The sequence below is a fragment of the Sphaerochaeta sp. UBA5849 genome (genome assembly GCA_002432715.1).
Classification (GTDB): Bacteria; Spirochaetota; Spirochaetia; order Sphaerochaetales; family Sphaerochaetaceae; genus Sphaerochaeta.
Map to the genome: position 1 here is coordinate 59,884 of DJGJ01000066.1, position 46,133 is coordinate 106,016.

At 51.2% G+C, this 46,133-nt stretch carries 43 protein-coding genes and 3 tRNA genes (1 of these 46 running past the window's edge); 14 read left to right on the top strand and 32 right to left on the bottom strand.

Annotation, left to right across the window (positions count from 1 at the left end; all coding sequences use genetic code 11):
- From prfB to rsxC, 8 genes are all read right to left on the bottom strand, one after another.
- Positions 1 to 796, bottom strand: a protein-coding gene (gene prfB, locus B3K89_RS11560; RefSeq protein ID WP_293893658.1) for a peptide chain release factor 2 whose coding sequence is annotated in 2 segments (ribosomal slippage) — positions 1 to 726 and positions 728 to 796 — 1,104 coding nt in all (it extends 309 nt beyond the left edge of the window). Because the reading frame shifts where the segments join, the coding sequence is not laid out codon by codon here.
- Positions 797 to 816: 20 nt separating this feature from the next.
- Positions 817 to 2,670, bottom strand: a complete 1,854-nt coding sequence (locus tag B3K89_RS11565; RefSeq protein WP_345907431.1) for an alpha-amylase/4-alpha-glucanotransferase domain-containing protein — start codon at positions 2,668 to 2,670, stop codon at positions 817 to 819.
- A 51-nt stretch (positions 2,671 to 2,721) separates the two neighbouring features.
- Positions 2,722 to 3,522 carry an RnfABCDGE type electron transport complex subunit B gene (locus tag B3K89_RS11570; RefSeq protein WP_293893653.1) on the bottom strand — a complete coding sequence of 267 codons (801 nt, stop codon included), beginning with the start codon at positions 3,520 to 3,522 and terminating at the stop codon, positions 2,722 to 2,724.
- A gap of 10 nt (positions 3,523 to 3,532) precedes the next feature.
- Positions 3,533 to 4,126 carry an electron transport complex subunit RsxA gene (gene rsxA, locus B3K89_RS11575; protein WP_293893650.1) on the bottom strand — a complete coding sequence of 198 codons (594 nt, stop codon included), beginning with the start codon at positions 4,124 to 4,126 and terminating at the stop codon, positions 3,533 to 3,535.
- 1 nt (position 4,127) lies between these two features.
- Entirely contained in the window at positions 4,128 to 4,757 is a 630-nt protein-coding gene (gene rsxE, locus B3K89_RS11580; protein WP_293893647.1) for an electron transport complex subunit RsxE, read from the bottom strand.
- On the bottom strand, positions 4,754 to 5,311 hold the full coding sequence (locus B3K89_RS11585) for an FMN-binding protein (RefSeq protein WP_345907432.1): 558 nt from the start codon (positions 5,309 to 5,311) through the stop codon (positions 4,754 to 4,756). The genes rsxE and B3K89_RS11585 overlap by 4 nt, the downstream gene beginning before the upstream one ends.
- Positions 5,308 to 6,402 carry an RnfABCDGE type electron transport complex subunit D gene (locus B3K89_RS11590; RefSeq protein WP_293893641.1) on the bottom strand — a complete coding sequence of 365 codons (1,095 nt, stop codon included), beginning with the start codon at positions 6,400 to 6,402 and terminating at the stop codon, positions 5,308 to 5,310. Before B3K89_RS11590 ends, B3K89_RS11585 begins: the two co-directional genes overlap by 4 nt.
- On the bottom strand, positions 6,399 to 7,709 hold the full coding sequence (rsxC, locus tag B3K89_RS11595; RefSeq protein WP_293893638.1) for an electron transport complex subunit RsxC: 1,311 nt from the start codon (positions 7,707 to 7,709) through the stop codon (positions 6,399 to 6,401). Before rsxC ends, B3K89_RS11590 begins: the two co-directional genes overlap by 4 nt.
- An 85-nt stretch (positions 7,710 to 7,794) precedes the next feature.
- Here rsxC and B3K89_RS11600 point away from each other — a divergent pair, with 85 nt between their 5' ends.
- Entirely contained in the window at positions 7,795 to 8,670 is an 876-nt protein-coding gene (locus B3K89_RS11600) for an ATP-binding protein (protein ID WP_293893635.1), read from the top strand.
- Here the strand turns inward: B3K89_RS11600 and B3K89_RS11605 are convergent.
- On the bottom strand, positions 8,667 to 9,935 hold the full coding sequence (locus B3K89_RS11605) for a poly(A) polymerase (protein WP_293893632.1): 1,269 nt from the start codon (positions 9,933 to 9,935) through the stop codon (positions 8,667 to 8,669). The genes B3K89_RS11600 and B3K89_RS11605 overlap by 4 nt on opposite strands.
- A 118-nt stretch (positions 9,936 to 10,053) precedes the next feature.
- Here B3K89_RS11605 and hisS point away from each other — a divergent pair, with 118 nt between their 5' ends.
- On the top strand, positions 10,054 to 11,388 hold the full coding sequence (hisS, locus tag B3K89_RS11610; RefSeq protein WP_293893629.1) for a histidine--tRNA ligase: 1,335 nt from the start codon (positions 10,054 to 10,056) through the stop codon (positions 11,386 to 11,388).
- A gap of 10 nt (positions 11,389 to 11,398) precedes the next feature.
- Positions 11,399 to 13,891: a helicase-related protein gene (locus tag B3K89_RS11615; RefSeq protein WP_293893626.1), complete on the top strand. Its 2,493-nt coding sequence runs from the start codon at positions 11,399 to 11,401 to the stop codon at positions 13,889 to 13,891.
- 7 nt (positions 13,892 to 13,898) lie between these two features.
- Here B3K89_RS11615 and B3K89_RS11620 read toward each other — a convergent pair whose 3' ends face one another.
- Complete coding sequence (locus B3K89_RS11620) at positions 13,899 to 14,963, bottom strand: 3-dehydroquinate synthase (RefSeq protein WP_293893623.1); 1,065 nt, start codon at positions 14,961 to 14,963, stop codon at positions 13,899 to 13,901.
- Between the two features lie 93 nt (positions 14,964 to 15,056).
- Between B3K89_RS11620 and B3K89_RS11625 the strand changes: the two genes are divergently transcribed.
- From B3K89_RS11625 to B3K89_RS11650, 6 genes are all read left to right on the top strand, one after another.
- Complete coding sequence (locus tag B3K89_RS11625; RefSeq protein ID WP_293893620.1) at positions 15,057 to 16,196, top strand: cysteine desulfurase family protein; 1,140 nt, start codon at positions 15,057 to 15,059, stop codon at positions 16,194 to 16,196.
- Positions 16,193 to 17,386, top strand: a complete 1,194-nt coding sequence (gene thiI / locus B3K89_RS11630) for a tRNA uracil 4-sulfurtransferase ThiI (RefSeq protein ID WP_293893617.1) — start codon at positions 16,193 to 16,195, stop codon at positions 17,384 to 17,386. The genes B3K89_RS11625 and thiI overlap by 4 nt, the downstream gene beginning before the upstream one ends.
- Before the next feature lie 91 nt (positions 17,387 to 17,477).
- Entirely contained in the window at positions 17,478 to 20,405 is a 2,928-nt protein-coding gene (locus B3K89_RS11635; RefSeq protein WP_293893614.1) for an acyl-CoA dehydratase activase-related protein, read from the top strand.
- Positions 20,402 to 21,658: a 2-hydroxyacyl-CoA dehydratase gene (locus B3K89_RS11640; protein ID WP_293893612.1), complete on the top strand. Its 1,257-nt coding sequence runs from the start codon at positions 20,402 to 20,404 to the stop codon at positions 21,656 to 21,658. Before B3K89_RS11635 ends, B3K89_RS11640 begins: the two co-directional genes overlap by 4 nt.
- 48 nt (positions 21,659 to 21,706) lie before the next feature.
- Positions 21,707 to 22,339, top strand: coding sequence for a 6-phosphogluconolactonase (locus B3K89_RS11645; RefSeq protein ID WP_293893609.1), 633 nt, complete (start codon positions 21,707 to 21,709; stop codon positions 22,337 to 22,339).
- A 7-nt stretch (positions 22,340 to 22,346) separates the two neighbouring features.
- Complete coding sequence (locus B3K89_RS11650; RefSeq protein ID WP_293893606.1) at positions 22,347 to 23,720, top strand: glucose-6-phosphate dehydrogenase; 1,374 nt, start codon at positions 22,347 to 22,349, stop codon at positions 23,718 to 23,720.
- Positions 23,721 to 23,803: 83 nt separating this feature from the next.
- Here the strand turns inward: B3K89_RS11650 and trpS are convergent, their stop codons facing one another.
- The 4 genes from trpS to ileS are packed head-to-tail and all read right to left on the bottom strand — an operon-like array spanning position 23,804 to position 29,017.
- Positions 23,804 to 24,796: a tryptophan--tRNA ligase gene (gene trpS / locus B3K89_RS11655; RefSeq protein ID WP_320349586.1), complete on the bottom strand. Its 993-nt coding sequence runs from the start codon at positions 24,794 to 24,796 to the stop codon at positions 23,804 to 23,806.
- Positions 24,797 to 24,801: 5 nt separating this feature from the next.
- Positions 24,802 to 24,978, bottom strand: coding sequence for an FmdB family zinc ribbon protein (locus tag B3K89_RS11660; protein ID WP_293893600.1), 177 nt, complete (start codon positions 24,976 to 24,978; stop codon positions 24,802 to 24,804).
- A 21-nt stretch (positions 24,979 to 24,999) separates the two neighbouring features.
- Entirely contained in the window at positions 25,000 to 25,884 is an 885-nt protein-coding gene (locus B3K89_RS11665) for a hypothetical protein (RefSeq protein WP_293893597.1), read from the bottom strand.
- A gap of 4 nt (positions 25,885 to 25,888) precedes the next feature.
- Positions 25,889 to 29,017, bottom strand: coding sequence for an isoleucine--tRNA ligase (ileS, locus tag B3K89_RS11670; RefSeq protein ID WP_320349585.1), 3,129 nt, complete (start codon positions 29,015 to 29,017; stop codon positions 25,889 to 25,891).
- 121 nt (positions 29,018 to 29,138) lie between these two features.
- Between ileS and B3K89_RS11675 the strand changes: the two genes are divergently transcribed.
- Positions 29,139 to 30,497 carry a CCA tRNA nucleotidyltransferase gene (locus B3K89_RS11675; protein ID WP_293893591.1) on the top strand — a complete coding sequence of 453 codons (1,359 nt, stop codon included), beginning with the start codon at positions 29,139 to 29,141 and terminating at the stop codon, positions 30,495 to 30,497.
- On the opposite strand, the gene rnc is transcribed toward B3K89_RS11675, so the two are convergent.
- The 12 genes from rnc to B3K89_RS11735 all read right to left on the bottom strand — a co-directional run bounded on the left by rnc (position 30,470) and on the right by B3K89_RS11735 (position 39,219).
- On the bottom strand, positions 30,470 to 31,216 hold the full coding sequence (gene rnc, locus B3K89_RS11680) for a ribonuclease III (protein WP_293893588.1): 747 nt from the start codon (positions 31,214 to 31,216) through the stop codon (positions 30,470 to 30,472). The two genes, B3K89_RS11675 and rnc, sit on opposite strands and share 28 nt — an antisense overlap.
- 14 nt (positions 31,217 to 31,230) lie before the next feature.
- Complete coding sequence (gene acpP / locus B3K89_RS11685; RefSeq protein ID WP_293893585.1) at positions 31,231 to 31,470, bottom strand: acyl carrier protein; 240 nt, start codon at positions 31,468 to 31,470, stop codon at positions 31,231 to 31,233.
- Between the two features lie 21 nt (positions 31,471 to 31,491).
- Positions 31,492 to 31,677, bottom strand: a complete 186-nt coding sequence (gene rpmF / locus B3K89_RS11690; protein ID WP_013606986.1) for a 50S ribosomal protein L32 — start codon at positions 31,675 to 31,677, stop codon at positions 31,492 to 31,494.
- Between the two features lie 60 nt (positions 31,678 to 31,737).
- Positions 31,738 to 32,238: a pantetheine-phosphate adenylyltransferase gene (gene coaD / locus B3K89_RS11695; protein ID WP_293893576.1), complete on the bottom strand. Its 501-nt coding sequence runs from the start codon at positions 32,236 to 32,238 to the stop codon at positions 31,738 to 31,740.
- The gene (locus B3K89_RS11700) at positions 32,235 to 32,726 is read right to left on the bottom strand and encodes a hypothetical protein (RefSeq protein WP_293893573.1); all 492 of its coding nucleotides are present in this window, start codon (positions 32,724 to 32,726) and stop codon (positions 32,235 to 32,237) included. The genes coaD and B3K89_RS11700 overlap by 4 nt, the downstream gene beginning before the upstream one ends.
- A 103-nt stretch (positions 32,727 to 32,829) precedes the next feature.
- Positions 32,830 to 33,186: a 50S ribosomal protein L19 gene (gene rplS / locus B3K89_RS11705; protein ID WP_244774983.1), complete on the bottom strand. Its 357-nt coding sequence runs from the start codon at positions 33,184 to 33,186 to the stop codon at positions 32,830 to 32,832.
- Positions 33,173 to 33,925: a tRNA (guanosine(37)-N1)-methyltransferase TrmD gene (gene trmD / locus B3K89_RS11710; protein WP_293910664.1), complete on the bottom strand. Its 753-nt coding sequence runs from the start codon at positions 33,923 to 33,925 to the stop codon at positions 33,173 to 33,175. Before trmD ends, rplS begins: the two co-directional genes overlap by 14 nt.
- Complete coding sequence (rimM, locus tag B3K89_RS11715; RefSeq protein ID WP_293893559.1) at positions 33,922 to 34,428, bottom strand: ribosome maturation factor RimM; 507 nt, start codon at positions 34,426 to 34,428, stop codon at positions 33,922 to 33,924. The genes trmD and rimM overlap by 4 nt, the downstream gene beginning before the upstream one ends.
- 3 nt (positions 34,429 to 34,431) lie before the next feature.
- Positions 34,432 to 34,665 carry a KH domain-containing protein gene (locus B3K89_RS11720; RefSeq protein ID WP_345907433.1) on the bottom strand — a complete coding sequence of 78 codons (234 nt, stop codon included), beginning with the start codon at positions 34,663 to 34,665 and terminating at the stop codon, positions 34,432 to 34,434.
- A gap of 15 nt (positions 34,666 to 34,680) precedes the next feature.
- Entirely contained in the window at positions 34,681 to 34,947 is a 267-nt protein-coding gene (gene rpsP, locus B3K89_RS11725) for a 30S ribosomal protein S16 (RefSeq protein WP_293893553.1), read from the bottom strand.
- A gap of 25 nt (positions 34,948 to 34,972) precedes the next feature.
- A complete protein-coding gene (gene ffh, locus B3K89_RS11730; RefSeq protein WP_293893551.1) occupies positions 34,973 to 36,307 on the bottom strand; it encodes a signal recognition particle protein in 1,335 nt (444 codons plus the stop codon).
- 62 nt (positions 36,308 to 36,369) lie between these two features.
- Positions 36,370 to 39,219: a chromosome segregation SMC family protein gene (locus tag B3K89_RS11735; protein WP_293893549.1), complete on the bottom strand. Its 2,850-nt coding sequence runs from the start codon at positions 39,217 to 39,219 to the stop codon at positions 36,370 to 36,372.
- Between the two features lie 81 nt (positions 39,220 to 39,300).
- Between B3K89_RS11735 and B3K89_RS11740 the strand changes: the two genes are divergently transcribed.
- The gene (locus B3K89_RS11740; protein ID WP_293893547.1) at positions 39,301 to 39,930 is read left to right on the top strand and encodes a ribonuclease HII; all 630 of its coding nucleotides are present in this window, start codon (positions 39,301 to 39,303) and stop codon (positions 39,928 to 39,930) included.
- Here B3K89_RS11740 and B3K89_RS11745 read toward each other — a convergent pair.
- The gene (locus B3K89_RS11745; RefSeq protein ID WP_293893545.1) at positions 39,927 to 40,385 is read right to left on the bottom strand and encodes a GNAT family N-acetyltransferase; all 459 of its coding nucleotides are present in this window, start codon (positions 40,383 to 40,385) and stop codon (positions 39,927 to 39,929) included. The two genes, B3K89_RS11740 and B3K89_RS11745, sit on opposite strands and share 4 nt — an antisense overlap.
- Before the next feature lie 50 nt (positions 40,386 to 40,435).
- A complete protein-coding gene (locus tag B3K89_RS11750) occupies positions 40,436 to 40,684 on the bottom strand; it encodes a DUF3276 family protein (RefSeq protein WP_293893542.1) in 249 nt (82 codons plus the stop codon).
- A 114-nt stretch (positions 40,685 to 40,798) separates the two neighbouring features.
- Here B3K89_RS11750 and B3K89_RS11755 point away from each other — a divergent pair.
- The 3 genes from B3K89_RS11755 to B3K89_RS11765 all read left to right on the top strand — a co-directional run bounded on the left by B3K89_RS11755 (position 40,799) and on the right by B3K89_RS11765 (position 43,399).
- Positions 40,799 to 40,869: transfer RNA gene (locus B3K89_RS11755), tRNA-Gly, on the top strand.
- 108 nt (positions 40,870 to 40,977) lie between these two features.
- Positions 40,978 to 42,165 (top strand): aminopeptidase, encoded by a 1,188-nt coding sequence (locus B3K89_RS11760; protein ID WP_345907434.1) that lies wholly within the window; start codon positions 40,978 to 40,980, stop codon positions 42,163 to 42,165.
- A 10-nt stretch (positions 42,166 to 42,175) separates the two neighbouring features.
- Positions 42,176 to 43,399: an aminopeptidase gene (locus B3K89_RS11765; protein ID WP_293893536.1), complete on the top strand. Its 1,224-nt coding sequence runs from the start codon at positions 42,176 to 42,178 to the stop codon at positions 43,397 to 43,399.
- Here the strand turns inward: B3K89_RS11765 and B3K89_RS11770 are convergent.
- The 4 genes from B3K89_RS11770 to B3K89_RS11785 form a co-directional block, all read right to left on the bottom strand.
- Positions 43,396 to 44,157 carry a type III pantothenate kinase gene (locus B3K89_RS11770; protein WP_293893533.1) on the bottom strand — a complete coding sequence of 254 codons (762 nt, stop codon included), beginning with the start codon at positions 44,155 to 44,157 and terminating at the stop codon, positions 43,396 to 43,398. The genes B3K89_RS11765 and B3K89_RS11770 overlap by 4 nt on opposite strands.
- Positions 44,158 to 44,166: 9 nt before the next feature.
- The gene (locus B3K89_RS11775; RefSeq protein ID WP_293893530.1) at positions 44,167 to 45,804 is read right to left on the bottom strand and encodes an ABC-F family ATP-binding cassette domain-containing protein; all 1,638 of its coding nucleotides are present in this window, start codon (positions 45,802 to 45,804) and stop codon (positions 44,167 to 44,169) included.
- Positions 45,805 to 45,878: 74 nt separating this feature from the next.
- A tRNA-Glu gene (locus B3K89_RS11780) sits at positions 45,879 to 45,950 on the bottom strand.
- A gap of 5 nt (positions 45,951 to 45,955) precedes the next feature.
- Positions 45,956 to 46,026, bottom strand: a tRNA-Gln gene (locus B3K89_RS11785).
- Positions 46,027 to 46,133 lie beyond the last annotated feature (107 nt).

Sequence of the window (46,133 nt, forward strand, 5' to 3'; positions counted from 1 at the left end):
TGCATAGTGGGTGATGCGCACTGCACTGTCGGTCTTATTGACATGCTGTCCGCCCGCCCCTCCTGCACGATAGGTATCCAGGCGATAGTCCTCAGGCTTGAGGTCAATCTCGATGGTGTCGTCGATGACAGGCGATGCATAGACACTGGTAAAGGAGGTGTGCCTGCGTTTTTGCGAATCGAAGGGACTGATGCGGACCAGGCGATGCACGCCGGCCTCCCCCTTGAGGTAGCCGAAACTGTATGGTCCCGATACCTTGATGGTGGCACTTTTTATACCACCTTCATCTTCAAGAATATCGAGCACCTGACTCTTGAACCCGTTCCGCTCGCAATATCGGAGGTACATGCGCATCAGCATATTAGCCCAGTCACTGGCCTCATTGCCTCCGGCTCCTGCATGGATGGTGAGAAAACAGTCGTTCTTGTCAAATTTGCCATCAAGCAGCGTCTTCAGCTTGAGTTGGTTGTACTGGTCCTTCAGTGCTCCGATCTGCTCATCAATCTGTGCTTCTTCCTCAGGATTATTCGGCTCATCAGCGTAGATTTCCATCAATTCAGACATTTCTGCAATGGAATCGATCAACTCTTTCCAAGGGTAGTAGGAATCCTTCAGGCTGTTCAGCTTTGCAAACAACGCTTCGGCTCCCTTTCGGTCATCCCAGAAACCGGGTGCAAGTGTTTTTGCTTCAAGGTCTTGGATTTCAGAAAGCATGCGATCGGGGTCAAAGACGCCTCCATACGGTATAGGCTTCTTCTTTTATACTTTCAAACAGGGATTTATTCTGGAAAAACATGGGCTCACTCCTTGAGACGGTTATTTTCGTTCCACCCTGAGTCCAAGGGTAATTTTTCTCTCTGCTCCGCTTTCCAATTGGATGGGCCAAAAAGTCATGAACAACGTATGCTGGTACAGTTGTTCCACGCCGAGGATGGTGGATTTTTCAATAGTATAGTCTTCTTTCAACAAGGTAAAGCGGGCATCGGCAACCAAGGTAAGCGAGGTGCTGTTCGGCTCATCATACATCCTGATTGATTTGACATGCTCGAGGATGATTTCCTCTTCCTCGTGCAGTACATTCTTTTTGCTTTCGAGTTGAAAAAACGATACCCGATTCTTGAACGAAGCGATGGAAAGAGGAATCTCACAGCCATACAGAAAGCTGACCGGATGTTCGCTCAGATTGGTCAGTGTCACATCAAGCAACACGGTATTTTGTCTCAGCTTGAAGTGCTTGGATATCTCAAGCTCTCCATTGATGATTGTAGACCGGCCGGTTGAGGCGACAGCACGATACTCAGTATTTCGCCGGTCAAGGACGGAGAGGCTGTACACTGCATTGCTCATATCGAGACAGGAATGCTCATCGGTTTTCGAATATTCATCGAGCACCGAGTCATGTGGCAGAAACACATCGGTGAATAAGCGTTGCTTTCTTCCCGGCGGGGTTTGATGCAGGTTTTTCACGGTGCTTCCAAATCCCTTCATCACCGAAAGCGTGTCCCCGTAGTTGTATAAGGAAGGCAGGTATGTCAACTCGGCGAGGCTTCCACCCTTGGAGTCGACCACACAGCTCAGATATTTGCCAATGGCCAGGTATTCATCCAATGCATCGCGGTCAAAATCGGTGATTACCGGGTAGGAAAAATCGTTCAGGCCGGCCAGAACACTGTCTGCTTCACTGATGTATCTCCAGAACAGCTTTCTGACCGAACTGCGAAGCATGGTTGCATTGGCATCACACAGATACACTGCTCCCGTCGACATTTTTTGGATCAACTGCTCCAAACGCTTGCGAACATCCTTATCTTTCTTATACGAACGAGCAGTCTCAACCATAGAGGTGTACCGACCGTACATGTACGCAAAACTTTCGTCCTTTACAAAGAGTTCGTTGATGCAGCATAAATCCGATTTGATTGAGTCAAAGCCGTACCAACCTGCCTGCAGGTACCCTTTTGGAGGAAGTTCTTGTTCTCCGTGTATTTCTTCGATGCTCTGTGAACCGTAGTGCAGGAAGGTAGTAAACAGTTGGACCGTCTGCTCCTCACTGATGCCGCCCTGCAAAAGCTGATCGATATTCACCATGGCCATGATGAATTGTGGCCTTGCTTCAAACACCAAGCGGATTTGATCAAGCAGATTGCCAAAGCTTATCTCCTTTGCCCCAAACTTTTGCACCAGTGAGTTGATGGGAGAGCTTGTCGGGATCACTGAAATGGATTTGCCCATTTCCTGCATGGAAAACGGTTGGGAGAACTGTTGTTTCGGCTTGTCGCAATCATAGGAAGAGATGACCAGGGAATCAACACAACATAAATTCATGGTATTGATGTAGTTCGGATTGAATACCTGGGCATAGCTGAACATCGTTTTTGAACGTTGTCCGTATCGCTTGCGCAAATAGGTGGTGGTAAGCTCAACCTGATTCGATCGATCTTTCGGAGAGATCAGATTGAGAATGCTTTGATGATAGGAACCTGTCAAAAATTCGATTTTGCCCTGCCTTGCCAAATCGGCGAGCAAAAGATTGACAGGTTGTTGAGTCAACTCCAACCACTCCAGCACCGGCACCCCCAAAGAGAGCTGCAGCACAGATCCTTCACTGTGGTGCAAAAGCGTCAGCATTGGCTTGATTACAGCAGTAAGTGCCCGCTCGAATGCGGGCACTGGTACACCTTGGCTAAGTTGACTGTAGGCACCTATCAGTACTTTCATCCATTACCGCTTGATGATGATTTTTGTCGGACACGCCTGGGCAGCCTCTTCTATTTGACTGTGCGGGAGCGTCTGATCAAAGACAGCAAGGAATCGATCGACCTTGCATCCTGATTCAGGATACTTGGTTTCACAAATCTTACATCCTATGCATCCAACCGTACACTGTTTGCGAACCTTTCCACCGGGCTCGTGACTATTGCAGTCGATGACATACTCACTGTCTTCATAGATCATCTGCATGACCCCGGTGGGACAGATTGCGACGCACTTCTCACAGCTGATGCAAAGTTTTTCATCAACTATAATATACCCATCCTTATCCTTAGAGATAGCCCCAACCGGACAAACTTTTATGCAACTGCCCAAATGCATGCATCCGCTCTTGCAATTATTATCACCGCCGAACAGAAGCGAGGCGGCATTGCAGTCAAGCAACCCCTCATAATTGTAGTCTTTTACCGTGAACTCAGTGTTGCCCTTGCACATGACATGTGCGACTTTGCGGCGGTCATCACCGCTCGCTTCCACCTTTTTGCCCATGATCTCGGCCATTTTGGCAACAAGAGAGGGACCTCCAGGGCTGCAAAGCCCGATTTCAGCTTCACCCAAGGCGACGGCAGCGGCATATGCATTACAACCGGCATAGCCACAGACACCACAGTTGGCACCAGGCATGATCGGTTCGAGGGCAAGAACTCTCGGGTCTTTCTTGATCGCAAGTTTCTTCTCAGCATAGGAAAGACCGAATCCAAACAAGCCGCCGAGGACGGCTACCACAAGAATAGCAAAGAGAATATTCACATCTCCCCCCTTATACCAAATGCAGGTTGGTGATCAAGGACTTGTCGAAGGCCATGAATGCCAAGGCCATCAAACCCGCACTGATGAAAGCAATCGGCATGCCGCGATACGCCTTGCGCACCGGCTGAAGATCAAGACGCTCGCGGATATTGCTCATCAAAACAATGGCAAGGGTGAACCCCAGTCCGGCAGCAAGTCCTGCAGTGAAGGCTTCCATCACATTATAATTGTTGGAGATGTTGATGATTGCAATACCGAGTACTGCACAGTTGGTGGTGATGAGGGGAAGATAGATGCCTAGTGCCTTATACAGAGCAGGGCTGATCTTCTGAATCACCATCTCAAGAAGCTGTACCAAGCTGGCGATGACCAGAATGAAGGTCAGCGTCTGCAGGTACTGCAGGTTGAAAGGAACCAGCAAGAAATAGTAGATGGCCCAGGTGACAACCGAGGCTACGGTGGTAACAAAGGTAACAGAGGCACCCATGCCGATGGCATTCTCGCTGTTCTTGGAGACCCCGATGAACGGACAAAGTCCCAAAAACTGTACAAGAATGAAGTTGTTGATAAAAATGAACGTTAAAAGTATTGCGATATAGCTCATGTTACCTATCCTTCTTTCTCAAGGTGTTCCAGTCGAAAAACGCCTTCAGGAATCCCATCAGCAGCAATGCCCCCGGGGCCAAGGCCAGAACACGGATCGGGTTGTTGATGAACCATGGGATGTTGATGACACCGCTGAAAGTACCAACAGGAAACAAAGTAATGGTTCCTGAACCAAACAACTCACGGATGAGGGCGATCAGGGTTATACCCAAGGCAAATCCGATCGACATGCCCAGTGCATCAAGAATTGAGTCAAGCACGGTATTCTTGCTTGCAAACGCCTCGGCCCTTCCAAGAATGATGCAGTTGACAACTATCAAGGGTAGATACACTCCAAGAGCGCTGTAGACTGCAGGGACAAATGCATGCATCACCATCTCGGTGATGGAAACCAAACTCGCGATGATGACGATATAGGCAGGAATATGAATGCTTGCAGGAATGACTTTCCGCAAGGCCGAGATGAAAATATTGCTGAACAGCAATACGAACATGACGCCTGCCGACATGCCGATGGCATTTGAAACCTGACTGGATACACCCAGCGTCGGGCACAGGCCGAGGACGATGACAAACACCGGGTTCTCTTTGAATATACCTTTGGTGAGTTCTTTCAAATTGGCTTTCACTTTACACCTCCAAGGCTTTTCACATATTCACTGCCGCCGTTGATCGCTTTGGCAATTGCAGTGAACGTTACCGAGGAACCGCTGACTGCCTGCGCATCGCCGGAACTGAGCATGGTCTTGTTCGTCGGGACGGGCTTCGCTCCACCGGTGCCCTTGAATTTGTCCATATACCCATCGTCTTCGGCTTTCTTGCCAAGCCCGGGTGTCTCGTTGTGGGTCAACAGCTGGGCGAACAACATTTCTCCTTGAGTGGTATAGGATGCCACCAACGTCATTTCACCGCCATATCCAGCGGTTTTCAGCCCCAGGATGTATCCCGCAACCTCGGTATCCTTCTGCAAGTCGATGACATAGGTAACGTAAGCATGGCCGGTGACTTCTTTCTGCTCGCCGATATCGTATCCGGCGCTCACTGCTTCAAGCGCCTTTACCCGATTGTTTGAGTCCATTTGGGCAATGACAGGAGAGGTGATGGAATTGGTCAAGGCGAGTGCAAAAGCGCTTACTGCACAGATGGTAAGAAGGATCATGGCATACTTGATATTTTTTCTCATACTTTTGCCTCCTTCTGCTTCTTGCGCAGTTCTCTGGTATCACCGAACTTGCGCGGAATGATATACCGGTCGATGGTGGGGGCCAGAATATTCATCAGAAGGATGGAGACCGAGACCGCCTCGGGCATGCTGCCGAAATATCTGAAGAGGAAGGTAAAGAAGCCACACCCCAGACCGTAGATCATCTGCCCTTTGCGGGTAATCGGGCTGGTGACATAGTCGGTTGCCATGAACAAGGCACCGAGCATCAGGCCGCCGCTGAACATCGAAGGGAAGAAGGCTCCGCTGAAAGCTCCATTGGCCGAGGGAATACCACCGAAAATCCAAGAGAACACACCGACACTCAAAAGATATGTAACGGGAATATGCCAGGTGATGATCTTGGTGACAAGTAGGAAAATCCCGCCAATGAGAAGGGCCAGTGCACTCACCTCACCGATACAGCCGGCTACATTGCCCAAGAAAGAGTCAATGCTGTAGGCGCTGAATCCTGTGGCTGCTGAAATCGATTGGGCAAATGAGGTTGCAGGATACGAAGAAGACTGCAAAAGGGCGTTTGTATCCATGCCGAGAGTACCCGAGGCGATGGCTGTTTTTGCAAATCCCAGCGGAGTTGCCGAAGCCAGTGCATCCGGCATCGCAGAAGCGAGCGTCTTGGGGGTGACGAAGCTGGACATCGGGGTTGTAAACGAAAAGAACACGAACACACGGCCTGCAAGCGCCGGGTTGGCCCAGTTGGCTCCCAAGCCCCCGAACACCCACTTTGCAACAAAAATCGCAAAGGCACTTGCCAAAACGGGAATGAACAAAGGAATCGAAGGGCTCATGTTCAATCCAACCAACAAGCCCGTAAGGAATGCAGAACCATCCCAGAGCGTCGATTCCTTGCTGAGTTTGCCCAAGAGAAATTCACAGAGCAACGAACTTGCGATGGCCACCGCAAGAACAAGAGCTGAACGCAGGCCGAATACATAGACACCCCACAGGGTGGCTGGAGTCAGTGCAAGCGATACCATCCACATGATGGATGCAGTGTCCGTCTTCGCATGAAGGTGTGGTGAAGAGGAAACCGTCAAGGTAGGTTTATTCATTTCTTCTTTCTCCCCAGTTTCTTTCCAGTCTTCATGGTGTGCACAAGAGGAAGATGTGCAGGACAGACATAGGAGCAACAACCGCACTCCTTGCAGTCCATCAGACTGGTTTGCATCGCCTCTTCATAGTGACCATTGGTGATCAGGCGATACAGCTTGGCCGGCATCAATCCGATGGGACAGGCTGCTACGCAGCGTCCACAGTTGAGGCATGCCGTTGTGCGAACCTTTTTTTGTGGAGGCAGAGCGAGCAATCCGCTGCTTCCCTTGGTGATGGGTGTTTCCATATCAAAGAAGGAGAAGCCCATCATGGGACCACCGCTGACCAGTTTTTCCGGTTCGCTTGAGAAACCGTCGCAGAAGGCGAGCAAATCGCTTACCTTGGTTCCTATGGGAGCAAGAATGTTCTTGGGCTTTGCTATGCATTCACCGGTGACGCTGATCACCCGTTCATACAGGCTCTTCCCCAATACGATCGCTTCGTACACTGCATTGCAGGTTCCGATATTGGCAACCACGGCTCCAACATCGAGAGGTAGCTTGCCCGAAGGAATTTCACGGTTTATGGTTGCCTTGAGCAGCTGCTTCTCATCTCCCTGGGGATACTTTATTTTCAAACCCATGATTTCAATCGGATAGCCCTTCTGTTTGACAATGTCCTTCAGATGGGCGATACAGTCAGGTTTGTTCATTTCGATACCGACAATAATCCGCTGAGCTCCGATAATCTTGGCGCAGATCATGGCTCCTTCAAGAACCTCTTCGCCTTTTTCGAGCATGATGCGGTAGTCGGCGGTCAGGTAGGGTTCACACTCAACACCATTGACCACGAAGGCTTCAACCTTCTTGTCTCGGGGTACGGTGAATTTCACATGAGCCGGGAACGTAGCCCCACCCATGCCTACAATACCCAGATCCTTGATTTTCGCAAGCAGTTCGGCACTGCTTTGCCCTTTCCAATCAAGCATTTCGCTTTTCTGGTCGGGCTGTTCGGCATCGGGAATTATCACAAACGCATCGCATTGGACGCTGTTGGCGAGCGTGATCCGTCTTATTTCCTTGACAACGCCGCTGACAGGTGAGTGGACATCAGCGCTGATGAACCCTGCACTCTCCCCTATCTTCTCTCCCTTACGTACGGTATCGCCCTTGGCTTTCAGGGCTTTCGCCGGTGCACCAAGGTGCTGTGACAGTGCGACGATCAACTCCGACGGCATTGGTAGTCTTTCAATCGACTGGGAACGGCTGAATACCTTCTTGTCATCAGGATGCACACCACCCTTGCTGAACGTAGGTACTTTCTGCATGCATAACGCTCCTTGTGTAGATGATTATCAGAACAGACTGAGAATTTTAGCAAATACAGTGCTATTGTACAAGAATTTCGGTATAATGAAAACCATGAATCGAGTATTTAGGTATGCCTTCTGGAAATTGAAGGGAACGAAGGTGTATGCCTTGGTCGGTAAAAGCGGGACCGGCAAAAGCTTTCGTTCCAAGTTGGTTGCCCAGAAATATCGTATAGATTTAATCATAGATGATGGACTGCTCATCCGTGGCGACCGCATCCTTGCAGGCAAATCCGCCAAGCGGGAGGAGAACGTCCTTTCGGCTGTTCGTACCGCTGTATTTGACGATGTGGACCACCAAAGGCAGGTCAACGAAGCTTTGGCCAAGGAAAAGTACCATAAGGTGCTGATCATCGGAACCAGTGAAAAAATGGTGTATAAAATTGCTTCCCGGCTCAACCTTCCCCAGCCCGAGAAGCTGTTTCGCATCGAGGATATCGCCACCAAGGAACAGATTGAGACGGCAATGCGCATCCGCTATTCCGAAGGCAAGCATGTCATCCCGGTACCTTCCATTGAAATCACACGCAATTATCCACAGATAGTGTACGATTCAATGCGTGTCTTCTTGAACAAGAAAAGCCATCGTGTTCCGTTCAAGCGAAGAAATGTCAGCTTTGAGAAAACCATTGTAAGGCCGGAATTTTCCAAGTACAGCAAAACAACGGTCAGTGAAGCCGCCCTTACCCAGATGGTTGCCCATTGCCTGGATGAGTTCGATTCGCAAATCAAGGTCAAGCGGGTACAGGTCCAGGTCAAACCGGAAGGCTATGCTCTGACTGTCAAGCTCAGGGTGCCGATGCAACATCAAATCTCCACCACCTTGGGCGAACTGCAGGAGTACATCGCCGACAGTTTGGAGAAATACGGAAGCATTTTCGTCGCCAGTGTCAACATCGAAATCGAGGAGTGGGGCTAGAGATCATGCACCTCGGCGCTGGTCAGTGCTGTGGTCTGCTCTGAAGGTACTTGCACGCCTGTTGCGACCAATGGATTCTTCTTCGGTCCACGCTTTCGGGCTCTTCGCTTTTTCGCCCCTTCAGCCGATACCTCGGGCCGCACCTTGCGCTGTGCTGCAGAAGCAGGGGTCCTTCTACCGGGAATTCGATTTGCAGGACGCTGGACCCGAACGCAGTTTCGGGGGGTCTTGAAGCCGCGCTCACACAGCAAACGCTCGCTGGCAAGCTCGATATCGTAATTGGAGGGGGTCATGGGACTGATCAACACCTTGATCTGCCTGAACGTCTCCTTGAAGCGTTGCTCTGATGTCATTTGCTCATCAGTGAAGACAATCAGGGGATCGACAAGCGCCTTGATCATATCAGCTTGTTGTACTTCAGGTCCCTTGCCTTGTTTGGAGAGCAACACTTGCTTGTCCATCTCCCTCAGGCTCGATTGCACCTGGGGATAACTGCTGTAGATTGAGAAGGCCGGAAGCATGAAAACCAGAAGCTTGTACCGTTTCAATTCATTGAAAATTTCGCAGCTGTGACCGCTTGAAAGAATTTTGTTTACTTCTTCGGTCAGTCTGCTCGTTGAGACCCTGGATAGTTCATTGGAGTATTTACGAATTGCCATCTTGATGCTCCAACGCAAGGAGAACCCGGTGGTGACCGAATATTTGATGGCCCTGATCATCCGTACCGGATCTTCGGTGAAGGACTCATCGAGATCGATGATGGAACTGATCCGCTTTTTCTTGAAATCCTCCATGGCATGGTTGAAATCAAGCAATTGTCCACTGGTGGGATCGTAATAGAAACTGTTGATGGAGAAATCCCGGCGCTTTGCATCCTGGTCGATGGAACCGAACACATTGTTGTTCCCGTCCATCGCTTCCTCGCCGCTTCGGAAGGTGGAAACCTCTAGAACCTTATCCTTGAAAACCAAGTGAACCAGCTTGAAGCGCTTTCCTATGATTCTGGCGTTCCAGAACATCCTTTGGATCTGCCTCGGTGATGCACTGGTGGCAATATCAAAGTCCTTCGGGGTGGTTCCAAGCAACATATCCCGAACCGCACCCCCGACCAAATACGCCTCTGCGCCGCTGGCTTGCAGTTTTTTGATGGCCCAGAGGGCATCCTTGTCCAACAGGTTGGCTTGGATCTTATGTTCAGCTTGCGTGTAGATGTTGGCAACAGGCAGAGTCTTTCCTTGTTCGTCTTGTTTGTATCGTATCAGCATATCGCTCTCAAATGAAGTTGTATGGAGTGGAAAGAACCGCGTATTGCAGAGAACAAGCGATTCATTATACACTCTTTGTACACCATCCACTCTAAAAACACAACAGGAGCATGAGTCAATGAGTAATAAAACAAAGGAAGGGAGCATCATTGAACCAAGGGTTCTGAAAGGTTTCCGAGACTTCCTGCCTGCCATGGAAATCCCCAAAAAAGCAATCATCGGCAAGTTGGAAACCCATTTCTCCTCCTATGGTTTTGTTCCCATCGATACTCCGGTGCTCGAATATACCGAAGTGCTGCTCGGCAAAGGCGGTGGTGAGACGGACAAGCAGATTTTCCATTTCAAGGATAACGGGGAGCGAGATGTCGCCCTTCGTTTCGACCTTACCGTACCGTTTGCCCGTTTCCTGGCTCAACACCAAAGTGAACTTGCACTGCCCTTCAAGCGGTTTCACATCGACAAGGTGTGGCGCGGCGAAAACCCCCAGAAAGGACGATACCGGGAGTTCACCCAGTGTGACTTTGATATTGTAGGTGTCGATAATGCCGAGGCCGACTTTGAGATTCTCAGCATGATGGACAGTTCTTTCGCGGTCATGGGAATCGAGGACTATCAGTTCTGCATCGCCCACAGGGGTCTGTTCAATGCCTTTCTGGCACACTTGGACATCGCTGACAAGTCCATCGAAATACTGAGGACGGTCGACAAGCTCAGGAAAATCGGCAAGGATGAAGTGGCTCTGCAACTTGCCAGGATTACCGGCAGCACTGACAAAGCGAACCGGATTCTCTCCTATATACATAAGGAAGATGAGAGCGAAAGTTTTTTGGACACACTTGACCGGTTGAGTGCGCTCGCAGGACACGAAGAGGTCCACACAAAACGAATGAGAACCATTTATGCCTATCTGAAAGCTGCCGGCATAGCCGGTCACTTCGTATTCGACCCCTCCATCACCCGGGGTCTCGACTACTACACGGGCATCGTCTACGAAACGTTCCTCACCCGGCTGCCGCATTTCGGTTCGGTATGCAGCGGGGGAAGGTACAACGACCTGGCAAGCCTCTATACCAAGGAAAAGCTGCCTGGAGTAGGCTCCTCAATCGGGCTCGACCGTCTTCTGGCCGCCTTGGAAGAACTGGACAGCCCCATCGTACAGTCGACCAGCTCTGCCGATGCAGCCATCTTGAATACCGATGCGGCTTCATTCGCCTATTACGACCAGCTTGCCAGAAACCTCAGGAAGGCAGGCGTTCGAGTCTGTGTCTATCTCGCAGACAAAAAGCTGGCAGCCCAATACAAGTGGGCTGAGAACAATGCCATACCCTACGCCATTCTTGTAAGCAAGGAAGAGGAAGAGCAGAATCGGTTTACCTTGAAAAACCTGGTGAGCCGGGAAAATCATCCAAATCTGACACTACAAGAGGCGTTACCCATACTACAAAGGAATTAATTTGAAAGACATGAAACATTTGCCGGTGTATCTGCATCGGCAGGAAATTCTTGATGGACTTGCAGAAAACCAAGTCATCATTGTTGAAAGTCCAACCGGAAGCGGAAAGACTACGCAAATCCCCCTGATCCTCCATGAAGCCGGCTATGCAGACCAACTGCAGGTAGGCATTACGCAACCCAGACGCATTGCAACACTCAGCGTCAGTGATTTCATCAGACGGCAAGTCGGCAAGGATGATGGGTTTGTCGGATACAAGATGCGGTTTGAGGATACTACAAATTCCAATACCCGCATCAAGGTGATGACCGACGGCATCCTGCTCATGGAGCTGAAGGCCGACCCACTGCTTCGCTCCTATTCGGTAATTTTGGTTGATGAGGCCCATGAGCGCTCACTGAACATCGACTTCATCCTTGGTCTTTTGAAGGATGTCATGGCTCAACGAAAAGAGTTCAAGGTCATCATCAGCAGCGCCACCATCAACACCAAGGTGTTCAGCGAGTTCTTTGACAACGCCCCGATTGTCAGCATCGATGCCCGCATCTATCCTGTCCAGGTCATCTACAAGCCCTTGGAACGGGAGACGCTCGATTATCAGATTGAAGCGGTCACCTCCATCGTCATGACTGAAGCCAAACGGCATTCGGGCGATATATTGGTGTTCATGAGCGGCGAGTTCGACATCACCACCTGCGTCAATGCCTTGTACATGGCCGATCCCGACCATTTGCTCGAAATCTATCCACTGTTTGGACGATTGAGCAAAGAGGAACAGGAAGCGGTCTTCAACGAGACGGGACCGGGAAAAACCAAGGTCGTTGTGGCTACCAATATTGCTGAAACCTCAGTCACCATCGACGGCATCACAACCGTCATCGACTGCGGGATTGCAAAAATCAATTTTTACAACCAAAAGGATTTCACCTCCTCCCTGGTTCCCCTTCCCACCAGCCGCTCCAGTTGTGAGCAACGCAAAGGACGGGCGGGCCGTACGGGTCCCGGTGTCTGCTACCGCCTCTACAGCGAAGAGGATTACCAAAGCCGCCTGCCCTATGGGACCGAAGAAATCCTGCGCACCGACCTCAGCGAAGTAGTGCTGAGGATGAGCGACCTGTCCATCTACGATTATGAGCATTTCCCCTTCATCACCCGTCCCAAGCACAGCGCCATCGCCAGCGCCGAGGATACCCTGCGTTTCATCGGGGCGATCGATGAGTACCGCCGTCTCACCTCCATCGGGTCCTTGATGTGCCGCTTCCCCCTGCTGCCCCGTCACTCACGGGTCATCGTCGAAGCAATGATGAATCATCCCGATGTTCTTGAGGAAGTATTGATAGCGGTTTCCTTTCTCTCCACCAAGACTCCGTTCCTGTTGATTCCCGGCGAGGAAGAACTCAGCCGCGCCGCCCACAAGCGTTTCAACAATACCGAATACGGAGACTTTGTCTCCTATCTGAACCTCTACCGACAGTACATTGCAAATTCAGGCAAGGAGGCAAAGCAAAAGTTTTGCAAGCGCAACTATCTTGATTTCCAAGGCATGCAGGAAATAGTCCATGTCAATGAACAACTTGGGGAAATTTGTTCCGATATCGGATTTCCCCTTTCCAGCGGCGGTACAGTACGCGAATACCTGTGTTGCATCGCCAGCGGCTTGATGCAGTATGTGTGCATCAAGGCAAAAGGCAATATGTACAAGAGCCTGACGGCCGACCAAGTCTTCATCCACCCAGGCAGTGCCTACTTCAAAACACTTCCACAATTCATCATCGCCGGAGAAATCGTTCAAACGAGCCGCCTGTATGCACGCGGTGTAAGCCCGCTTGAGAAGGCATGGCTGGATGATATTTCGGTTGAACTCTACCCACGGCTCACGGCCCTGGCTAAAGGCGAGAAGCCTTCGCGCAAGGAAGAGAGGGAGGAGAAGAAAGGAAAAGTCGAGGAGAAGGGAAAAGCAACGATCACCGTCTACAAGCGTACCTATCCGACGTTGGTCATCGGCAAGAAGAAACAAAAACTTGTTGCCATCATCCCCCTCGAAGACCTTGCCTATCTGGTACAGGCCAACGAGAAGGCCCCCAAGCGACCCAAGAACTTCCCAGCCGCACTTCTTCACCAAGGATTCTATATCCACTATGGAGATAAATTCTTTTCTATATTGGAATTACATGGTAAGTTGAAAGTCGGGCAAGGCATTCTCGACAATCCACCTTCCGGTGTCTATACCATCGCCGATGCAGCGACACTGGTAGACAACCTGATGTGGCTGCTCGCTTTCACCAAGAGCAAAAAGGAGCGGAAGCAACTGCATTTCGTAGCTCTGGAGGAGAGTGGAAACGGCAATTACCGATTTACCGCAGTCGATGATTGTTTTGATGCTTTGGACACATCACTGTTCACCCTGCTCCAGTTGGCCGATGCGTTGGAGGCAGCGGGCCAAAAGCAGCTGGCCAAGCAGGTTGACAAAGTCTATGGATCAATGTTGAAGTTGGTAGAATGAAAATGAACTAGAAAATCGGCTTTGCTATGACGAGATGCTGGATCAACGGCATCTCAAGCGCCCTGAGCACACCCTTTCCCTGACCTTGCAAGAGGACAAAGAGAACTTTGCCGCCCACTTTTTTCTTGTCCTTGAGCAAATGGTCGCGGAACTCAATCCAATCACCGCGGCCGATGCGATGCTCGATATCATAGCCGTAGCTCTTGAATAGCTTGGTCGCACCACCAGCGTAGGCTTTATCAGTCACCTGCAGCACGACTCCGGCTTCCAAAGCACGGCAGGTTCCCCATGCCACGGCAGCACCATGACTCCAGCTGCCGAAGTGGGACGAGGATTCCAAAGCATGGGCGAAGGTATGGCCCAGGTTGAGCATCTGCCTGATGCCTTTTATCTCGGTGGGATCCTGTTCGATATACCACTTTTTCACATCCAGGGAGAGCTCCACCAGATTTGCCAAGGTCTTGGACTCCCGGCTGAGGATTTCATTCTTTTTCACGAGAAGGAACTTGTACAGCTCCTCATCCTGGCTGAGCAGGGCATGCTTGATGACCTCGGCAAGCCCGTTGAGAAACTCCTTGTCACTGAGAGTCCTGAGCGTATCGATGCAGATGAGAACCTCACCGGCTGGATAAAACGAGCCGACCATGTTTTTCATACCGCGGAAATCGACTGCCGTCTTGCCACCTACGGCGGCGTCCACCATGGCAAGCAAGGTGGTGGGAACCAGCGTCAGCCTGCAACCCCGCATATAGACCGATGCTGCAAAGGCGGAAAGATCGCAGACCACTCCCCCGCCGAACCCGATGATCCGTCCGTCACGTGCCAGCCCCTCATCCAGGGATGTCGAAAGGATGCGTTCAAGCGACCCGAAGTGCTTCGAACTCTCACCGCTCTCCAGCACTACATGGGCGGGAGGAAGCTGTTTGAACAATTTGGCTGTATTGGTATCGTACACCCACATGACCGAGCGGCCGTAGCCGCCAAGATGGTTGGCCAGGTCCTTCAAATCATCGGCAAGCAAAATATCCGTGGTTTTTCCTTGGTCGAGCACGGCTGTCATCAATTTCTTCATACTCATGTTATACCCTGGAGACAGGGAAGAAGACAAGAACCATACGAGAAGCCGTGCTTGCAAAAATCCTTGCATTGTCGCACAATGTGGGCCATGCGCGAGATACGATATTTTGACAATGCAGCCACCACCAGTATGAGCCGGTCAGCGCTTGATGCTTATACGAAGGCGGTTGTGCAGTATAGAGGCAATCCATCATCCCTTCATCAGGAAGGAAGAGATGCAAAAGCATTTCTTGAGCAAACCAGGGCCGATCTTGCCGGCCTGCTTGGCGTAGATCCGCTCTCTCTCACCTTCACCAGTGGAGCGACCGAATCCAATGCCATCATCCTAAACAGTCTTATTTGGAAGGAACGAAAGGGTCAGGTCATCCTCAGCGGCATCGAACACCCCTCGGTATCGGAATATGCCAGGCTGCTGAAACAACTTGGCTGGAAGGTGACAACGCTTGCCGCACCCAATGGCTTTGTCCAGAAAGAAGATTTGCAGAAAGCCTTGAGCAGTGAAACCCGGCTGGTCTGTATCATGCTGGTAAACAATGTCGTAGGCACGATTCAGGACGTCGGTGGTTTGGTGGAGGTTGTCCGAGCCTTCGAAAGCGAGCACAACAACCGAAAAATACATGTCCATTCCGATGCGACGCAGGCTCTCGGGAAAATCAGGTTCGACCTGCAAGCCATGGGAATTGACAGTGCCTCCTTCAGTGCCCATAAACTTCATGGTCCCCGCGGTGTAGGCTTGCTGTACAATACCAACGCAGGCATTGAAAGCCTTAGCCGCGGTGGATTACAGGAACGAGGCCTGAGGCCGGGAACCGAGAATATCGGCGGCATCGCAGCAATGCACCAGGCTGTCAAGGATGCTTTTCACAGCCTCGAGGAGAATTACAAGCATGTATCCGGCCTGAATGCATTTTTGCGTGACAAGCTCTCGGCTCTGCCCATCTTCAGCCCGTCGGAGCATTGTAGTCCCTACATCCTTGCACTGGCTCACCCGAAACTTCCCAGTGAAGTATTCACCCGCTTGTTGTTCGACCAGGGCCTCTGCGTTTCCAGCGGCTCAGCCTGTTCGAACAATGCCAAACAAAAATCCCAGAGTGTCCTGACAGCCATGGCTTTTTCAGCACAGCTTGCAAAGAACAGCATCCGCATCTCACTATCCAAGGATACTACAGCCGAGGATGTTGAAATCTTGGCACAGGCTGTCACACAACTCATCTTGGAGCATGCATGAACGACTCTACCCTGTATTTGGTACGATTGGGAGAAATATCCCTCAAAGGTTTGAACCGTGATTTTTTCGAGAAACGGCTCAAGAACAACATCAAGAGCAAGCTCAAGGGATACCGTACTCAGGTCTCCAAGCAGAAAGGCCGAATTTTCTTTGAGATAGAGAACGGCTGTCCACGGGACACCATTGAAATGGCCTTCAGCACAACCTTCGGGGTTGTCGGCTATTCACGCTGCCTCCGATGTGCAAAGGACATCGAGGCCATCAAGGAAGCAGCACGGGTTCTGATGCAGGATGAACCCTTCTCCAAGGGAGTGGGTACCTTCAAGTCGATCACCAAGCGAGCCGACAAGAACTTCGAGTTGAACAGTTACCAGATAGACTGCATCCTCGGCGAGGTGGTTCATAGCGAGCACCCCAAACTGACTGTCGATGTAAAGAATCCCGATATGACCATCAATTGCGAGATCCGGGACAAGGCGTACCTCTTCACCTCCGCCAAAAGCGGACCCGGCGGGCTTCCTGTCACCACCGCAGGCAAGGGCATGCTGCTGCTCTCAGGAGGAATCGACAGTCCGGTCGCAGCCTATCGCATGGCCCAACGCGGGTTGAAAATGGAGTGCATCTACTTCCATGCCTATCCCTACACCAGCGAACTTGCCTTGGAGAAGGTTAAGACCTTGGCCTCATTGATCGCCCCGTATCTGCAAGGAACACGGTTGCACGTAGTCCACTTCACGGAGGCGCAGCTTTGGATCAAGCAGCACAGCCTGGAGGAAGAAACAACCTTGATGTTCAGGGCCGCCATGATGCACGTAGCCAATGCCATTTCCAAGAAGCAGGAGGGAATGTGCATCGTAACCGGGGAGGCACTCAGCCAGGTGGCCAGCCAAACGCTGGAGAGCATGGTTTTCACCGACAGCATGAGCGAACAGCTGGTACTCCGTCCTTTGGTCGGCATGGACAAGCAGGAGATCATGAACCTTGCAAAACAGATTGGAACCTATGAGACTTCCATCCTTCCCTATGAGGATTGTTGCGTGATATTCAGTCCAAAACACCCACTCGTACGGCCTGATAAAGAGCTGATGACACAGCACTACCGGCAAATGGGGATCGAAGCTTTGCTTGAAGAGGCAATTGATGCTGTGCAGGTATTTGACTATGGACCGGACGGACAACCTCGTAGCTAGACATTTTTACCAACACTGTCTAAATACAGATCGGGTTCACTGTACCATTTCCTGATAATTACGTAAGGTTTGTGTATTCGGAGGCTTCTCAGTGAAAATTGGCTTGGATGTTGGCTCCACAACCATGAAATGCGTAGTACTTGATGAACAGTTGCGTGTTGTTCATCAAGAGTATCGTAGACACTACTCTCAGATTCCCCAAACCGCTGTCCAGATGCTTACGCCCCTGCTCCAAAACCTTGGCGACAGGCAGGTATGCTTCTCGCTCTCCGGCTCTGCCGGCATGGGGCTTTCCCAACAATTGCACCTGCCGTTTGTGCAGGAAGTATACGCCACCCGCATTGCCATCCAGCACTATCTTCCTTCCACCGATGTGGTCATTGAACTTGGAGGCGAGGATGCCAAAATCCTGTTTCTGGGAAAGAACATGGAAGTGAGGATGAATGGGACCTGTGCCGGAGGCACCGGATCATTCATCGACCAGATGGCCAGCCTGCTCAACATAGATCAAGACCAGATGGATGATCTTGCGAAGCAGGCCAAGCAGAGCTATACCATTGCTTCACGATGCGGTGTTTTTGCAAAAAGCGACGTCCAGCCGCTCATCAACCAAGGAGCTGAAAAGGCCGACATCGCCCTTTCAGTTCTTCAATCGGTGGTCAACCAAACCATAGCAGGCCTTGCACAAGGTCGTCCGATCACCGGTCAGGTGGTATATCTGGGCGGCCCTCTGACATTCCTCTCCTCCTTGCGCAAAGCCTTCGACCAAACCTTGCACCTTGAGGGAATTTGTCCCGAAAACTCCCTGTATTTCGTAGCTCTGGGGACGGCGTTGTCCAAGGGCGATGAGACCATCACCCTCTCGGATTTGGTGTATCAGCTTGAGCACTATCATACACAAAAGGCATTCACCTCCATCCCTCCCCTCTTCGAAACCGAAGAACAGTTGGAGGAGTTCCAAAGGCGCCATCAGAGGGCGAAGCTGCCGAAGGCTGATGCCCTCAACTACAAAGGGCAAGCCTTCCTCGGTGTCGACGCAGGCTCCACCACCGTGAAGGCCTGCATCATCGACACCCAAGGAAGGCTCCTCTACAGCCGCTACCAGCTGAACAATGGCAATCCAGTGCAGGCGGTAAAGGAGTTCCTCACCAATTTTCTTACCTCCTATCCGGATATCCACCTCGTAAAGGCATGTTCAACCGGGTATGGGGAGCTTCTGGTAAAAAATGCATTCAACTTCGAGTATTCGTTGGTTGAGACAATGGCCCATTATAAAAGCGCCAAAACGTTTCTTCGGGAAGTGGACTTCATCATTGACATCGGCGGTCAGGACATCAAGTGTTTCAAAATCGAAGACGGTGTCATCGACGATATTTTCCTCAATGAAGCGTGCTCGTCCGGATGCGGCTCGTTTCTGCAGACGTTCTCCAATGCACTGGGCTATTCGCCACAGGAGGCGGCCGAGCTTGCCCTGAAGGCACAGAATCCTGTCGACTTGGGCAGCCGCTGCACGGTGTTCATGAACAGTTCGGTCAAACAGGCGCAAAAGGACGGGGCCAGTGTTGCAGACATTTTCGCAGGTCTTGCAATCAGTGTGGTGAAGAACGCCCTGTACAAGGTTGTACGGTCAACCGACCCGTCCCTGCTCGGCAGGCACATCGTTGTGCAGGGAGGAACCTTTCTCAACGATGCGGTATTGCGTTCGTTCGAAATGGAACTGGGAAGCGAAGTCATCCGCATCGAGGAAGCCGGTCTGATGGGAGCCTATGGCTGTGCACTGCATGCCATGGAGCAGCACAAAAAAGACCATAAGAGTACAACCACCCTCTCTCTTGCACAACTCTCCAGCTTCTCCCACCGAACCCGTACGGTACACTGTAAAGGGTGTACCAATGCCTGTCTGTTGACCATCAACAGTTTCGACGGGGATCGAAAGCTTGTCAGCGGAAACAAGTGCGACCGCATCGTACAACCTGAAACCTTTGTCAGCAATCCTGAAAGACTCAATCTGTATGCTTACAAGCAACAATACCTGGCTGATTTGAAGAGCGGCAGAAATGAGCGGGGACGCATCGGCATCCCTCTGCAACTCTCCTTTTATGAGCAACTGCCCTTCTGGCATGCCTGCCTGTCCAGCCTTGGCTTCGAGGTTGTCGTATCCGAGCCCTCCACCCGGGATACATACCTGAAAGGCCAATCGACAATCAGCAGCGATACCATCTGTTATCCAGCGAAGCTGATGCATGGACATGTCCAGCAGCTCATCGAGGCCGGTGTTGACGCCATTTTCTATCCTTGCTCCAGTTACAACCTGAATGAGGAGAAAGGGGACAACCACTTCAACTGTCCGGTGGTTGCCTATTACCCCGAAGTACTCAAGCACAACATGCCTTCACTGCTCGAACACAAGGTGTTGTTCATAAGCGACTACATAAGCCTTGCCGATGAACGATTCGCACCATCACGGCTCTATGAAATACTCTCCAAGCACTACAATCTTGGCAAGGGGGAAGTCAAGCTGGCATGCAAACGGGGCTACGAGGCCCTGAGGACCTACCAGCAGGCGGTAAGAAACCAGGCAACCATCATTGTAGAGGAGGCCAGGAAACGTGCTTGGCCGATCATGGTGCTTGCAGGGCGCCCCTACCACGTCGATGGTGAAGTCAATCACGGCATCGACAGTCTGTTGCTTCAATGCGGCTGTGCCGTCCTCAGCGAGGATGGGATCAGCCATTTGGTGCCGAAGGAAAAGCGGACCGTCCTCAACCAATGGACTTATCATGCAAGAATGTACGATGCCGCACGGTATGTGACCACACAACCTGACATGCAGATCATCCAGCTGGTCTCCTTCGGTTGCGGCCTCGATGCAGTGACCAGTGATGAGATCCGCGACATTCTCAGACAGACCGACAAGATTTACACCCAGATAAAAATCGATGAGATTGCAAACCTCGGGGCAGTGAAAATTCGGATCCGCAGTCTGCTCGCTGCAATCGGGGAGGCAAGCGGCACATGAGCACCGTATTTACAAAAGCGATGAAGAAGGACTATACCATTCTCATTCCCAATATGTCGCCGGTTCACTTCAAGATCGCCAAAGAGGTGTTTGCCAATCACGGCTACAACGTTGTGCTGCTGGAGAACCAGGGTCCCAATGTCATCCGTGAAGGGCTCAGGTATGTACACAATGATATCTGTTATCCCGCCCAACTCGTCATCGGACAACTCATCGATGCGTTGAAACACGGGAATTTCGACACCAACAAAGTTGCTTTGGTCATCACCCAGACAGGAGGAGGCTGCAGGGCCAGCAATTATCTATTTTTGCTGCGCAAAGCCCTCGAGAAGTGCCATCTCGGGCATATTCCCGTAATCAGTCTCAATCTCAAGGGGCTGGAGAAGAATCCCGGATTCAAGCTGACCTTCTTCATGCTGCTGCAGGCATACAGTGCTTTCATCTACGGAGACCTGCTTATGGCCTTGTCAAACCAAGTGAGGCCGTATGAAGTGAACAAGGGTGAAGCCGATGCCCTGGTCGCCACCTGGACACGGTATCTGAGTGATCGGTTCGCCAACAACAGGGGCTACATCGGATGGGCCATGAAACGAAACCTCAATGAGATATGCAGGCAGTTTGCAGCAATCGAGGTAAGAAAAGAAGAGAAGATCAAAGTCGGCATCGTCGGTGAAATCTATATGAAATACTCTCCGCTGGGCAACAACAACCTGCAGGCATACCTGGAACAGCAGGGCTGCGAAGTCATGGTTCCTTCCATGATGGGTTTCCTCTACTACGGGGCCGATAATGCAATCACGGACAAGGCTTATTATGGAGGACGCAGGATCAGCAGCATCGTCACCCAGCTCATACTCAAGCAATTGTTCAAGGTAGAGACCATGGTACGAGAAGCAATGGCGAAAACCGGAAAGTTCACCGTTCCCATTCCCTATACGGAAATGAAGAAACTCACCGAAGGATTGATCGACTATGGTGTAAAAATGGGTGAAGGCTGGCTGCTTACCGCTGAAATGCTCGATTTGGTACATGCCGGATATACAAATATCGTCTGCACCCAGCCATTTGGCTGCCTGCCCAATCATATTAGTGCGAAAGGCATGATCAGGGCTGTTACCGAACGGGCCCCCGAAGCAAACATTGTTCCCATCGATTACGATCCTTCTGCAACGCATGTAAACCAGGAAAACCGCATTAAATTGATGCTTTCCATAGCAAGAGAGAATCTCGATTCGGAGAAGAACGGAAAATAAAGATATCTCCTACTATTCTACTTTTATTTCTTTGATTACATTAGAGTCATGAGAATAGAACGCATAGAACAACCGCAAGACCTTGAACACTTCGTAGCTCAGGACCTGGTCCAGCTCGCAAAGCAAAAAGAAGGCACTCTGCATATTGCTCTTTCCGGAGGCAGGAGTGCTCAGTTCATCGTCAAGGGATTACTCGCTGTGCAGCCATCAATCCTGAGTCGGGTTCACCTCTATCTGGTAGACGAGCGTCTTGAGGGGGAGAAGAATCTGGACACCCTTCTTGCGGCAGGACTTGAGCGTGCTGTTGCTTTGACTCAGCTTTCCATACCAAAGGCGCAACGAGAGCTCTCGACTTCCCCCTTTGATAGGGTATATTTAGGTGTAGGAGAAGATGGCCATATCGCGTCCTTGTTCCCCGGCAGACAACCGGAACAGGATACTGATCAAGTTGCAGTCGTTGAGCAGAGCCCCAAACCTCCAAAGCGGAGGGTTACTCTCACCTATTACGGATTCTCGAAGCTGGCCCGCAATGCAACAGTGTTCCTGCTGTTCCTGGGAGAGGGGAAACGAGACGCCTTGGAGCGATTGATGAGTGGGAAAGAACATGCAGACACCCTTCCTTGTGCGTACTTTGTGGACAATCAATTCCCTAATCGGATCATAACAGACCTGAAGGAGTAAGAAGGCTATGAAACGAATCATCATCCAATACGGCGGCACCGGAGACCTTGCACTGAAGAAATTGTACCCTGCCTATCAGAATCTTATGGAAAAGCAGTATGCATTTTCCGTTCTTGCCCTTGGGCGGCGGTATACCACCCGGGAGGAATTTCTCTTGCATTCGGTTGATGCTTCAGCTCCCGCCTCCTTCACCGATAATCTGGATTATTTGTACTATGACATGGCCGAATCCGAGGCCGTTTCCATTCTCACCAAAAAGCTGAGAAGCATGATCGAGGGAAGTAAAGAGGTAGAGTTCATCTACTATCTGGCGCTGCAGCCCTCGCTGTACGAGGATGCCATCCACCAAATCAAGGAAATTGATGCATCGCTGGATTGCATGTGCACGCTCACCAAGAAAATCGTGGTGGAAAAGCCATTCGGTTTCGATTTGGAAAGTGCACTGAGGTATAATGAAATACTTGAGAAAGCATTCACCGACGAGGAAATATTCCGTGTTGACCACTACCTTGGCAAGGAGTTCATGCAAAATTTGCTGCTCATGCGGTTCCACAACGACATCATCCGCAGAATCTGGGATAACAGGACCATCGAATCGATCCAGATTATTTTTGATGAAAAGCACGGAGTAGACCAGAGGTTGGGTTTCTACGAGAAAATCGGAGTCGTGCGCGATACCATCCAGAACCATATCATGCAAATCATCACATACTTGACGATGAGCGAGCCGGCTTCGCTTTCACCCGAGGATATCGCCATAGAAAAGGAGAAAGTACTACGCTCAATCTCCCCCATCCAGGAATTTCATATGGGAAGGTATGAGTCGTTGGGAGTCAACAGCGGCCACGTTGTGCAAACACCGACGTATGCTGCCCTGAAGCTGTTTGTGAACACCTATTACTTTGCAGACATTCCAATTTATGTGCGAACAGGCAAGATGCAGAAGGAAGCTAAATCACTGATTTATATCAAATTCAAGAATACAACCAAGCAGGTGATGCACGACCAGACCATCGCTGAGAACGGTGTGATCATCACCATTCACCCAGAGCTCACAATCGATATCAGTATGAACCTGAAAATGCCGAATACCAGCTGGAAATCAAAACCGGTTCGGTTCCGCTTCAACCAAAGCGAGACGTTCGGTGCGAACACACCCGAAGCATATGAGCAGATTGTTCAAAAGATCCTGATAGGCGACAAGAGCCTCTTCCCCACCATGAAGGAGATAACCGAAGCCTGGAGGATTGTAGGACCGATGCTCGAAAGCGATCTGGTAGGTGAAGTCTATCCGATTAGAACCCTGCCCCGTTTTGCAAGCCAGCTGGCCAAGGACAACAACTTCACCTGGTTTGATGAGACTGCGGGTGCAAAGTCTTGATGGAAGTCTGGCTCTGATACAAAACAGCCACCAACAAAGAGTCGCCTCTTCATTGATGGCTTTCTCAAAGGACCGGCACAGCCTTAGATCAGCACGTGCATCTTTTCCTTGATGGCGTGCAGGTTCTCGTTTCCGATTACATTCGCCTTCCGCGTCCCTTCAACTATCAGGTCCCTGACCTCACCTAGGTGGTTCTCATAGTAAGCCCTTCTCTGTCGGATGGGATCGAGCAAGGCATTCAGCACTTCGTTGAGCCGTTTCTTGCAGGCAACACATCCAAGCTGTGCATTGCGGCACCGCTCGGCAATATCGGCAGCCTCATCGGGATTGAACACGCAGTGATACTTGTAGACGTTGCAGATTTCCGGATGACCGGGAATCTTCACCGTAATTCTTGCCGGATCGGTGACGGCGTTACGTACCCGCTCCCATACCGTTTCAGGAGTATCGGAGAGATAGATTGCATTGCCCAGGCTCTTGCCCATTTTTGCATTGCCATCCAGCCCTGACAGCCTTCCCACGGTACTGAGTTTCGCTTCAGGTTCAACAATGGAGGTTCCATACATATCATTGAACTTGCGCACAATCTTTCGTGCCAATTCAATATGTGGAATCTGATCCTCACCAACGGGAACAAGGTGTGCATTGCAGAAGGTGATATCGGCGGTTTGACTCACCGGATATCCGAGAAATCCATAGGTGAGGTCGGCATACCCGTAGTTCTTCGCCTCGGTCTTGATCGTCGGGTTGTGCCTGAGTTGATTGACCGTCACAAGCATCGAGTAGAAGACCGTCAACTCTGCAATGGAGGTGATCTGACTCTGTTGGACCAAGGTAATCTTGGCAGGGTCGAGTCCTACTGAAAGGTTGTCTATGGCGACATCGTAGATGCTGGTGTTGATGAGCTCAGGATGCTCGAAGTGCGTCGTGAGGGCTTGCACGTCCGCCAGTAAAATGAACGTATCGTAGCTGTCCTGCAACTCCACCCTGCTCTTCAGAGAACCCACATAGTGTCCCAAGTGCAATCGACCGGTGGTACGGTCTCCTGTCAAGATTCGTTTCTTACTTTGTTCCACGAGACTTACTCCTCCTCTTTTGATTCCTGTTCAGGAATCGACGAAGAGGGAATGTTTACCCGCATCATGGTATGTTCCATGTTGCAGGAAGGGCAGACGGCAGGAGCCTCATGTTTGTCCAAAGACTGGACCAGTTCAACTCGTGCCTTGCAAAGCTGACACTCGTACTCATAAGAAGGCATCGTATGTATCTCCTCTCAGGCTTAAAGCATTCCAGTCAGACTGTGTCTGAGAGCTTCCATCTGCTCTTCGCCCAATTCCATGTGTTTGATCGTTACTCGATCATCCTCTATCAAAAACATCTTCATCAAGTCTGCAATCTTATAGGGAATCTTCTCCCGCTTCAATCTGGCAATGTATGCGGTGCGTACCATCTGGGACAGGGTGGATGCAAGCTTTGCAGTATCCATGGTGATATACGCATCCAAGGTATACGAGCCTGCATCATCCGCATTGATCAACAACAACATCGACTTCGCCTGCTTGATCACCGTATCGGGCAACCCAAGTCCCAAATCAAAAAAGGTTTCTGGATGCAGGGAATAGACAGCGATTGATGATTGTGCCATCTGCATGGCGGTCTGGTCATCGATCAACCGGTTTTTCGCTGCAAAGCTCGAATAGCTCTCCTCATACGAACCATTGGTGAAGAGCAGCTTGTCATTCTTCGGCGTATACAGCGAGACAGGCCCGCTCTTCTGGCTGAACCACGTAAGTCCGTCGCTGTTGCCCTTCCGTTCCAACTCCTTGGCGTACATCATGCCGGTATTGATAAGGAACTTCGGATAGTCACCTTCCACCACCCCATATGCCGAGATGGCATCGGCTTCCAAGGGATAGGCATCGGATGTAGGTTTCAACGCAAGAGATACCCTTCTGGAACGGCGCGCAAACTCTTCAAGATCCGAGAAGGCTGCCTGCACCAGCTCCTGCTCCTTGCGGGCATCGATGGTCACCACAATCACGTTCTCTTCACCCATCGCTTGGAAGTCATAGTAGGGCCGCCCCTTCTGTGACACGGTGGCACAGGAGGAGAGGACAACGACCGCCAAAACGAAAGCTGATGCAATCTTGCAGAATCTAACCATGCATTCAATCCTTCTCGACAAACAACCTCACCAAGTGATCGCCGCAATCAATTGCTTCACCATCCAGTGTAGCAAAGCTCATCGAGTTGGACAATGTTTCTTTTGCAATCGTCGGCCCAAAGTGCTCAAAGACCTGCTTGATGACCTCATCACCATCCCAGGTCAGGCGAATACGATCGGAGACTTCGAAACCACTCTCCTTGCGCAGATTCTGGATGGAGCGGACGATATCGCGGGCGATACCTTCCTCAAGCAGCTCTTGTGTAACCTTGGTATCGAATCCTACGGTCAAGGAACCATCGTTGAGGACTTTCACTCCCTCAAGCTCGGTGCGCTGTACAATGATTTCATCTTTGCTCACGGAAATCTCTCCGTTGCTGTAGGTGATCGTATGAGTCTTTCCATCGAGCATCGAAGCGATGGTTTTCCCATCAAGATCGGCAATGAGGGCAGCAACTTCCTTCATATCCTTGCCGAGCCTGCTTCCCAGCACTTTGAAGTTGGCCTTGGCGCTGTAGTCGACAAGTTCAGATTCATCGGAACTCAGGTGGACTTCCTTGACGTTGAGCTCTTCGGCAATAATGTCCTGCATCGAATTCAGGATTGCGCGCTCTTCCTCTTCCCTGTCGACAAGGAAGAGTGTCTTCAGAGGCTGGCGAATCTTCAAGTTGTTGGATGCGCGCAGCGCACGTCCCATGGCAATCGCCTTCTGCGTCAACGACATTTGATTTTCCAAGGCAAGGTCTCGTTCCTCATCGCAGTAGTCGGGATACATGCACAAATGGACGCTCTGAGGCATTTCACCGGTCCGCAGATTCTGGTAGATATCCTCGGTGGTGAAGGGAATGATCGGGGCCACCGCCTTGAGGAAGGTCAGAAGCACCTTGTACAGGGTGTCGTAGGCCTGTTTCTTGTCCGTGTCGTTCTCCCCCTTCCAGAACCGTCGGCGGCTTCGGCGGATGTACCAGTTGTTCAAATCATCAATGAAGGGAACAAAGAGTGAGCATGCTTTCTGGATGTCGTACGCTTCGAAGGCGGCGGTTGCTTCCTGAACAAACCGCTGCATGGCACTGATGATCCACCTATCCATGGGATTGGTCAAATCCTTGAATGCTGTCTCCGAGGGTTCATAGCCGTCGATGTTTGCATACGTCACAAAGAACGAGTATGCATTCCACAGGGGAATGATCAGGGTCTTGAGGACTTCCTTGACCGAATCCTCGCTGAATTTCAAATCCTCTGCGCGGACAACGGCACTGTTCATTAGGGCAAAGCGGAGCGAGTCGGCCCCGTAGAGCTTGACGATCTCCATCGGGTCGGTATAGTTGCGCTCGCTCTTGCTCATCTTCTTGCCTTCGGCGGTCAGGACGATGCCGTTGGTGATGCAGTGGGTGAATGCAGGCTTTTCCCATAAACCGGCAGCAATGACGGTGAGGGTATAGAACCAACCACGGGTCTGATCGAGTCCTTCACAGATGAAATCTGCAGGGAAGTGACTTTCAAAGTACTCCTTGTTCTCAAACGGATAGTGCTGTTGGGCATAGGGCATCGAACCGGACTCAAACCAGCAGTCAAGGACGTCTCCGATGCGCCTCATGGTACCCTTCCCGTCGGGGCTGGGCCAAGTCAGGTCGTCGACAAAGTGCTTGTGCAGGTCCTCGACCTTCTTTCCGCATTTCGCCTCAAGTTCGGCAACACTGCCGATCACCTCGATATGGTCGCTGCCGTCGCACTTCCACACGGGAATGGGATTTCCCCAGAACCGGTTGCGGCTGATGGCCCAATCACGTGCCCCCTCGAGCCACTTGCCGAAACGGCCGTACTTGAGGTGGTCGGGCATCCAGGTAATCTGTTCGTTGGAACTGAGCATGTACTGTTTGATCTTGTTGATGTCGACGAACCAACAGCTCATGGCCCTATAGATCAGAGGTTTCTTGGTTCGGTAGCAGAACGGATACGAGTGGAGATAGTTCTCGCGCTTGACCAAAAGATTGTGCTCTTTGAGGTAGGCAATGATATCCTTGTCGGTATCCTTGACAAAACGTCCTTCAAAATCGGGCACCTCATTGGTGAAGCGGCACTCCAGGTCTATCGGACAGACAACGGGAATCCCGCTTCCCTTGAGCACCTGATAGTCATCCTCTCCGAATCCGGGGGCTGTATGAACAATGCCGCAGCCGTCTTCGGTGGTTACGTAATCACCATTTACACAGACAAAGGCACCTTTTTCCTTCAAATCAGCAAAATACGGGAACAACGGCTGGTACCGCATCCCCTTGTAGAAGGTTCCCTTCCGCTCATCCACAATCTCGTAGGAGGCCGGGTCCTTGTAGTAATGGCCAAGACGGGCCTTGCCCAATATATAGTAATTCCCGTCACTCTTGTCATGGACCTTCACATAGTCGATTTCTGGCCCAAAGGCCAGGGCCAGGTTGGATGGAAGCGTCCAGGGCGTGGTCGTCCATGCCAGAAAGTAGGTATCTTTCTCTCCGTCGACGGCAAAACGAACGGTCACAGCCTGGTCGACCACATCCTGGTACCCGCCGAGGTTGACTTCAAAGTTGGAAAGCGGGCTTGCAAGGGCGGGGCTATAGGGAAGGATATTGTACCCTTCATAGATGTAGCCTTTCTCATACAGGGTCTTGAACACCCACCAGATGGTTTCCATGTAGTCGGTATCCATTGTGCGGTATCCGTTCTCCCAATCCACCCAGCGTCCCATGCGGTTGATGGTACTCTGCCACTCCTTGGTATAGCGCAGGACAATCGAGCGGCACTGCTCGTTGAACTTGGCTACGCCGTACTTGACAATGGCAGAATGACCACTGATGCCCAGCGTCTTTTCCATCTCATACTCAACAGGAAGACCGTGGCAGTCCCACCCGAAACCGCGTCTGACGCGCTTGCCTTTCATGGTGTGGTATCGGGGAATGGCATCCTTGATGGTTCCAGGAACCAAGTGGCCGAAATGGGGAAGGCCCGTGGCAAACGGAGGTCCATCGTAGAACACGTATTCGTTCTCCTGTGACCTTGATTCAATCGATTTCTTGAAAATATCCTCTGCCTGCCAAAACGACAAAACATTCTCTTCCATCTGGGGAAAATCCACTTTGGTGTTTACTGGACGAAACATACTTACTCCTCGCGTCTATGCAATCGCATGACGCCATTCTATTCATATCTGCAGGAAATGACAACCTTTGTGAGTTGTTTTTCCCGTTGACGTTCTTCGGCATGCGCGCTACTGTTCGCATATGAATGTCTTTTCGATTCCGCCTGTCATCCGCAGGTTTGCCCGGTACTTCACCGATGCAGGATTCTCCCTCTATATCGTGGGAGGGGCTGTGCGCGACCATCTTTTGGGCTTGAAAAGCGAAGACTATGATTTCACCACCGACGCTCTCCCCGACCAAGTGATGCAACTCTTCAAGCACGTGATACCGACCGGCATCGAGCATGGCACGGTTACCGTGCATTTTGAAAAGCAGAGCTTCGAGGTGACGACGTTCCGCAGTGAAGCCGACTATATCGACGGCAGGCACCCAAGCTCTGTTACGTTCATTCCCAGTCTCGAAGAAGATCTCAAGCGACGGGACTTCACCATCAATGCATTCGCAGCCGATTGCAGAGATGGACGCATCATCGATTTGCATGACGGGAAAAAGGATTTGAAAAACAAGATCATCAGGGCAATCGGCGATCCCCGGCAGCGTTTCGCAGAGGATGCACTGAGAATACTCAGGGCCGCCAGGATTGCAGCAAAACTCAATTTTTCCATTGAAATGCAAACCTTGTCGGCCATGGGAATGCTGAAGGAGAACCTTTCCAAGGTAAGTGCGGAGCGCATCCGCGATGAGCTGTTCAAGCTTGTACTCTCCGACCATCCCGCCACAGGACTTTCCTACCTCAAAGAACAGGGGATTCTCACCGTCATTCTTCCGGAGTTCAAGGCCTGTGATGGATTGTTCCAAGGGGGCATGCACCACGAGGATGTTCTCTCCCACTCCATCTCAGCCTGCCAGGCCTCTGCAGCATTTGCATCCACGTTGGAGGTTAGGCTGGCGGCATTGTTGCACGATATCGGCAAGTGCGAGGTAGTGGTCCCGACAGAAGACCGCAACACCTTCAAAGGCCACGAGCTGGTCGGAGAGATGATCACCCAGTCGTTGCTCAAGCGCCTCAAAGCAAGCAACAATCTGATCAAGGATGTCTCCCACCTTGTACGCCATCATATGTTCGATTATCAGAGCAATTGGAGCGACAGCGCGGTGCGACGCTTCATCGCCCGTGTAGGCCTACAGTACATCCCCCGGCTTTTGCAGCTCAGAATCGCCGATCAGGTTGCCATTCACGGCAAGGCCAATACCGTGTTGCTCGATGAACTGCACCATCGCATCAAGGCGATCATCGAAGAGCACGACGCCCTTTCAATCAAGGACTTGGCAGTGAATGGCAACGACTTGTTGGACTTGGGAATACCCAAGGGAGAAAAAATCGGGGCCACCCTCTCCTATCTCTTGGAGACGGTGCTCGATGACCCCGGACAAAACAACCGTGAGCAACTGCTCGATCTGGCTGAAAAGTATCAATCACTGGCAGTCTTCACCAACTGATCATAGGCCAGTTTCGCCGCCATCTGCTCAGCTTGTTTCTTGTTCGCCCCGCTGGCCGGTCCGAACACCCTGCCGTTCACATCGACTTCAACAAAGAACGTGAAGTCATGCTCCGGCCCTGTTTTCTTGACCAGTGTATATGTAGGAACCTTGCGCCAACGTTTTTGCATATATTCCTGCAGACTTGTCTTGTAATCACGATGATAATCATCATCGAGCACCGCCCTGATCTGCTGTTCGAGGTATCGCATGATGAAGGATTTGGCCGCTTCGAATCCGCTGTCCAGATAGCAAGCGGCAAAGAGGGCCTCCATGCAGTCGGCAAGCAGGGCCTTTTTCTCCCTGCCTCCGGTATTCTCCTCACCTTTTCCGATAAGCAGATACCGATCGACATGAAGTTGTCTTGCAATCATGGCAAGACTGTCTTCACTGACGACAACGCTCTTGATTTTTGAAAAATCCCCCTCCGCCTTGGCAGGAAGATTGTTGAAAAGCCAATCAGCGACGCACATCCCCAGGACACTGTCACCTAAAAATTCAAGTCTCTCATTGTTATCAACCAGCTCACTGGTCTCGTTGGCATATGATCGATGGGTAAAGGCAAGATTCAACAACGAAAGATTTGAGATGATGATGTTGCTTTCTCTGATAAATACAAGAAGCTCCCGCTCTCTTTCTGATGAGATGGCGGGAGCTCTCATGAAGAGTTTGCTCTCCATTGGGCTAATGTGCCTTAGAGTTTTGTTGCAAGGAAGTCTACTGCATCCTTAACCGTTTCAAACTCATTCGCCTTCTCATCAGGGATGGAAATTCCAAGTTCCTCTTCAATGGCATACACCAATTCGTAGGTATCAAGACTATCTGCTCCAAGATCCTTGCGGAAGGAGGCATCCATGGTGATCTTGCTCTCGTCGATCTCCAACTTCTCTGCAATCAAAGACTTTACTTTTTCAAAAACTTCTTTGCTATCCATCTCGCTTCTCCTGAGTATTACTTATTTGTCCTGCAGCTCGATGACCTGCACGCCACGATAGAATCCGCACTTGGGGCACACGCGGTGAGGCAGAACCATATTTCCACAGGTACCACACTGGGAGAGCGTGGGGGCAGCAAGACGCATGTTGGCAGCCTTTCTGGAAGCGGCACTAGCCTTCGAAGTCTTATATTTGGGTGTTGCCATGTTGATATCCTCTTACACTATGCAAAATTTTGACACGTTTAGAAGAATAACGGAAAAGCCCTAAAGCGTCAACAACTTGATTCGTTTTCTCATCAATTGTACGACAAGCGGGGGAACCATCGGGGAAATATCGGCCCCATATGCTGCCATTTCCTTGATGGCACTGGACCTAAGTTGGAAATATTTGGGGCTGGTAGGCATGAACAAGACTTCCAAATCTGGATTGAGTTGCTTGTTGGTCATCGCCAACTCGAACTCATATCCGAAGTCGACCAAGGCCCTGACACCCCTGATCATCACCCCTATCTGATGGGCCCGGGCAAAGTCAACGACCAGACCTCGATAGCTTACCACTTCGATGTTCTTGTGGTCGCAGAGAATCCGGCGCAGCATGTCCATGCGCTCATCAGGAGTAAACAGACACTGTTTTTGGACATTGTCCGCTACTACGACATACAGTTTCTCATATAAGAGTGCACTGCGTTCAATAATGTCGATATGCCCGTTTGTCGGTGGATCGAACGAGCCGGGGAGCATGGCGGTTCTGCTTGGTATACTCATTGCTTGGTCGCCTCCACGAATTTCTTCATCTGCTCAAAGGCTTCGGAATTCTCCCAAACAACACGTCTGATGAAGGTGAAAGTCCCATCCTCTTTGGTTTCCACTACTGCAAACGTGCCTCTGCCGATATAGCTGACCTTCTGATTGGCTGCAAGCGGCTGCTGGGCGGATATCTGTTCCAGGACACAGTCGAAATGACAGAACCCGCCCTCCGGGTGGGTCAATGCACTGGCTATGACATCAATGACCTGTCCGCAGATTTTGCAGGTTTCAAGCGGTTCCGACACTCGCTTGACCGGGAGCTGGGCAATGGTGCTGTGATATGGTTTCTTGGCTGTTTCAGGCAACAAGGTGTTTTTGGGTTTAGCGACGCTCTCTTTCTGTGCTTGTTTCGCCTTGGACTGCTTTTTTGATCGATTGCGCTTTTCTTTCCGGTTTCGTTCCTGTTTCAACTGCGCCTGCTCATTGACTGGTCTTTCTGCTTCCATCTCTACCTCGCATACCCTAGCCTACCTTGTTTTAGCAAGGAGGGCAAGAGAACAGAAAAGGACGGCAAGCTGCCGTCCCCTGTTTACGCTTGACAAACCACCGTTAGGCGTTCTTCTTGCGGATGAGTTCCTTGACCTTGGCCTTCTTGCCGACCTTGCCACGGATATAGTAGAGCTTTGCCCTTCTGACACGGCCCTTGCGAATGACTTCAATCTTCTCGATACGGGGAGAGTGCAAGGGGAAAATCCTTTCAACGCCCACACCGTAGGAAATCTTGCGGACAACGAACGTTCTCCGAATCCCACCATTGTTCTTGGCAATCACCAGGCCTTCGAAAACCTGGACACGTTCATTGGTACCTTCAATAATCTTGAAGAACACTTTTACGGTATCGCCAACGCAAAAATTCTCTGCATTTTCCTTCATCTGTTCTGACTCAATAGCCTTAATAACATCCATCGTCTACGGTCCCCTTCGCACTATGTTCTTTCAATACGTTTAAAATCTTTCTGGAGTTCGCATCCAAGGATGCCGTCTCCAACAAATCCGGCCGATGTGACAAAGTCTTCTCCAACCGTTTCTGCAGTCGCCATTGTCCAATTTTGGCATGATGTCCGCTCAATAATACATCAGGGACACCTTTTGAGCAATAGGTCTCAGGCCTTGTATAGTGAGGATATTCCAGCAGATTGTTGTGAAAACTCTCCTCTGAAAGTGAGTCGTTGGATATCACACCGTCCAAGAGACGGTAGACGGCATCGACAATCACCAAGGTGGAAACCTCACCGCTGCTGATAACATAATCCCCGATACAAATCTCGTCATCAACATATAGGTCTATCACCCGTTGGTCAATACCTTCATAATGACCGCAGATGAAGACCAATTCATCTTCCTTGCTCAAGTTCTCGGCATAGTGCTGGGTGAAGCGTTTACCGGAGGGGGAAGCGTACACGACCCGCTTGGACTCTGCCTTGATGGAGGCCAGCGCCTTGCACAGCGGATCGGTCTTGATCACCATGCCGGCTCCCCCACCGTAAGGAACATCGTCACAACTCTGATGCTTGTCGGTGGCAAAACTGCGGAAGTCAATGATTTCATACTCCACCAAGCCGCTTTGCACAGCCCGCCTCATGATTGAATTTTTAAAGAATCCCTCTACCATCTCCGGGAAAAGGGTGACAATCTGGATTTTCACGCGAGAATCCAGGGAGTCTTCAACTCAATCGTTCGGTTCTTCAAATCAACCTCTCCAATATACTCTTTCAGATAAGGTACCATATAGAGTTGTTCGTCCGCCGTTCGCACTTCCAGCAATACAGCCTGCGCACCGTCGATACTGCTGACCACCTCGGCCAGCGTTTCGCCTTCGTGCTCCAACGTGCAACCGATGAGGTCGGCAACATAGTACTGACCCTTTTTCAAAGGGGCCGCCTTGCTGCGTTCCACCAACAGGTGCTGACCGTTCAAGGCCCTCGCAGTTTCAGGATCATCGAATCCTGCAAACTTCATAAGGGCCTGAGAACCCTGCATCCTGAAACTTTGTATAGTAAGGCGCTGCTCTGTACCATCTTTTGCACGAAGAACCACCTCCTTGAGTTTTCCAAGGTAGGAACAATCGTCGTTGTGCGCATGAATCTTCACCTCACCGGTAATCCCAAACGGGCTTTTTACGGTAGCAGTCCAGAGCAACTCTTCCATACGTCAGTCCAGTATTTCGAGCACGGCACGCTTGCCGCTCTTGGTGGCTGAGGCACTCAGGATTGTCCTGATAGCCTTTGCAATGCGGCCTTGCTTGCCGATCACCTTGCCGACATCCTCACTGGCGACCTTCAGTTCAAGGATCGTGGACTTTTCGCCCTCGACCACATTGATGCTGACTTCGTCAGGGGCATCAACCAGTGATTTCACAATGTATTCAACAAGATCTTTTTCCACAACCATCTCCTGGAATTATTCCTGGACAGTTCTGGTTATAGTTACACCATTTCTGTTGAGCAGGCTTTTTACGGTATCGCTGGGCTGTGCCCCCTTGGCAAGCCATTCCTTGATTTTCTCGACCTTCAGTACTACCTGCTTGTCCTTCTCGGCCAAGGGGTGGTACTGACCAACCTCATCGAGGGTCTTGCTCTGGGTGTTAGCCCTTGAGTCCATCACCACGATACGGTAGTCAGGTCTCTTCTTGCTGCCAAATCTCTTCAGTCTCATGCTTGTGCTCACGTCAATTCCTCCTACGAATTCAACTCTACATACCCATCTGTTTCAGCATTGCAGCCTGGTATTTTTTATTTTTTGCCAACTTCTTCATCGTAAGTCGCATTTTCTCAAACTTCTTGAGCAATCGGTTGACATCGGACACAGTAGTCCCGCTGCCGTTTGCCACCCGTTTGCGTCTTGTCGGCCCCATTATATGGTAATTCGCACGTTCCGCATAGGTCATGGATAGGATAATTGCTTTCTCCTTGCGAATTTCCGCCTTGTCGATGTCATCTTCACTGATCTGGCCCTTGGCCCCGGGAATCATCTCCAACAGCTGTTCCATCGACCCCATCTTGTCCATATTGTTCAGTTGGTCGAGGTAATCCTGCAGGTCAAAGGTGTTCTTTGCCATCTTTTCCTGCATTCTGAGAGCTTCTTTCTCATCGATTGCGCTCTGGGCCTTTTCAACCAAGCTTACGATATCACCCATGCCAAGGATTCGGCCGGCGATGCGGTCTGGATAGAACGGCTCGATGTCGTCCATCTTCTCGCCGACACCGATGTACTTGATGGGTTTTCCAACAACCGAACGCAGCGAAAGTGCGGCACCGCCGCGGGTGTCACTATCGAACTTGGAGAGAATTACCCCGGTAATTCCGACTTTCTGCTCAAATTCCTGGGCAATGGCAACAGCGTTCTGACCGGTCATCGAGTCTGCAACAAAGAGCGTTTCATCCGGCTTGATGGCATCACGAACCCGCTGGATCTCATCCATGAGGGCCTGGTCGAGGTGCATGCGCCCGCTTGTATCGACGATCAGAATGTCGCGCTGCTCCTTCTTTGCCTGGGCAAGGGCTGCCTTTGCAACCTTGGAAGGGTCTTTCTCCCCGGCAAGGGTGAACACCGGCACACCAACCGACTCACCGAGGACTTGCAGCTGCAGGATGGCCGCCGGCCTGACCAAGTCGGCGGCAACCAACATGGGACGCCTGCCCTCCCGCTTGAGGCGGGAAGCCAGCTTGGCGCTGGTGGTGGTCTTGCCGGATCCCTGCAACCCCATCATCAGGATGACGGTGGTGGTGTCGGGACCCTTGAGCAGGAGTTTTTGATTCTCCTCATCCCCGAGCAGGGCGACCATGTGATCGTAGACGATCTTCACGAACTGTTGACCCGGATCGACGGCCTTGAGGACTTTCTCCCCAAGAGCTTCTTCCATGGTCCCATTGATGAAGCGTCTGACAACGCGCAGGTTTACGTCAGCATCCAGGAGCGCCACCTTGATCTCTTCAACGGCATCCTGGATGTTCTTCTCGGTTATTTTGGACTTGCCGGCAAACGTTCGCATGATGCCGGAGAACTTATCGCTTATTGAATCAAACATTACCTTACTCTATTATGAATTTCACTCAAGTTACATCTTATACCGTACACCAGTCTTTTCTGTCAAGAAGTGCCGAGAGACTGCCCTTCCTCATCGAAGGAAACGGCCTGTTGCCGGTCATTGAGAATGACCTGTTCCCCTGCAAAGTTCCCGATACGATAGCTGACCATGGTCGAAACCCCGGGCTCCATCTGGGTCACCCCCAAGAGGGTCTGGCTTCCCATGACTGTATGCTTGTTGTGTGTGATGATGATGAATTGGCTCTTGCGGGCGAACTCTTCCAGCACGGAGAGAAAATATCCGATATTTCGGTCGTCGAGGGCGGCATCGATCTCATCGAGGATGCAGAAGGGAGAGGGTTTTACCAGATACGTGGCAAACAGCAGGGCGACAGCGGTCATCGATCTCTCACCGCCACTGAGCAAGGCCAGATGCGTCAACTTCTTTCCCGGCGGCTGGGCCAGGATGTCGATCCCGCTCTCCAGGACGTTTTCTGGATCGACCAAAGTCAACTCCGCCCGCCCGCCCCCGAACAGGCGGCGGAACATCTCCTGAAAATTCTGGCTGATCTGCTTGTAGGAGGCAAGAAAAAGCTCCTCGCTGCGGCTCTTGATCTGGAGCACCACTGCATCGAGATCCGCTTTCGCCCTGTTCAGGTCATCCAGCTGCTTGGTCAGAAAGTCGTACTGCTCCTTGACCTCGCCGAACTCTTCCTCAGCCATCTGATTGATGTACCCCATTCCCTCGATATTTTTTCTCACCTCCTCCAACCGGGACTTGAGAACGGGAATGTCGAGGGTCTCTTCGCTCAATCTACCTTCAAACTCTTTCAGGCTCTTGCCGTAGTTGTCGAAGAAGTTGGTGTACAGCACAGCTATATTGCTTGCAAGCTGTTCAATCTGCAGCTCCAGCTTCTCCTTCTCCGACCGCATTTTCTGCAGCTCTTCATACCGCTCGTTCTTCTGGTCCTGCTTGCTCCTGATCTGATTGCTCTGCTGCTCAATGACCACGATCAAATCTTTCAAGTCGGCATTCAGCATAGCGATGCGGTTCTTATTCTCCTTCACCTCGCCCTCGACGCTGCGGATGTCCTCCTGCGTCTCATAGATCCGCTCCTGTGCCGTCTCAGAGAGCTTGACCGCATCCTTGTATTGATACTCCTGCTCAGTGACCGAACGCTGAAGCTTGGACACCCACTCCTTGGCGGCGCTCTTTTGCGAAAGCAGTTGATTCATGGCTACCTTCTGGTCGCTGATGGTGCCTTGGTATCGTTCAAGTTCGAGGCCCAGGCGGACATTTTCCTCCCGCAGGTAGGCAATCCGTTCACGATTCGACTGCACTTGCTTGCGTATTGCAGCCATCTGGTCGTCGAGGCGGTGCTTCTCGGAAATGGTGCCCTGGGGTGAAATGAGCTCGTCGAGGAAGGTCGGCTGCATGGCCTCATACTTTTGAAACAAGGCTTGGATGCGCTCAACGGCAATGGACATGTTCTGATGGAACTGAAGCTGCCTCTCAACCAGGTCCTGGGAAGAGAGGGTGGTATGGGACAGTTGCTTGAGGAACTGCGTCTGCTCCTCAAGGCTTTTGCGCATATACTCGATGGCTTTGACCAAGTCCGCCCTGGCAGCTTCCTTGCTGTTCTGGTTGTACCCGCTCTGCTTCAGCTTCTCCTCGAGTTGGATGACGATGATATCGGTCAGCTCCTTGATCTTCAACGAAAGCTCTTCAAGACTGTCATCAAGGCCCATGTTTTGGCCTTCAAGATCGGTAATCTCTTGGTTATGCCCATACAGCAGGGAACGCGTGGCGTCCAATGCTTTCTGGTTGCGGGCCATCTCCTCTTCAAGCTGGATGACCGAGGCGTCGATATCCGCCATCTCATCGAGTTTTTGGTCGATTTCAGCGGTATCGCGTTCAATATGTTCCAAAATGACCTGGCTGCGGGCTGCGGCTTGGTCCTTTTGCTGCAAAAAATCCCGGAAGCGCTGGGTCAACAAGTCGAGTTTATCCGCCTTGCCCTTGATGGATTCATCAAGTCGCTGCAGTTCCGTCTGCATGGTTATCCGCTCGGTTCCCAAGGCTCGAAGCTGGTCCTGCATCTGTTCAATTTCCTGGTCGCAACTGGTCAAGGAGCCCTTCTGCGACTCAAACTCACGCTCGTACCGCTCCTTCAACTCGATCTTGCTCTCACGCAGCATGATGTATGATTTGAGTGTTGAGAGTTGGACATCTACTTCGAGGGAGAATTGTTCTTGCTTGAGCGTGCGGTAGGAGGCCGCCTTGGCTGCCTGATTCTTCTTGGTTTCGTAGTTGCGCTTCACTTCCTTGAGAATGGTTTCCACCTGCAGGATGTTCTCATCAGTCTTTGCCAGCTTGCGTTCGGCTTCGATGCTTTGGACCTTGAATCGTGATATTCCTGCAGCTTCCTCGAATATATAGCGTCGGTCTTCCGGCTTTGAAGAGAGAATTTGGTCGATCTTTCCTTGCTCGAGAATGGAGTAGGCACTCTTTCCTACTCCAGTGTCATAGAAGAGCTCACGGATGTTCTTGAGCAGGACCCTGTTGCGGTTCAAATAGTATTCACTCTCGCCGCTTCGGAATATGCGTCGCTTGATCTCAACCTCAGCTTCTTCAATGGAAAGATGGCGTTCCTCATTGGAGATGACCAACGATACCTCTGCTACCTGAAGAGGTTTTCTCGTATCTGTGCCGTTGAAAATGATGTCTTCCATGCGGCCAGCCCGTAGTGTTTTCGTCGATTGTTCGCCAAGCACCCACTTGATGGCATCGACTATGTTGCTCTTTCCACATCCGTTGGGGCCAAGCAGGCTGGTAATTCCATCTGAAAATTCCAAATTCACTTTATCTGCAAAGGATTTGAAACCATATATCTCCAGGCTTTTTAGAAACAAAATACACCCTCTTTGTGCTTGACGCAGTAATGGGAGGATTATAGCATAGGTTGGTCGTCGGTAAAAGTAGGAGGAAAAAGCATGCAGGAGGCCTTGTTGTTCCCGATGGAGCACGATTACCGCGTAGTATGCGGCTTGGATGAAGCCGGCAGGGGGCCGCTGGCAGGTCCTGTGGTGGCTGGAGCAGTCATCCTGGGCCCCGACTTTCCCACCCACCTGCTCAACGATTCAAAGAAGCTGAGTGAAAAGCAACGCCTTGAAGCAGAAATGGTGATTAAAAATAAGGCCCTTTTTTGGGCTATCGCTCTGGCAACCGCCCAGGAAATCGACAGGATCAACATCCTGCAGGCTTCGCTTTTGGCCATGCAGCGCGCCTATGAGAAAATCAGCAGCAAAGTACGGGTGGATTTGGCCTTGGTTGACGGCAACCAACGCCCGAACCTGGATTGCATCACCCAGACGATTGTCGGTGGGGACGCCCTCGTTCCCCAAATCATGGCGGCCAGCATCCTTGCCAAGAATCAACGGGACAGATACATGGTTCTCTGCCACCAAAAATGGCCTCTCTACAATTTTGAGAAACACAAGGGCTATCCAACCGCCGAGCACCGAGATGCATGTCTGCTCTATGGCTTGTGCCCCATTCATCGGCGTACATTCCACATCAAAGGCAAACCGCAGAACAACAGCTGTCAGGCAACGCTCTTTTAGAGCAGCCGCATCATCGGCACAAATCGTATGCCGTCTCTCTCTTGTTCAGGAGCACACTGCTTGAACCCAAAGTGTTGGTAGGCCTCTACTGCCGAGAGTGCAGCGTTGACGCTGATTGCCGCCACACTGCTGTCCCGCTTCTTGCACAGCGATACAGCCTGTTCGACCAGTGCCTTCGCAAAGCCTTTTCCTTGGTGCTCACATTTGGTGAACAGCAAGCAGATATGGGAGTTTCTGCCAATTTCAATCAGGGAGACAAGCGTTCCATCCAAGAAGGCAACCAATCCGAATCCTCCGTCCGAAAGGCGGGCCTGCATCGCGCTTTCTTCGATGAATGCGTAGAAGGTCTGCCTTCCCTCTTCTGTATATGTCGAGGCAAGAACCTGGTCGAAGACTTCTCTTGCCAGGGCGCAGACTGCGGGAATATCCTGTGTCTGCATCTGTTTGATTTCCATCGATGCTACTCCTAATACAAGAAAGGCAGCCTCTCGGCTGCCCACTTGGTTTATTTCTGCTTGGAGTTCTGCTTGATGAAATCCAGGGATTTCTGCAGTTCCTTCAAGAATTCTCCCAAATCTTCCTGATAGACTATCAATGACTGCCTGATGAACTTGTCACTGTCAGGAGTACCCTTGCTCTCAACCAAATTGAGGAACATGTCCCCATAAATGTTCTCTTTCACATTAAAGAAATAGGTCCTGTCATTCTTGACAAGTCTCGTTGAATACACTTCTCCACGCTGTCCCACGCTCATAACCTCGCTTGTATCGCTATAGAGTACTTGTAACAGGCTTTATGCTCCTCTGTCAACTGCAGGTACTTGACGAAGAATTCAGAATACTTTATAAAAACACCGTACCAAGCATTTGCGCCTATCGTATAATGGTATTACCTCAGCCTTCCAAGCTGAAGAAGCGGGTTCGACTCCCGTTGGGCGCTCAAGAGAAACCTACACCAGTGCGTGTGGGTTTTTTGTTGTCTTATGCAATTCACCGGTATATCGCACCTCATAATTTTGCTATAGTATTGAATCGTACTGGAGGATTCATGGAACTCATACTCAAACGGTATGCACAGCTTATCATCGATGTGCAGCTCAAGCTGACCGAAGGCGACAGCCTTTCAATCAACACCGAAGCAACAACCATGCAATTTGCACGCCTGTTGGCCAGACAAGCATGTTTGACAACCCGCCAGAGCGTGACCATTGTGGAAACCAATCATGGGAAGGTTGTCCAAGCCTACCCGATTGAACCTGAGGAGAAGGAGATTTTCCGTCCGCCAGTGCACACGACGGTCATGTGCCATATCTTCGATCTTGATACAAATCCGTATCGAAATGCGGGCGACCTGTCCCTGGTTGTCGGTGAAGTAACAGCCATTGCAAAATTCGGCCATCTCAGCGACCCGGTGATCCTCGACCGCCGTATTGCCGTGCCATGGGCAAATGTTCCCTACCCCGGCATACGATGGGCGTCGGAACTGCTGGGAAAGGCTGTGAATGAAGATCGGATGTGGCATCTGTTCAGCATGCTCTATCGCCTGGATGATGGGTGGAACGTCTCATACTGGGAAGAGCAGGGAAATTTGTTGGAATATCGCAAGAACGCTTTGAACAAAATCGGCCATAGCCGTGTCACCTGTGTATCCGATGGTTGGCAGCTTGAAGTCGCGCTTGCACAAAACACGCGCTGGGCCGGCGGCAGGACCACGTTGGCGAGCAGACGCTACTTCTCCCCTACGCTGCCCGTCCAAGGCCTCCATGCCCCGTTGGACAGCTTTTCGGCCCAAGGGACTTTTTCGGCCTCTCGACCTTTCTATGTACTGGGCAGCGAAGTGACAGGAGCGTGGTTTACCGTGAAGGACGGAAGAGTCATCGATTGGCAGGCGGAAACCGGAAAAGAGGCACTGTCTGCCTTCTTCAACATTGATGAAGGAGCGAGACACGTCGGCGAGATTTCCCTTGCTGACAACGACACCATTGAGAGCCGATACATAGAAAAATCGATTCATCCGCATTTTGCCAAGGAAATCACCACGACGATTACGTTCGGGGGATTCTCCTTGGACACGCTTACCACCCAGGCCAACGACGAGGATATCCTCACAAGCAAATTGTGTGAATCCTTGGTACGATTGGAAATTCCCGTGGGAGACAGTCATCTAAGTGTCACCCTCCAAGCCGATGACGGCCAAATCCATGACGTCATGTTTGAAGGGGTACACACCTTATAGGAGTATACATATGGACCCAAAACTCATTGCTGCATATGCAGACCTCATCATTGAGAAAGGCATCAATCTTCAGAAAGGAAAGAATGTCCTCATCCTGACCGGGCCGGGGACGTACTACTTCGCCCGCGAGCTCAGCAAATCGGCATACAGGAAGGGAGCAACCTTCGTCCAGGTGCTTCTTGACGACCTGGACGTACTTGCATCCCGCCTGGCAGCCCAGGAGGAGGACCAGCTGACGTTCAACCCGGCCTACATGAAGGCACTCGACTATGAGATGTGCACCGAAGGCTGGTCCTACATCCGCATCGATGCCACCGAAGAGCGGCTCGACCACGCCGAGCTCGACCAGACAAAGAATCAGATTCTCGGCAAGGCGAAGCGAAGATTTCATGAAGCGCGAAGCAAGAAACTTATGCGCAGCCAGCTTGCTTGGTGTGTTTGCTGCGCCCCCGGCCCCCTGTGGGCCAAGCAGGTGCTTGGGCCGCAGGCTACCATCGATGATTTGATGAATGTGCTCAAGCCGATACTCCTGCTCGATACAAAAGACCCCGGTCTTGCATGGGAAGAGAAGAAAGAGATGCTGGACCGCCGAAGAACGTACCTGAACGACCAAGGAATCGATACACTTCACTTCAAGAGCAGCAAAACCGACCTCACCATAGGCTTCACCGACCAAGCCCGGTTCACCGGAGGTGCCGAAACGATGCCCGACGGGCTCCAATTCTTTGCAAACCTTCCCACCGAGGAGATTTTCACCACCCCCGACCGGCTTCGGGCCGACGGATATGTTACGACCACCAAACCGGTAAGTGTTCTCGATGTCAAGACCGAAGAAGTGCGCCTTGTCTTCAAGGATGGAAAGGTAATCGACTACAGCGCCCGCGAAGGCAAGGAAGCGATGGATACCTTCTTCTCCATCGACGAAGGAACCCGACGTCTCGGAGAAGTGGCTCTGGTGGATGAGACCAGCCCCATCGCGCAGAGCAACTACATCTTCAACTCAATCCTGCTGGATGAGAATGCTTCCTGCCACCTCGCCCTAGGCGATGGCTATCCTACGGCATTGGCGAATGGGGCGTTGCTTTCCACCGATGAGCAGCTGCATGAAGCCGGATGCAATACCAGTCTCATGCATGTCGATTTCATGATTGGTTCCAAGGACATGGACATCGACGCCACCACCGGCGACGGGAAGACTTTTGCAGTAATGAGAAAGGGAGTATTTGTCTTTTAGTTGAGCTCGCTGATCAAGCGAAGGCCGTCCATGGTGTGCATTGCCGAGACTTGATTGATCCGCTCGATCAAGGGAGCTATGGTTTGGCTGAGGCCTCCGGTCGCAATGACGAAGACCTCACAGCCAAGCTCCTGTTCGGTGCGCTCGATGATTGCCTTCACCATACCGGCATACCCGAACATGATTCCACTGCGAATCGATTCCTGGCTGTTTCGACCGATGACCGTCTGAGGAATCTTCAGCTCGACCTGCGGCAGCTGGGCGGTATTGCCGAACAAGGCATTCACCGCAGTGACCAAGCCCGGAGCGATGGATGCACCGAGGACTGCGCCGTCGCTGTCGACCGTGGTCAGCGTGAGTGCTGTTCCGAAGTCCACCACCACCACCGGTTGATTGGGGTGCACATAGTGGGCCTGGGCTGCGTTGGCGAGCAGGTCGCTTCCCAATTCCTCGGGAATCGTCTCTTTCTTCAACCCTGTTTCCACCTGATGGTCGACCATGAGGGGTTGGACGTCGAACAGCCTGATGATGTTCTTCTGCATCGAGCGCGTCAAGTTCGGCACGACCGAACTGATGACCGCCCTGTTGATATCATGCTTATGGAGGCCTGCGTGACTCATCAGGCTGTCCAGCACGACGAAATACTCGTCACTGGTCTTCTTCTGGTCGCTGTACATCCGAAACGACTGCACCCACCTCATTCCGTCATGGACTGCAATGACAATATTTGTGTTTCCGATATCTACTGCAACCAGCATGGAGCCTCCCTAGAGCGCTATTGCGTGGTGTGAGCCTCTGTACTTCTCATCCCGCAAAGCCTTGATGGATTCGTCATTGAAATAATCCTCAAAGCCCATCATTCTGTCAATGACCCCGTTTGGTGTAAATTCGATGATCCGGTTTGCGATTGACTCGACAAACTGATGGTCATGGCTGTTGAAGAGCAGAACCCCGGAGAAATCGATAAGAGCGTTGTTGAGGGCGGTGATGGCCTCCAAATCAAGATGACTGGTTGGTTCATCGAAAATCAGGCAGTTTGCCTGCTCGAGCATCATGCGCGACAGTACGCACCGCACCTTCTCGCCTCCGCTGAGCACCGTACAGTCCTTGAGGGCCTCATCACCGCTGAAAAGCATGCGTCCGAGGAAGGAGCGGATATAAGTATCGTCCTTGTCCTCGCTGTAATTGCGCAGCCAGTCGGTGATGGAGACATGCTCGGTGAACAGGTGGCTGTTGTTCTTGGGGAAGTAGGACAGGCTGGTAGTCACACCCCAGGTGTAAGTACCCTCATCGCTTTGCATGTTGCCGGTGAGTATCTCGAACAATACCGTCTTGGCATAGTGGTTGGGGCCGACGAAGGCAACCTTGTCCCCGTTGTTGAGCACCAGGTCGAAGTTGTCCAGCACCTTCTCTCCGTCGATGACCTTGGTCAGGCCCTTGACTTCAAGAATGTTCTTGCCGCACTCGCGCATCGGCTTGAATGCAACATAGGGGAATCTTCGGCTTGAGGGCTTGATATCGTCTATGGTGAGCTTGTCAATAAGCTTCTTTCGGCTGGTAGCCTGCTTTGCCTTTGCCACATTGCTGGAAAAGCGAAGGATGAACTCCTTCAACTCTGAAATTTTTTCTTCGCGCCGCTTCTTCTCATCCTTCATCTGCTTGGCTGCCAGCTGGCTGGACAGGTACCAGAAGTCATAGTTGCCGACATAGAGCTGAATCTTGCCGAAGTCGATGTCTGCAATATGGGTGCAGACGGTATTGAGGAAGTGACGGTCGTGACTGACAACGATGACGGTGTTGTCAAAGTTGGCAAGGAAGTCTTCAAGCCAGTGAATCGATTCGAGGTCAAGGTGGTTGGTCGGTTCATCCAGCAAGAGAATATCGGGATTTCCGAACAGGGCTTGGGCGAGGAGAACACGAACTTTCACGTTGTCCTCAACGTCACTCATTTTCTTCTGCTGCAAATCAGTGGCGATTCCCAGACCATTGAGCATCTGGGCGGCCTGGGCCTCAGCCTCCCATCCTCCCATTTCAGCGAATTCACCTTCAAGTTCAGCCGCCCTCAAGCCATCCTCCTCGGTGAAGTCCTCTTTCGAATAGATGGTGTCCCGTTCCTTCATCACGGCATACAGCTGCTCATAGCCCATAATGACTGTTTCAAGAACCGTATAATCGTTGAAGGCAAAATGATCCTGTCTGAGTACAGCCATCCGCTGGCCGGATGAGATGATGATTTCCCCGGTATCGGCTTCAATCTCCCCCGAGAGAATCTTGAGGAAGGTCGACTTGCCGGCACCGTTGGCACCGATGATGCCATAGCAGTTGCCGGGTGTGAATTTGATATTTACTTCCTTGAAAAGAACCTGGGTTCCATAGGAAAGACTGATATTTGATGCTGTAATCATAGTGTGCGGTTCCTTATGCTTAGTATACCGATAAAAAAAGGCAACCTACAAGGTTGCCCCTTCCTCATTCGTTTTAGTTCCTAGGGGAATCGAACCCCTATTTAGAGACTGAGAATCTCCTGTCCTAACCATTAGACGAAGGAACCGATGCCTGGGATGGAGGGATTCGAACCCCCAAAGGCAGAACCAGAATCTGCAGTGTTACCATTACACTACATCCCAATCTGAAAATCCTGTGGTAGGATACGGAAATGCGTATGCTTTGTCAAGGGGATGGGGAAATTTATTCCTACTCCACTGTCTCGGATATGAATTCTTCCAATCATTCC

Coding starts and splice junctions, on each gene's coding strand:
- rpmF (WP_013606986.1), bottom strand. CDS start 31,677: ATGGCAACACCCAAATATAAGACTTCGAAGGCTAGTGCCGCTTCCAGA.
- rplS (WP_244774983.1), bottom strand. CDS start 33,186: ATGGATGTTATTAAGGCTATTGAGTCAGAACAGATGAAGGAAAATGCA.
- B3K89_RS11770 (WP_293893533.1), bottom strand. CDS start 44,157: ATGCTGGTTGCAGTAGATATCGGAAACACAAATATTGTCATTGCAGTC.
- thiI (WP_293893617.1), top strand. CDS start 16,193: ATGAACGACTCTACCCTGTATTTGGTACGATTGGGAGAAATATCCCTC.
- B3K89_RS11700 (WP_293893573.1), bottom strand. CDS start 32,726: ATGGAAGCAGAAAGACCAGTCAATGAGCAGGCGCAGTTGAAACAGGAA.
- rsxA (WP_293893650.1), bottom strand. CDS start 4,126: ATGAGCTATATCGCAATACTTTTAACGTTCATTTTTATCAACAACTTC.
- rimM (WP_293893559.1), bottom strand. CDS start 34,428: ATGGAAGAGTTGCTCTGGACTGCTACCGTAAAAAGCCCGTTTGGGATT.
- B3K89_RS11760 (WP_345907434.1), top strand. CDS start 40,978: ATGGAACTCATACTCAAACGGTATGCACAGCTTATCATCGATGTGCAG.
- rsxC (WP_293893638.1), bottom strand. CDS start 7,709: ATGCAGAAAGTACCTACGTTCAGCAAGGGTGGTGTGCATCCTGATGAC.
- B3K89_RS11660 (WP_293893600.1), bottom strand. CDS start 24,978: ATGCCTTCTTATGAGTACGAGTGTCAGCTTTGCAAGGCACGAGTTGAA.
- B3K89_RS11675 (WP_293893591.1), top strand. CDS start 29,139: ATGAATGTCTTTTCGATTCCGCCTGTCATCCGCAGGTTTGCCCGGTAC.
- acpP (WP_293893585.1), bottom strand. CDS start 31,470: ATGGATAGCAAAGAAGTTTTTGAAAAAGTAAAGTCTTTGATTGCAGAG.
- B3K89_RS11765 (WP_293893536.1), top strand. CDS start 42,176: ATGGACCCAAAACTCATTGCTGCATATGCAGACCTCATCATTGAGAAA.
- B3K89_RS11740 (WP_293893547.1), top strand. CDS start 39,301: ATGCAGGAGGCCTTGTTGTTCCCGATGGAGCACGATTACCGCGTAGTA.
- B3K89_RS11645 (WP_293893609.1), top strand. CDS start 21,707: ATGAGAATAGAACGCATAGAACAACCGCAAGACCTTGAACACTTCGTA.
- coaD (WP_293893576.1), bottom strand. CDS start 32,238: ATGAGTATACCAAGCAGAACCGCCATGCTCCCCGGCTCGTTCGATCCA.
- B3K89_RS11640 (WP_293893612.1), top strand. CDS start 20,402: ATGAGCACCGTATTTACAAAAGCGATGAAGAAGGACTATACCATTCTC.
- hisS (WP_293893629.1), top strand. CDS start 10,054: ATGAGTAATAAAACAAAGGAAGGGAGCATCATTGAACCAAGGGTTCTG.
- ffh (WP_293893551.1), bottom strand. CDS start 36,307: ATGTTTGATTCAATAAGCGATAAGTTCTCCGGCATCATGCGAACGTTT.
- B3K89_RS11585 (WP_345907432.1), bottom strand. CDS start 5,311: ATGAGAAAAAATATCAAGTATGCCATGATCCTTCTTACCATCTGTGCA.
- B3K89_RS11625 (WP_293893620.1), top strand. CDS start 15,057: ATGCGCGAGATACGATATTTTGACAATGCAGCCACCACCAGTATGAGC.
- B3K89_RS11615 (WP_293893626.1), top strand. CDS start 11,399: ATGAAACATTTGCCGGTGTATCTGCATCGGCAGGAAATTCTTGATGGA.
- B3K89_RS11745 (WP_293893545.1), bottom strand. CDS start 40,385: ATGGAAATCAAACAGATGCAGACACAGGATATTCCCGCAGTCTGCGCC.
- B3K89_RS11650 (WP_293893606.1), top strand. CDS start 22,347: ATGAAACGAATCATCATCCAATACGGCGGCACCGGAGACCTTGCACTG.
- rnc (WP_293893588.1), bottom strand. CDS start 31,216: ATGGAGAGCAAACTCTTCATGAGAGCTCCCGCCATCTCATCAGAAAGA.
- B3K89_RS11665 (WP_293893597.1), bottom strand. CDS start 25,884: ATGGTTAGATTCTGCAAGATTGCATCAGCTTTCGTTTTGGCGGTCGTT.
- B3K89_RS11605 (WP_293893632.1), bottom strand. CDS start 9,935: ATGCTGATACGATACAAACAAGACGAACAAGGAAAGACTCTGCCTGTT.
- ileS (WP_320349585.1), bottom strand. CDS start 29,017: ATGTTTCGTCCAGTAAACACCAAAGTGGATTTTCCCCAGATGGAAGAG.
- B3K89_RS11775 (WP_293893530.1), bottom strand. CDS start 45,804: ATGATTACAGCATCAAATATCAGTCTTTCCTATGGAACCCAGGTTCTT.
- B3K89_RS11620 (WP_293893623.1), bottom strand. CDS start 14,963: ATGAAGAAATTGATGACAGCCGTGCTCGACCAAGGAAAAACCACGGAT.
- B3K89_RS11600 (WP_293893635.1), top strand. CDS start 7,795: ATGAAAACCATGAATCGAGTATTTAGGTATGCCTTCTGGAAATTGAAG.
- B3K89_RS11590 (WP_293893641.1), bottom strand. CDS start 6,402: ATGAATAAACCTACCTTGACGGTTTCCTCTTCACCACACCTTCATGCG.
- B3K89_RS11750 (WP_293893542.1), bottom strand. CDS start 40,684: ATGAGCGTGGGACAGCGTGGAGAAGTGTATTCAACGAGACTTGTCAAG.